General features: G+C 58.6%; 55 protein-coding genes and 1 pseudogene (2 of these 56 only partly in view). 45 read left to right on the top strand and 11 right to left on the bottom strand.

Features of this window, described 5'->3' with window-relative positions:
• From NITLEN_RS03560 to NITLEN_RS03515, 10 genes are all read left to right on the top strand, one after another.
• On the top strand, window positions 1–1140 hold the 3' portion of the coding sequence (locus NITLEN_RS03560; RefSeq protein WP_121988553.1) for an FG-GAP repeat protein. It extends 474 nt beyond the left edge of the window; only the last 1140 of its 1614 coding nucleotides appear in the window; the start codon falls outside the window, past its left edge; the stop codon is at window positions 1138–1140.
• Between the two features lie 88 nt (window positions 1141–1228).
• Complete coding sequence (locus NITLEN_RS03555) at window positions 1229–1519, top strand: hypothetical protein (RefSeq protein WP_121988188.1); 291 nt, start codon at window positions 1229–1231, stop codon at window positions 1517–1519.
• Between the two features lie 8 nt (window positions 1520–1527).
• The gene (locus NITLEN_RS03550) at window positions 1528–1851 is read left to right on the top strand and encodes a hypothetical protein (protein ID WP_146216083.1); all 324 of its coding nucleotides are present in this window, start codon (window positions 1528–1530) and stop codon (window positions 1849–1851) included.
• Between the two features lie 26 nt (window positions 1852–1877).
• Window positions 1878–2255 (top strand): hypothetical protein, encoded by a 378-nt coding sequence (locus tag NITLEN_RS03545; RefSeq protein WP_121988186.1) that lies wholly within the window; start codon window positions 1878–1880, stop codon window positions 2253–2255.
• A gap of 37 nt (window positions 2256–2292) precedes the next feature.
• Window positions 2293–2913: a hypothetical protein gene (locus NITLEN_RS03540; protein ID WP_121988185.1), complete on the top strand. Its 621-nt coding sequence runs from the start codon at window positions 2293–2295 to the stop codon at window positions 2911–2913.
• Between the two features lie 92 nt (window positions 2914–3005).
• Complete coding sequence (locus NITLEN_RS03535) at window positions 3006–3653, top strand: hypothetical protein (protein ID WP_146216082.1); 648 nt, start codon at window positions 3006–3008, stop codon at window positions 3651–3653.
• Between the two features lie 30 nt (window positions 3654–3683).
• Window positions 3684–4745 (top strand): hypothetical protein, encoded by a 1062-nt coding sequence (locus NITLEN_RS03530; RefSeq protein ID WP_121988183.1) that lies wholly within the window; start codon window positions 3684–3686, stop codon window positions 4743–4745.
• A gap of 193 nt (window positions 4746–4938) precedes the next feature.
• Window positions 4939–6048, top strand: a complete 1110-nt coding sequence (locus tag NITLEN_RS03525; RefSeq protein WP_121988182.1) for a DUF2914 domain-containing protein — start codon at window positions 4939–4941, stop codon at window positions 6046–6048.
• A 154-nt stretch (window positions 6049–6202) separates the two neighbouring features.
• On the top strand, window positions 6203–6565 hold the full coding sequence (locus tag NITLEN_RS03520; RefSeq protein WP_121988181.1) for a DUF1499 domain-containing protein: 363 nt from the start codon (window positions 6203–6205) through the stop codon (window positions 6563–6565).
• 70 nt (window positions 6566–6635) lie between these two features.
• On the top strand, window positions 6636–6959 hold the full coding sequence (locus NITLEN_RS03515; protein ID WP_181416612.1) for a PilZ domain-containing protein: 324 nt from the start codon (window positions 6636–6638) through the stop codon (window positions 6957–6959).
• A gap of 10 nt (window positions 6960–6969) precedes the next feature.
• Here the strand turns inward: NITLEN_RS03515 and NITLEN_RS18780 are convergent, their stop codons facing one another.
• Both NITLEN_RS18780 and NITLEN_RS03505 read right to left on the bottom strand, forming a co-directional pair.
• Window positions 6970–8898: a patatin-like phospholipase family protein gene (locus tag NITLEN_RS18780; protein ID WP_219999375.1), complete on the bottom strand. Its 1929-nt coding sequence runs from the start codon at window positions 8896–8898 to the stop codon at window positions 6970–6972.
• Between the two features lie 129 nt (window positions 8899–9027).
• A complete protein-coding gene (locus NITLEN_RS03505; RefSeq protein WP_121988179.1) occupies window positions 9028–9213 on the bottom strand; it encodes a hypothetical protein in 186 nt (61 codons plus the stop codon).
• A 275-nt stretch (window positions 9214–9488) separates the two neighbouring features.
• Here NITLEN_RS03505 and speD point away from each other — a divergent pair.
• The 3 genes and pseudogenes from speD to ylqF all read left to right on the top strand — a co-directional run.
• Window positions 9489–9833: pseudogene (gene speD, locus NITLEN_RS03500) on the top strand (S-adenosylmethionine decarboxylase); the annotation flags it as partial.
• A 22-nt stretch (window positions 9834–9855) separates the two neighbouring features.
• Entirely contained in the window at window positions 9856–10257 is a 402-nt protein-coding gene (locus NITLEN_RS03495; protein WP_146216081.1) for an SCP2 sterol-binding domain-containing protein, read from the top strand.
• 124 nt (window positions 10258–10381) lie between these two features.
• On the top strand, window positions 10382–11251 hold the full coding sequence (gene ylqF, locus NITLEN_RS03490; RefSeq protein WP_121988176.1) for a ribosome biogenesis GTPase YlqF: 870 nt from the start codon (window positions 10382–10384) through the stop codon (window positions 11249–11251).
• Window positions 11252–11267: 16 nt separating this feature from the next.
• Here the strand turns inward: ylqF and NITLEN_RS03485 are convergent, their stop codons facing one another.
• From NITLEN_RS03485 to NITLEN_RS03465, 5 genes are all read right to left on the bottom strand, one after another.
• Window positions 11268–14456: an efflux RND transporter permease subunit gene (locus tag NITLEN_RS03485; protein WP_121988175.1), complete on the bottom strand. Its 3189-nt coding sequence runs from the start codon at window positions 14454–14456 to the stop codon at window positions 11268–11270.
• Window positions 14457–14465: 9 nt separating this feature from the next.
• Window positions 14466–15695, bottom strand: a complete 1230-nt coding sequence (locus NITLEN_RS03480) for an efflux RND transporter periplasmic adaptor subunit (protein ID WP_121988174.1) — start codon at window positions 15693–15695, stop codon at window positions 14466–14468.
• Window positions 15692–16342 (bottom strand): TetR/AcrR family transcriptional regulator, encoded by a 651-nt coding sequence (locus tag NITLEN_RS03475; RefSeq protein ID WP_121988173.1) that lies wholly within the window; start codon window positions 16340–16342, stop codon window positions 15692–15694. Before NITLEN_RS03475 ends, NITLEN_RS03480 begins: the two co-directional genes overlap by 4 nt.
• An 85-nt stretch (window positions 16343–16427) precedes the next feature.
• A complete protein-coding gene (locus NITLEN_RS03470) occupies window positions 16428–16859 on the bottom strand; it encodes a PilZ domain-containing protein (RefSeq protein WP_121988172.1) in 432 nt (143 codons plus the stop codon).
• Window positions 16860–16873: 14 nt separating this feature from the next.
• Window positions 16874–17272 (bottom strand): PilZ domain-containing protein, encoded by a 399-nt coding sequence (locus NITLEN_RS03465; RefSeq protein WP_121988171.1) that lies wholly within the window; start codon window positions 17270–17272, stop codon window positions 16874–16876.
• A 39-nt stretch (window positions 17273–17311) separates the two neighbouring features.
• Here NITLEN_RS03465 and NITLEN_RS18005 point away from each other — a divergent pair, with 39 nt between their 5' ends.
• Complete coding sequence (locus NITLEN_RS18005) at window positions 17312–17572, top strand: hypothetical protein (protein WP_181416611.1); 261 nt, start codon at window positions 17312–17314, stop codon at window positions 17570–17572.
• Between the two features lie 506 nt (window positions 17573–18078).
• Here the strand turns inward: NITLEN_RS18005 and NITLEN_RS18775 are convergent.
• From NITLEN_RS18775 to NITLEN_RS03445, 3 genes are all read right to left on the bottom strand, one after another.
• Window positions 18079–18462 (bottom strand): PilZ domain-containing protein, encoded by a 384-nt coding sequence (locus tag NITLEN_RS18775; RefSeq protein ID WP_425464135.1) that lies wholly within the window; start codon window positions 18460–18462, stop codon window positions 18079–18081.
• 323 nt (window positions 18463–18785) lie between these two features.
• Window positions 18786–19301, bottom strand: coding sequence for a hypothetical protein (locus NITLEN_RS03450; protein ID WP_121988168.1), 516 nt, complete (start codon window positions 19299–19301; stop codon window positions 18786–18788).
• 16 nt (window positions 19302–19317) lie between these two features.
• Window positions 19318–19842, bottom strand: a complete 525-nt coding sequence (locus tag NITLEN_RS03445) for a hypothetical protein (RefSeq protein ID WP_121988167.1) — start codon at window positions 19840–19842, stop codon at window positions 19318–19320.
• 180 nt (window positions 19843–20022) lie between these two features.
• On the opposite strand from NITLEN_RS03445, the gene NITLEN_RS03440 reads away from it, so the two are divergent.
• From NITLEN_RS03440 to NITLEN_RS03330, 24 genes are all read left to right on the top strand, one after another.
• Window positions 20023–20520 carry a thiamine pyrophosphate-binding protein gene (locus NITLEN_RS03440; protein WP_121988166.1) on the top strand — a complete coding sequence of 166 codons (498 nt, stop codon included), beginning with the start codon at window positions 20023–20025 and terminating at the stop codon, window positions 20518–20520.
• On the top strand, window positions 20517–21095 hold the full coding sequence (locus tag NITLEN_RS03435; protein ID WP_121988165.1) for a thiamine pyrophosphate-dependent enzyme: 579 nt from the start codon (window positions 20517–20519) through the stop codon (window positions 21093–21095). The genes NITLEN_RS03440 and NITLEN_RS03435 overlap by 4 nt, the downstream gene beginning before the upstream one ends.
• A gap of 78 nt (window positions 21096–21173) precedes the next feature.
• Complete coding sequence (locus NITLEN_RS03430; protein ID WP_121988164.1) at window positions 21174–22256, top strand: pyridoxal-phosphate-dependent aminotransferase family protein; 1083 nt, start codon at window positions 21174–21176, stop codon at window positions 22254–22256.
• Window positions 22253–22972, top strand: coding sequence for a phosphocholine cytidylyltransferase family protein (locus NITLEN_RS03425; RefSeq protein ID WP_121988163.1), 720 nt, complete (start codon window positions 22253–22255; stop codon window positions 22970–22972). Before NITLEN_RS03430 ends, NITLEN_RS03425 begins: the two co-directional genes overlap by 4 nt.
• Window positions 22973–23039: 67 nt before the next feature.
• Window positions 23040–24464 (top strand): CDP-alcohol phosphatidyltransferase family protein, encoded by a 1425-nt coding sequence (locus NITLEN_RS03420; protein WP_121988162.1) that lies wholly within the window; start codon window positions 23040–23042, stop codon window positions 24462–24464.
• 144 nt (window positions 24465–24608) lie between these two features.
• A complete protein-coding gene (locus NITLEN_RS03415; RefSeq protein WP_181416609.1) occupies window positions 24609–25610 on the top strand; it encodes a lysylphosphatidylglycerol synthase transmembrane domain-containing protein in 1002 nt (333 codons plus the stop codon).
• A gap of 214 nt (window positions 25611–25824) precedes the next feature.
• The gene (locus NITLEN_RS03410) at window positions 25825–26901 is read left to right on the top strand and encodes a glycosyltransferase family 2 protein (protein ID WP_121988160.1); all 1077 of its coding nucleotides are present in this window, start codon (window positions 25825–25827) and stop codon (window positions 26899–26901) included.
• Window positions 26898–28739, top strand: coding sequence for an NAD(P)/FAD-dependent oxidoreductase (locus tag NITLEN_RS03405; protein ID WP_121988159.1), 1842 nt, complete (start codon window positions 26898–26900; stop codon window positions 28737–28739). Before NITLEN_RS03410 ends, NITLEN_RS03405 begins: the two co-directional genes overlap by 4 nt.
• Before the next feature lie 28 nt (window positions 28740–28767).
• Window positions 28768–29076: a hypothetical protein gene (locus NITLEN_RS03400; RefSeq protein ID WP_121988158.1), complete on the top strand. Its 309-nt coding sequence runs from the start codon at window positions 28768–28770 to the stop codon at window positions 29074–29076.
• Window positions 29077–29106: 30 nt separating this feature from the next.
• Window positions 29107–30924 carry an ArnT family glycosyltransferase gene (locus NITLEN_RS03395; protein ID WP_146216079.1) on the top strand — a complete coding sequence of 606 codons (1818 nt, stop codon included), beginning with the start codon at window positions 29107–29109 and terminating at the stop codon, window positions 30922–30924.
• On the top strand, window positions 30911–32569 hold the full coding sequence (locus NITLEN_RS03390; RefSeq protein ID WP_121988156.1) for a glycosyltransferase family 39 protein: 1659 nt from the start codon (window positions 30911–30913) through the stop codon (window positions 32567–32569). The genes NITLEN_RS03395 and NITLEN_RS03390 overlap by 14 nt, the downstream gene beginning before the upstream one ends.
• The gene (locus NITLEN_RS03385; protein WP_121988155.1) at window positions 32566–33720 is read left to right on the top strand and encodes a glycosyltransferase family 2 protein; all 1155 of its coding nucleotides are present in this window, start codon (window positions 32566–32568) and stop codon (window positions 33718–33720) included. Before NITLEN_RS03390 ends, NITLEN_RS03385 begins: the two co-directional genes overlap by 4 nt.
• A gap of 123 nt (window positions 33721–33843) precedes the next feature.
• Window positions 33844–35418, top strand: coding sequence for a glycosyltransferase (locus NITLEN_RS03380; RefSeq protein WP_219999374.1), 1575 nt, complete (start codon window positions 33844–33846; stop codon window positions 35416–35418).
• A gap of 12 nt (window positions 35419–35430) precedes the next feature.
• Window positions 35431–37041 carry a glycosyltransferase family 2 protein gene (locus NITLEN_RS03375; RefSeq protein WP_121988153.1) on the top strand — a complete coding sequence of 537 codons (1611 nt, stop codon included), beginning with the start codon at window positions 35431–35433 and terminating at the stop codon, window positions 37039–37041.
• A gap of 399 nt (window positions 37042–37440) precedes the next feature.
• Complete coding sequence (locus NITLEN_RS03370; protein WP_121988152.1) at window positions 37441–38907, top strand: lipopolysaccharide biosynthesis protein; 1467 nt, start codon at window positions 37441–37443, stop codon at window positions 38905–38907.
• 265 nt (window positions 38908–39172) lie between these two features.
• Window positions 39173–40129 carry a glycosyltransferase family 2 protein gene (locus tag NITLEN_RS03365; RefSeq protein ID WP_121988151.1) on the top strand — a complete coding sequence of 319 codons (957 nt, stop codon included), beginning with the start codon at window positions 39173–39175 and terminating at the stop codon, window positions 40127–40129.
• Window positions 40130–40151: 22 nt separating this feature from the next.
• Window positions 40152–41294 (top strand): glycosyltransferase family 4 protein, encoded by a 1143-nt coding sequence (locus tag NITLEN_RS03360; protein ID WP_121988150.1) that lies wholly within the window; start codon window positions 40152–40154, stop codon window positions 41292–41294.
• A gap of 8 nt (window positions 41295–41302) precedes the next feature.
• The gene (locus tag NITLEN_RS03355; protein WP_181416608.1) at window positions 41303–42226 is read left to right on the top strand and encodes a glycosyltransferase family A protein; all 924 of its coding nucleotides are present in this window, start codon (window positions 41303–41305) and stop codon (window positions 42224–42226) included.
• A gap of 296 nt (window positions 42227–42522) precedes the next feature.
• A complete protein-coding gene (locus tag NITLEN_RS17820) occupies window positions 42523–42720 on the top strand; it encodes a hypothetical protein (protein WP_181416607.1) in 198 nt (65 codons plus the stop codon).
• Between the two features lie 81 nt (window positions 42721–42801).
• Entirely contained in the window at window positions 42802–44019 is a 1218-nt protein-coding gene (locus NITLEN_RS03350; RefSeq protein ID WP_121988148.1) for a glycosyltransferase, read from the top strand.
• Window positions 44020–44035: 16 nt separating this feature from the next.
• On the top strand, window positions 44036–45382 hold the full coding sequence (locus tag NITLEN_RS03345; protein WP_121988147.1) for a cytochrome P450: 1347 nt from the start codon (window positions 44036–44038) through the stop codon (window positions 45380–45382).
• Window positions 45383–45491: 109 nt separating this feature from the next.
• Window positions 45492–46481 carry a hypothetical protein gene (locus tag NITLEN_RS03340; RefSeq protein WP_121988146.1) on the top strand — a complete coding sequence of 330 codons (990 nt, stop codon included), beginning with the start codon at window positions 45492–45494 and terminating at the stop codon, window positions 46479–46481.
• A 66-nt stretch (window positions 46482–46547) separates the two neighbouring features.
• Window positions 46548–47492, top strand: a complete 945-nt coding sequence (locus tag NITLEN_RS03335; RefSeq protein WP_121988551.1) for a glycosyltransferase family 2 protein — start codon at window positions 46548–46550, stop codon at window positions 47490–47492.
• 4 nt (window positions 47493–47496) lie between these two features.
• Window positions 47497–49107: a glycosyltransferase family 39 protein gene (locus NITLEN_RS03330; protein WP_121988145.1), complete on the top strand. Its 1611-nt coding sequence runs from the start codon at window positions 47497–47499 to the stop codon at window positions 49105–49107.
• Between the two features lie 90 nt (window positions 49108–49197).
• Here NITLEN_RS03330 and NITLEN_RS03325 read toward each other — a convergent pair whose 3' ends face one another.
• A complete protein-coding gene (locus tag NITLEN_RS03325) occupies window positions 49198–49560 on the bottom strand; it encodes a PilZ domain-containing protein (RefSeq protein WP_121988144.1) in 363 nt (120 codons plus the stop codon).
• 323 nt (window positions 49561–49883) lie between these two features.
• Here NITLEN_RS03325 and NITLEN_RS03320 point away from each other — a divergent pair, with 323 nt between their 5' ends.
• The 7 genes from NITLEN_RS03320 to NITLEN_RS03290 all read left to right on the top strand — a co-directional run.
• Window positions 49884–51116 carry a glycosyltransferase family 4 protein gene (locus NITLEN_RS03320; RefSeq protein WP_121988143.1) on the top strand — a complete coding sequence of 411 codons (1233 nt, stop codon included), beginning with the start codon at window positions 49884–49886 and terminating at the stop codon, window positions 51114–51116.
• A 6-nt stretch (window positions 51117–51122) separates the two neighbouring features.
• On the top strand, window positions 51123–52124 hold the full coding sequence (locus NITLEN_RS03315; RefSeq protein ID WP_121988142.1) for a glycosyltransferase family 2 protein: 1002 nt from the start codon (window positions 51123–51125) through the stop codon (window positions 52122–52124).
• Window positions 52125–52171: 47 nt separating this feature from the next.
• Window positions 52172–53167, top strand: a complete 996-nt coding sequence (locus tag NITLEN_RS03310; protein WP_121988141.1) for an NAD-dependent epimerase/dehydratase family protein — start codon at window positions 52172–52174, stop codon at window positions 53165–53167.
• 29 nt (window positions 53168–53196) lie between these two features.
• Window positions 53197–54249, top strand: coding sequence for a Gfo/Idh/MocA family protein (locus NITLEN_RS03305; protein WP_121988140.1), 1053 nt, complete (start codon window positions 53197–53199; stop codon window positions 54247–54249).
• A gap of 83 nt (window positions 54250–54332) precedes the next feature.
• Window positions 54333–55313: an NAD-dependent epimerase/dehydratase family protein gene (locus NITLEN_RS03300; protein ID WP_121988139.1), complete on the top strand. Its 981-nt coding sequence runs from the start codon at window positions 54333–54335 to the stop codon at window positions 55311–55313.
• A gap of 20 nt (window positions 55314–55333) precedes the next feature.
• Complete coding sequence (locus tag NITLEN_RS03295) at window positions 55334–56923, top strand: alkaline phosphatase family protein (protein WP_121988138.1); 1590 nt, start codon at window positions 55334–55336, stop codon at window positions 56921–56923.
• 6 nt (window positions 56924–56929) lie between these two features.
• Window positions 56930–57095: the start of a glycosyltransferase family 2 protein gene (locus tag NITLEN_RS03290; RefSeq protein WP_121988137.1), read on the top strand. Its footprint extends 755 nt past the window's final position; 166 of the gene's 921 nt are visible here — the first part of the coding sequence; it begins with the start codon at window positions 56930–56932; its stop codon lies off the right edge, out of view.

The following is a 57095-nucleotide window of genomic DNA, read 5'->3' as shown; positions in this document are numbered from 1 at the left end:
TCTTCAATCGCGCTTAGCGGGGATACTTTGGTGGTTGGTGCTGTAGCTGAGGATAGTGCTTCAACAGGAGTGAATGGTGGCCAGGCAGATAATTCAGCTTCGGGGAGTGGTGCGGTGTATGTGTTCACGCGAGTGAATGGTGCATGGACTCAACAGGCTTATTTAAAAGCCTTCAATACCGAAGCGGATGATGCATTTGGTTGGGATGTAGCAATTAGTGGGGATACGATTGCAGTTGGGGCAGTGACTGAGGATAGTGCAGCGGTTGGAGTAAATGGGAATGAAGCCGACAATATGGCAATCGATAGTGGAGCGGTGTACGTATTTACGAGAACGGGAGGTGCTTGGACTCAGCAGGCGTATATCAAGGCCTCTAATGCGAATACGGGTGGTCGGTTTGGTCATGCCGTGGCCATGAGTGGAGATATGTTAGTGGTGGGTGCGCAGGGAGAAGCTAGCGCGGCTGTGGGAGTAAATGGAAATCAATCAGACAATTCTGCTCCAAATAGCGGTGCTGCATATGTCTTTACAAGGAATTCTGGGATTTGGAGTCAACAGGCTTATCTAAAGGCATCGAATACTGACGCGGGTGATGGGTTTGGTGGAGCGGTTGGGATAAACGGGGATACTCTTGTCGTAGGTGCTTCGGCTGAGGCTAGTTCTGCGGATGGTGTAAATTCGAATCAAGCGGACAACACGGCTCATAATAGTGGGGCGGCTTATGTGTTCACACGAGTTGGAAATGTATGGGCTCAGCAGGCGTACTTGAAGGCATCTAACTCCAGCGGAGCTGATGCATTCGGTTCAACTGTGGCACTTGATGGCAATTGGGTCGTTGTAGGGGCATTTGGGGAGGCCAGTACCACGACTGGAGTAAATGGAAATCAGTCCGATGATACCGCGGTTAACACCGGAGCTGTATATACCTTCACACGTAATGGTGTGGCGTGGAGTCAACAGGCATATGTCAAAGCTTCTGTTACCGGAATCGACATGTTCGGTTCATCTCTGGCTTTGAGTGGCAACACTCTTGTAGCTGGCGCACCGCTCGAAGCTAGTGCGGCATTCGGAATAAATGGCAATCAAGCCGATAATTCTTCCCCTCAGAGCGGCGCGGCCTATGTCTTTCAGTTTCGATAAAGGCAGAAGCTCTATATTTCCTAAGCCAGTTTGAGAGATTGCCTCCTGCTTGTATTTATTTGGACCGCTTCGCTATACTTCCACCACTATGAGCATTCGAAAAGGCGGCGGAGATTGGGAGCCGATGTTGCTGGGGATCGAACCCCGGAACTGCAAGGTCTGTAACGAAGGGCTCTACCGGAACAAGACCTTCTTCACCGGCGGCTGGTCCCGTTGCGCCCTCTGCGATGAATTTGTCCACTACAGCTGTCTCGCCAGCGGCAAAGTGTCGTTTTTGAAAGCCCGCCCGCGCGTGTGTAAGACTTGCCGCGCGGCTCAAGAGGGCACCCCCTCTCCTTCGCCCGCGAAGGACGAGACTCCGGCTGCCGTCGGGTCGTGACCTCCAACTTGCCTTCGAATCAAGCGCCGTCCCGTCCCGAGTGGCATACTTTCTTTTCTGAAGCGATCCGGTTGGTACTGGCCCCGCTGGTCTTGGTTTTCGCGGGGTTCTTTACCGCCAATTTCGTCATCAGCGGAGCCTATACCTGGCCGCGGACGAGCCGGACGCTGGCGCTGACGTTGACTGTGCTGATTCTCTCCTACGAGTTTGTCTACAAGGAACAGCTCGCGCGCCAGGTGTCACCGGAGCGGGCGAAGTCCGTGTTGCTCTATTCCTGTGTGATCCCCTATCTGGTCGGTATTCTCGTGATGTTCGTCTTGTGGAAGTTCTAGCAGGCGTGTTCTGCAGAGGATAGACAATGGCTCAGGTCATTCGAAGCGGCGCGTTTCTTCAGCAATGCTGGTCGGTCCATCCGTTATGTCTGACGGTAAAACGGATTGCCGATGATCGCACAGTGGTACTGCTGTGTAGCTCCTGCCGGTCCGCGCATCATTTGCAGTGTGACACTGTCATCGCTCAGGCGTCGGCCTCGCAAAGTCAGAGTGAGGCTCCGACTCCGCCTGTGACCGGTGATCCCGAGGGGCTGACGCAGTTGGCGAGTTGTATTGCCGGCCATCGTCCAGCGTTGTCGCTGCGTGAGATGGATGTTTTTGAAGACCGCGTGCTGATCCGTTGCGCTGACTGCCGGTGCCACTATGCTCTGGCGGTCTCGCAGTTTGAAATGCGTCAGAAGTAACCCATCACTATTCACCGCTCTGCCGCGATCTCTACGCATGACTCTCCCGCTCTCGTTGACCGATGAAGAGGCCGCTCTTGTGGCCGATGCGCAATTCTTTCGCAAGAAAGAGCGGATCTCGGCCAAAGTACGGGCCCAGCTTGATGCGACCTATGCAGGACTGACGGAAGAGTTAGGCCGGATCAGTCTAATCACGCCGCCGGGGTTCAATGCTCGCGCGCATCAGTTTGTCAAAGGCGAACAGCTCGAATTCTTTCCCTACCAGTATCTCGATTATCCTAAACATTTCGATGGGGGCAACAAGTTTGCCTTCCGGACGCTGTTCTGGTGGGGCCATCATCTGGCTTGCGCGTTGATACTCGAAGGGGACGGCATCAAGCAGTATAAAAAGCACATTGTCGATCGGTTTCATCAGGTGGCGGGGCAGGAATTGGAACTGTCACTGGCCCCGACATTGTGGGAGTGGAAGCGGGGGGAGGGCTATACCCTGCCGATCACGCACGATCGCAAGGCACAGATCGCGTCGGTGTTGGCCGAACGTCGGTTCATCAAGATCGTGCGGTTCGTGCCGATGACCGATCCCCGGCTGCAAGCCGGATTGCTTTCGGAGTTGAGCCGGGAGACCTTTCGGGCGATGCTGCCCATTGTGACCGCGTGAGGGGCCGGTGCTCCGGGAATTGTCTCCGGGTGCCAACTTGGGTAGACTGGGCTAGTGTCGGCGCAACATATGTATAGCGTGAGGAGGCATCCGTGAAATCAATGATGCTGCGACAGGTGGTGGGAGTGAGTCTGGTTGGAGTCCTGGCCGTGATGGCCGGATGTGTGGGGAAGGGAGAGACGCGCTATCTCGACGTCCGGACGCCGACGGCTGCCGCGCCGTCTCCCGAACAAGAGCCAGTTAAGATTGTGATTGAACCGTTTGAAGATCGTCGCGACGATAAGACGCGGGTGGGACAGCGGACGCATCTCTGGGGCGGCGCGACGGTATTTAATGTCGCGGGAGAACGTCCGGGAGAAGTCATTGCCCAGGCCCTGGCGGATCGTCTGAAGAATCGCGGCTGGCGCGGGCGCCCCTGGAAAGTGCAAGTCGGCCGGAGTGCGGATGTGCCGGATGCCGACATTGTTATCAGCGGCCAGGTGTCGGAATTCTTCGTCACGGCCAAGAGCCGGGTGTTTTCGACCGTGATCAATGCCAGCAACAAGTTCAGTGTTCGAGCGCGGAATGTAGGGGACAACAGCACGACGATTCGAAGCGTCGAGGGCGCGCAACGGACCACGGTCTTCTGGTTCGCTGAGGGCGATGCGCAGGAATTATTGGCGGCGACTTTGAAAGACGGCATTGACCGGTTTGTCGCGGATACGATGGTTACGGACCGGGCGTTACGGCCGGCGCATTAAACGCGGCGGTGGCGCGGGAGACTTCGAAGAGTGCGTGAGCGGCGCTGGGAAACGACGACTCCGTTGACGTTCAGCCAGGTCCTGGCGGTCGGAGAACGGCTGGCGGCGTTAGGCCTCAAGCCGGCGGTGCCCGCGCAAGATGTGATCTGTTACGTCGAGGAGTGGACCGTGTCCGCGCCCGACGAATTCGATCAGCTCGACCCATGGGCCACGGAAGACGTCACGCTCGTGCATGTGCGCGAGGGCTGGCGGGGCGATTTCTTCTTGCTGGCCGGCGCCTACCATACCGTCTTTCAACGCTACCAGGATGTCGGCGCCTATTGTTCGGTGAGCCACCCCTGGCGGATTCGCGAGCCGTTGCGACGGCATGAGTCACGCAGCATGTTCTGGCTGGGGTTCCGTCACGCCCATTCTTTCCTGCGCATCCGCCTGCAGACGACAGAAGTGATCACGCCGGGGGAAACGCGCGCGGACGGCGACCGCACGGAATGGCTGGACGAACGGCGGGCGGCCTTTCTCGACGCCATCACCATTCTGGATCTTCCCATCGAAACATTGATCGAGAAGGATCAGGTCATCCTGCGTCCGGCCGATCCTGCGACCCCCTTTTTCTGTTCCTGGCCCGACGCCTTCGGCCCCTGCCAATTCGAGTACAACACGACCGACTCCTTTGAGTTCCTGGTGCCGGCCAGCAAGCTGGCAGCCACGTTTGCGCAGGAACCGGCCGGCGTGCGGACGTACCTGACGGGATTTTCAGAAGAGGCGCTGGCAGATTTTGCCGCGATTGAACCGGGGGCTCGCTTTGCCTATCGCTGTTCGGTCCACTGTCCTTTGGACGAGCTGCCGGAAGTCTTGGAGGCGATCCAGCCGGATGGGCGCTTGTATGCCACTCTCTGTGAGTTTCAGACGCAGGCGGTCTTGCCCGAAGGGGACGATGCCTCGGCGATCATCGGCATCGTCGGATTGAACGGACAATTCCAGATCGAGGCTCGGCTGAACCGGGCTCCGCTCAAGGAAGAAGCCATGGGGCCATGGTTGGAGCGTCTGATCGGGTACCCGATGATGTATGCTCCGCTTCCCGCCTTCGTCTAACAGGTTGCTGAAACCGGCTGCCAGCGGCGTTCTCACTTCGCAGTTCCCCTGCGGCGTACCGGCGGAGAGTACGCCTCGGGGTCCTGCTCGTTGCGGCCTTGCTGGACAGCCGGTTTGAGCAACCTCGATCAAGCTGCTCCTCAAGAACCAATTTTCTATTGAAGAAACCCGTCTGATTTCGCACAGTGTGGGCATGAGCCCGCTCGCGAAAGTCCAATCTCTCCTGACCAAGCCCTTCATGCCGGCGGTGTTTTTTCTCTCCGGCGTTTCGTACGACACCCTCACCCTCACGCGCATCGACCGGCTGCAGGACAATTTGTTGCTGTTGATCTATTTGTTGCTGCTGGGCGTGCTCATTGTGCTGACCGGACGGTTGGGGATTGAGCCGCCGCCGGATCGAGAGCACTTGGCCGTGCTCTCGCCATTTGCCCGCTGGGTGCTTCATGCCAGACCCTATTACCCAATGGCGGTGCAGTTTCTTTTGGGCGGATTGTTCAGCGCCTACGCGATCTTCTATTCCCGCAGCGCGACCCTGACGAGCAGCGCGATCTTCTTTGCCCTGTTGATTCTAGTGCTGGTCGGGAACGAGTTTCTGCGCGATCGCCTGTCGAGTTTGCGCCTGTTGATCAGTCTCTATGCCCTGGTGTGTTTAGCTTTTTTCACGTTCTTTCTCCCGGTCATGACCGGGCTGATGAACCTGGTCGTGTTTCTCGCTGGCGCTGGATTGACCGTACTGGTCACCTTTCGGGTCGTCCATTTGATCTATCGCAACAATCCGGATCGCTCCAGGCGCGAAGCCGTCGGCGTGACGGCTCCGGCGTTCGGGCTGATCGCTCTGCTGGTCGGCTTCTATTTTCTGAACTGGATTCCGCCGGTGCCGCTCTCAATGAAGTTCGGCGGCATCTATCGCGAGGTGCAGCGGCAGGGCGATCACTTTCTTTTGACCTATGATCGGAAATGGTACGAAGTCTGGAAACGGTCAGAAAATCCGTTCCCTGCCGATGAGCCGATCTACTGCTTCACCGCCGTGTTCGCGCCGGTGGCGCTGAACACGACGGTCTATCACCATTGGTACTTTCGTTCGGACAGCAGCCACTCCTTCACTCATGCCGACAGGATTCCCATCAAGATTTCAGGCGGACGCGACGGCGGCTATCGGGCCTACTCGTTCAAACAGCGCCTCGATCCTGGCGACTGGCGCGTGGATGTAGAAACAGAAGACGGCCGTATCGTCGGCCGGGTGTCCGTCCGTGTCGAACAACAGAGCGAACAGCCGACCGCACGGAAGACCCTGTCGTATTGATGAAATGCCTGAGCGGGCTCAAGTTACTGGGAGAACGGGACGGGGAAGGCCGGCAGGCCGAGAAGGGCGTCCAGAATGTAGTTTCTCCGAATGCTGCGCTTATTGTCAAGATCCGGTTGCGAGAGATTTCTCAAGAGCGTAGAGTCAGCATGTCATGAGTACTCGAGCTCTTCCTCCCTGCCCCTCAAGTCCTAACTGTGTTTCTACCCAAGCTACGGACGAAGGCCATGCCATTGCACCGTTCCGCTATCGCAAGTCGCGGGCGGAGGCGAAGGAGGCATTGAAGACCATCGTTCAGGCGATGTCCCGCACGAAGCTCGTTGAGGAAGATGAGTCCTACCTGCACTACGAATTCACCAGCCTGTTGCTCCGCTTTGTCGATGATGTAGAGTTCCTCTTCGACGACACGACCAAGACCATCCACTTCCGCTCCGCCTCACGCGTCGGCTATGGCGATCTCGGCGTCAACCGGAAGCGAATGGAAGAGATCCGGTCGCTCGTCGGCGACAAGCTCTAGCGCGTTTCGGAAATGTTCTTGGGCGTTGCCCGGCCGCTTGCTATGCTCCAAGGGCAGGAGGGCTACAGGTATGGGATTCAAACGAAAAGGCTCGCGTGTCGATGTCAGCCGTGCCGGGCGCTTGCAGCGAGGGTCGCTCTCGGTGCCGTGCAAGATTTTGGATGTCAGCGAAACCGGTGTGAAGATTGAGAGCCGCCTGTTTGTGAAGCACGGGGATGCGCTCCAGCTCGTGATCGATCTTGAGCAGGGGAACACGCTGTCGTGTGGGTTGCAGGTTATCCATGTGCGGTCCCCGAAGTTCGGCGCGGCGATCTCGTCGATCAGCCCGGAGGATCGTGAGCGCCTGGCCCATATCCTTGACGATCATATGCAGAATAGTTTTTCCCGCCGCTAGAGACTAAGCCCTACAACGTGCGGCAGGCCGCCGCGGGGGTGAGTTCCGTGTCGGACAATTCCAGCGTCGACAAATAGGCCCAGCCCATCAGATAGCCCAGGTGCCGGTAGGCTTCGAATTCTTCCAGCTCATACCATTGAAACACCGTACTGGTCTGAGGAAACTCTTTTCCCTCGGGCGCCTCGACGATCTTCGCCACCTTCTTCATGGCCAGGTGTGCCCGCTCGCGGGCCTGGTTGTCGCCGATCATCGCGAGCAGCCGGTTTCCGTCCAGGTGGGTTGGATTCGTCGGCGGGCTTGCGAGTGGCGCGTCGGCCAACGGGCGGCCGCTTTCCGGATCGGCGCTGACGAAGATTTTTCCTGGCGCAGCCAATGACGGGTTCTTTTTGAACAGGGTGGGGTTGTAGGCGTACGGCTTCAGGTAGTGAATGACGGTCGGGGTGCCGTCAGGGCGTTTGATCCAGAAGCGCCGATACCAGACGATCTCGTGCTCCTCCGGAATCTCGCCGCACCATTCGACGCCTTCGCCAAAGTAGCTCTTCATCCGTTTCTGTAAATTGTGCAGGTAGTCGTATTGCCAGGTGGTGTCCAGCGTGGCATCGCCGACGATGATGTGGCTGACCTGGCGGCGCAAGAGGGTCTGCACGCCGAGGTTGTCATAGAACGATCCGTCGGTGATCTCGATCCACCGGCTTTTCGTATCCGGCCAGATCCGTTGAACGGTCATCATCAGGAAATAGTCCCAGACGGTGGTGACGGGGGTATTGAACCGGCGGGCGTAGTTCCAGGTCTGAAATTCGTTGTTGATGTTGAAGGGGGCGGTGCCGAACCGAAGCAGCACGCGCGCGACATCGTTCCGGTACCATTCTTCGACCAGGCTGTCCAGATCCAACCCTGCACCGGAGGCGGTCATGGCTTGGGAGAGGCGTATGCAGGCATCGGCGCGGATGCGTTCGGCGCGCGGCTTATGGCAGGTGCCTTCGGTCAGGTCCTCGACGACGACTTTCCGTGGGTTGAACCAGGCCGGCTTCCCGTCTTCGGTCTGGGCTTCGACCACGGGCAGACCGAAGCCGGCAGTCTGGATGTAGCCCAGGCCGTCGGAGCCGGTGTAGTCGCGCGTGAACTCGAAGTTGTAGTTGTCCCGGTAGGGACGGTTCGATTCGCCTTCATAGGCGCGCGGCCTGCCGCGATTGACCAGATTGCCGTTGATGATGAGGTAGGGTGCGTCGGCGTCTTTGCGATTCAGCCGAACGAGCGGCGTTTCGTGTTTCCCGCGTAGGTACGTGAGTTGGATCCGGTCTTCATAGGGCGTAAACAGGTGCAGTTCGTTGCCGATCTCCGGCGGGGTCTTTATGTGGAGAATCATATCCCACATGTAGTAGGGGATCAGCCGCCACAGATAGCCCCACATGAGCTTCGGCCCTTCCCAAAATCCGCCCTCTTTTATAAAGCCGGAATGGTGCCGCAGATGGGCGATGAAGTCCTGATGGGGATCGAGAAGCTTCCCTTGATCCATTGTCTGGACGAGGTTCCCGTAGACGTCATCCTGCTCCTGGCCCAAATGCGCGAGCATCCAGCCGGCGATGTAGGATCCGCCAGAGACCGTGCTCAGGTAGTCGATCTGCGGCAGCCGCTGCATGTCATGGAGGGATTGCAGCACCCCCAGATGGAAGGTGGCGGAGCGAATGCCGCCGCCGGAGAAGGCCAGACCGGTGAGATGCGGGGGGATTGTCTTCACCGTCGGCACATGGTCGGCCACGCGGTTGGACTCGCCCTTGGCCACGGTGTTCCGCCGTTGTTCGATGTAGGCGTACTCCTCCTGATAATCCTGAACGAGTGTTCCGGGTTGATAGAGGAATGCCCGTTGGCGGATGTCATACGTCTTGGTCGGAACCGTCTGGCAGGCGGAAAACGTGAGGCCGAGGAGAAGGCTTGCCAAGAGCCACCGAGCGCGGCGCCGTTGGTGCGAGTGGGTGATCACAGGCGGCACTGTAGCGGAATCCAGGAAGTGAAGAAAGAGGGCGAGTGATTCCGCTTAAGCTTTGGGAGGCAGCAACCGAGAGGGAGCTTAATGCGCCGGCGTTTGGATCTTCGGGCCCAACCGGGTCGTGTGCTGGAAGACGCACTTCGGGCAGGTGTAGTGAACGAACTGCGCGCCGCCGACCAACCGTTTCTTCATCGGCACCTTGCACCAGGTGCAGAGCCGGTCTGGGAGCGTGGCTGCGGAGGTGGTCGGCGTCGATGGAGTGCTCATAGTGGGGCGCATTGTCACCGAGGGGCGGGAACCTTGTCAACCGGCTTGGAAACCGCCGAGTGGCCCGAGCTAAAAAAAAGTTTTCGCGCCGCGTCTCACTGAAAAAACTTCATGGTATAGTGCGAAAAAATACGCCGCACGCGGGCCCCATTTACTCTTTAACAGAAAGGTCTCTACCCATGAGCATCTCGGCTGGATCCGAGTCGTCAATCTTACCAACGAGCACCCCTGTCGCCGCTTCGCTACCCGTGCAAGACATGGTAGGACCCGGCAAGGCATGGGGCCTCTGCACCGCCGTCGATCTCCAAGATTGCAATCCCGACCTCATCCGTGATGCTGACCACATCAAGCGCTACGTCGTTGAGCTCTGTGAGCTCATCGGGATGAAGCGTTTTGGCGAGTGCCAGGTCGTGAATTTCGGCGAAGGTCGTGTGGCCGGCTACTCCATGGTGCAGCTGATCTCGACATCGTTGATCGGCGGCCATTTTGCCAACGACACCAACAACGCCTATCTCGATATTTTCAGTTGTAAGGGGTATGACCCCGCCGTCGTCGAATCCTTCTCGAAGGAGTTCTTCGGCGCGCGCCGGAGCATGGCGACGGTCACGCTTCGGTACTAGCGAGATCATTGTTGAATGACCTGTGCGTGGGGGCCACCGATCGGTGGCTCCCATTGCCGTCACCTCCATCATCCTGTCGATCCATTTCATGAAGCCCACCACCATCGGCGAATTTTTCCAGTTGCTTCCGGCTTCGCTGGATCGGGATGCCGCCGAAGATGTGACGGTCGTCTATCAATTTGATCTGAGCGGCGCCCAGGGCGGGCAGTATTCCGTGCAGGTAAAGGATGGAGCCTGTACGGTGCAGCCGGGGGCGCATGCCGATCCGCAGGTGACCATCTCCATGGCGGGGGAGGATTGCCTGAAGCTGCTTAATGGCAAGCTCAATGTTCCGGCCAGCGTCATGACCGGCCGCCTCCGTGTGAGTGGAGACATGGGCCTGGCGATGCAGCTCAAATCGCTGTTTCCTACCCTCGGGTCCTGATTCCTCTTCAGCTGTTCGCCATCGTTTTGCCGCGACCACTGGATGGACCGAGCCGGTGCTTGACGGCTCTTGCCCCTCTCTGCGACGCTGGGCCCTCTATCCTCTAAGTCAGAAAGACGATCGCATGTCCATACAGTGGTTCCCCGGTCACATGAATGCGGCGCGCAAAGAAGCGGCCAAGACGATGGAAGCGATCGATGTGATTGTCGAGGTGCTGGATGCGCGCGTTCCCCAGGCCAGTTGCAATCCATTGATCGAAGAGCTGCGGTTGCCCCGGCAGCGCCCGTGCCTCAAGGTCCTGAACAAGGCCGATCTCGCGGATCCGGCGGTGACGAAGGCGTGGCTCGAACGGTACAACCAACAAGAAGGGGTCACGGCCGTGGCCCTGTCGTGCAAGGGGGCGGGCGACGCCGCCAAGATCCCCCGGCTGTGTCAGCAGATCGCGCCCCATCGCAACAGTATTGTGAAGCCGCTGCGCATGCTGATCATGGGCGTCCCCAATGTCGGCAAGTCGACCTTAATGAACGCGCTCCTCAAGCGGCGCATCGCCCGCGTCGGGGATGAACCGGCGGTGACCAAAGTCCAACAGCGCCACAAGCTGAATGACCAGATGGCCATCATCGACTCGCCCGGCTTGTTGTGGGGGACGATCAAGGATCCTGAGGTGGGGTTGCTGTTGGCGACCATCAATGCCGTCGGACACACCGTCGTGGACGATGAAACCGTCGCCGAATTTCTTGCCGGGAAATTGCTCGCGCGCTATCCCGCCAGGTTGACTGCCCGTTATGGCTTTGCGGTAGAAGGACTGACGAGCGCGAGGGTGATTGAAGCCATCGCCAGAAAACGCGGCTGTCTGTTGGCCGGAAGTGGCGGGGCTTTGGATCGGGACAAGGCGGCCAGGATTCTCTTAGCCGACTACCGCGACGGCACGCTCGGCCGCGCCAGTTTGGAAATTCCGGAAATAAAGGATGTGGCTCAGGCTGAACCAGCCTGAGGGGGCCGTGTGGATGCTACTCCAGCGCTGGAAGCGGGCTGGCCGGTGCGAGCGGAGCCGTGGGCTGCTGCTCCTTCTCGAATTTTCTCGGGTGCCACTCTTCAAACATCATATACATGGTCGGCACGAGGAAGAGGGTCAGCAACGTTGAGACGCTGAGCCCTCCGACAACGGATCGTGCGAGCGGCGCGTTGGTTTCTCCGCCGGTGCCCCAGCCGATGGCCATCGGGAGTAGGCCGAAGACGGTCGCGAGCGAGGTCATCAGGATTGGGCGCAATCGCGTGCGCGAGGCCGTGATGACCGCATCCGCCAGCGAATGGCCTTTGCGGCGCAGGACGTTCGTATAATCGACGAGGAGCACGCCGTTCGAGACGACGATTCCGAGCATCATGATGATGCCCATCATCGAGGTCGTCGAGAGCGTGGTGTTGGTCAGGAAGAGGATCAGGATCACGCCGGGGAACCCCATCGGCACCGAGAACATGATGATGAACGGGTCGATCAACGATTTGAACTGCGCGGCCATCACCATATAGACCAGCGCCAACGAGAGGACGGTGGCGAACTGTAGGCCTTGGAAGGTCTCCCGCTGCTGCTGAATCTGTCCCGCCAGCTTGATGGTGAAGCCGGTCGGTAGTTGGAAGGTGGCAAAGGCCGCTTCCAGGTCTTCGGCAATGGCGCCTAGCGGGCGCGTGGTGGGGTTGGCGGTTATGTGGACGACGCGCTGGAAATATTTCCGGTCGATCTTCACCGGTCCGGCATTCAGTTTCAGCGCGGCTACGTTCTTGAGCAGCACCGGCTCTCCCGCCTTCGTCGTGAGTAAAATATTTTCCAGGTCAGTCAGGTCTTTGCGGTGCTCTTCGGCCAGCCAGGCGCTGATGTAGTACTCATTCCCGTTCTGTGGGTCGGTGTAGATGATCGGATCGGTCTGGCCGTTTCCGTTAAGAGAGAACAACACGGCGTTGGCCACGTCGGTCTCGCTGATGCCGAGCAGCGCGGCTTTTTCCCGGTCCACCACCACGTTGATCTCCGGGTAGTTCTCTTCCCGGCTGACTTCGATGTCGGCGATCCCCGGTATCTTGTGCATGGCCTCTTCGACCTGGCGGATCACGCCGCGCGCTTTTTCAAAATCGTATCCGTAAATTTCGACGTCGATCGACTTCTGCGAGCCGAAGCTGGTCACTCGCTTCACGAGTCCACCCGGATCGAAGAACATGGCGACGCCGGGGAAGAGTGTGATGATCTTCGGCCGCACGTCGTTCATGACTTGCACCTGGTTCCGCTTCCGTTTGTCCGGCGGGGTGAGGTAGACGGAGATGACGGAGGTGTGCGGGCCGGTATTGGGATTGAAAAGGGATGAGCGGCCTTGAGCGAGGACGCCGGTGCTGGAGACCATCGTGTCCAGTTCGTCGGGCGGAATATTTTCTCTGAGCACCCGTTCGACTTCGGCGACTTGCTGTTCCGTCTTTTCCACTCGCTGACCGACCGGTGCGCGCAGGACGATGCGGAACTGGCTTTCGTCTGAGACCGGCAGGAATTCTGTGCCGATCATCGGGAGCAGCATGAGGGACCCGATGAAGAGTAAGACGACGGCGGCGATGAAGAGGCGCCGGTGCGCGAGCACCCAACGCAGCGAGTCTTCGTAACGCCGGTCCAAGGATTCGTACCGCTCCCGGCTCCAGTCCATGAGCCGCACGAACCAGCCCGGCATCGACCGGTGCGCTTCCTGCTCGGGCTTCAGAAACTTATAGCAGAGCGCCGGGGTGACGGTGCGTGAGATGAAGAACGACGTGAAGAGGGCGATGGCGATGGTGACGGTCAGCGGAATCAGCAAGAGCCGGGCGATGCCGACGACGAAGAACATGGGCAAGAAGACGACGACCGTCGTGACCGTCGAGGCAAAGATCGGCATGGCGACTTCGCGGGCGGCTTCCAGGATCGCATCCCAGCGGCGCGGCGTCGTATTGAGATGCCGTTGAATGTTTTCCAATTCCACGATCGAGTCGTCGACGAGCCGGCCGATGCCTAGGGCGAGGCCTCCCAGCGTAAAGACGTTCAGCGTCTGACCGGTGAAGTAGAGCACGATGAAGGTCACCAGGATCGACAGGGGAATCGACACGGAAATGATCAGGGTGCTCGTCAGATTGCGCAGGAAAATCAGAATGACGGCGGCCGCGAGCAGAGATCCGTGCAGGGCCTGCTCGATCAGGTTCTGAATGGATTGGCGAATATAGACCGACTGATCGAAGGAGATGCCGAGTTTCACGCCGGGCGGAATGCCGATCATCTTGGGAAGTGCGGCGCGCAGGGCGTCCACGACCCCCACGGTGTTGGCGATGGGTTGCTTGTTCACGCGCAGGTACACGGCTCTGGTGCCGTCGGTGCGGACGATATTGGTCTGGATGTCGGAGGAGTCGGTCACGGTTCCGACATCGCGGACGCGGACCGGGTTGCCCTGCTGATTCACTTTGACGATGACGTCTTGAATCGGATCGACGGTCTTGAATTGATTGTTGGTGAAGACGTTGTAGTCGAGATTGCCGGCCTTCAAGTCGCCTGACGGCAAGATCAGATTGGCCGCTTTGACGGATTTCACGACGTCGAGGATCGACAGCCCGCGCGCGTTGAGCAGGGCGGGATCCAGGTTGATGTTGATCTGGCGGATCTTGCCGCCTTCCACCGTGGCGGCGGCGACGTTGGCGATCTGCTCGATCTGCGGCGCGATCGTGTTGTAGGCCAGGTCGTAGAGCGCCCGTTCGTCCAGATCGTCACTGGCGACGGTGACGTACGACACTGGGATATTGGAGACGTCGAACTTCACGATAAAAGGTTGCAGGATGCCAGGCGGCAAACTGTTCAGAATTTGGGTGATGCGTTGCATCACCTCCATCTGGCCGACGTTGATGTCGGCGCCCCAGTTGAACCAAATCTGGACCGCCCCGATGCCTTGCTTCGAAAAGGATTCGACGTGCTCCACGTTGGAGGCTGAGCTGACGGCTTTTTCGATGGGGTAGACGACGCTTTGCTCGATGTCGAGCGGCGGGGCGCCTTTATAGATGACCCCGACGAAGGCAACCGGAACCTGGATGTTGGGGAAGAGATCGACGGGGAGCCGTTCCAGCGAGGTGACGCCCAGTACCACCATCGCGAGCGACAACATCAAGATGCCGATGCGATTCCTGAGTGCCAGGAGCGTCAGCCACATAGTGCGGATCTATCCTTTGGCCGGGGCGGGTGAAGCCGGCGTTGGCGCAGGGGGTTCGGTCGACACATTGGGTGCAAGGGCTTGCGCTTGAACGGGGGTGCCGTCGTGCACGAGGTCTTTGCCCGAGACGATGACCTGTTCGCTGCCGTTCAAGCCCTTGGTGATTTCCACGCGATTCTTCTCGCGGGCGCCGATCTCGACATTGACGCGTTGGGCGGTGCCGTCCCGCACGATGTAGACATACTGCACGTCTTCCAATCGGCTGACGGCGTCGATCGGGATTTGTACCGCCTGTGGGTGGGTGCCCACCAGGGCCTCAACGCGCGCGAACATGCCGCCTTTCAGCGCCCGGTCCTTGTTGGAGAGATCGATCTCGACGGTCATGGTGCGCGTGGCGCGATTGAGTGCCTGCACAATGCGGGTGACGGTTCCGTCAAACACGCGATCGGGATAGGCTTCGGCGCGCACCTCTGCTTTCTGCCCGATGTGGATGAGCGGAATATCTTTTTCGACGACTTCGATCAAAATCCGCACGGTCTCGATCTCATGCAGGCTCAGGATGCCACGCGAGTTCGTCGAGGTGCTGGCGATGGCGCTGGTGACGTTGGCGCCCGGGTCGAGGTTGCGTTCGGCGACATAGCCGGCAAAGGGTGCGCGGACATAGGAGTACGCGAGGTTCGTGTCCGCCTGGGCGAGCGCCACGTCCATCTGCTTGACCTGGGCCTGCAAGGATTCCAGGGCGGCGGAGGCGCCGTCGAAGTTGACTTGGGCGGTATCCAAGTCTTGTTGCGACACAAACTGATCCTTAATGAGGGCCTGCATCCGGTCGAGCGTCAGCGTCGCATTGCGAACGGCCGCGTGTTGTTGTGCGACCTTGGCTTTGGCCGCCGCGAGGTTGGCCTTGGCCTGATTGACGGCATGCAGATAGTCCGTGTGGTCGATCTCGATCAGCAATTGATTGGCTTTGACATGGTCCCCCTTGTCCACGTGAATTTTGGCGATGTAGCCATCGACGCGGGAAAAGAGGTTCACCACCTGGTTGGGAATAATGTCGGCGGTGTAGGCCAGACGGATGGGGAGATCCTGTTTCAACGGGGTGGTAGTCCCCACCGTGATGACGCGAGTCTTCTTGCTGTCGGTTTTGGCACCGCTGCTCAAACGGAAGACCACCAGAGCGGCGACGGCGAAGACAATGATCACACCGAGAATGACGAAGGGGCGTTGCTGTACCGACTTCATGCCCGGGTCCTTCCCTTCTTGGTGCGGCGGGGCGCAGGCGCCGCCACGAGCCCGTGGAGAAAGAGGTCGACATACGTGGAGACCGTATCATCATAGGACCGATCCATGGGGATGCCGAAGATTTCGTGCAGCAGGCGATGATGCACGACCATCCCGATAAACGCGCGGGCGGCCAAGAGGGGATCGACTCGGCGAAAGGCGCCGTCCTTTACCCGCGTGTGAATGTAGGCCGCTAGATGGTCGTAGAAGACTTTGTGGTGCTTGCCGAAAAACATGTCGGACAGTTCGTGCCCTTCCAGCGCGCTGAACAGCAGGAGCCGCAGGAAGGTGGCGTCGGCCTTGGGGCGAATCCGGTAGCCGGCGATTAAGGTGAATACGCGCCGGTCTTCCTGTTGCTTGGCGGCCGCTTCGATCGTGCTGAGGAGTTCGCTGACCGTGACTTTTCCCGCGAGGATGGCGGTATAGAGCGCGCGTTTGGTCGGAAAGTGTTTGAAGACCAGGGCTTCGCTGACGCCGGCGGCTCTGGCGATTTCTTTCGTGGTCGTGCCGTTGAAGCCTTTTTGGGCAAACAGTGTCGTGGCGGCCTGGATCAGGCTCGCCTGGCGTTCCTGGCTGGATTGTCTGGATCGCTGGATGGTCCGCGTCATAATCCCGACGAGTGAGTGGATACTCACCAAAAGCTAGCATGGGCAGAACAGGGAAGACAAGCAATGGCTCGAATTGATGGAGTCGTTATCTGAGTATTTGCAGCCGTGTGTGCGAATGGTGTGGTTCTTCGACCGTGGCAAAGAGCGGGAGGAGATCGCTCATGGCGGCATCGGGGAGATGTTTCCAGAGAAACCGGCGAAGGCGTGAACGTTCAAGCGGGCTCACACGTGCAAAGCTCAGCCCGTATCGGGATCCGTCGCCCCACACGACCTGCGCATCCGTAATCAGCACGGGCTGCGGCAGCGCGAGGATTAGGGCCAGCCTCTCTCCCACCGTGAGACTATTTTTGCTTTCGAGACAGCATCCGGAGTCGGAGAGATCGAGCAAAATGGCCTTGCCGATCCGGCTCGTCGTGTGCCGCTGCGCAAACTGAAGGCGTCTGGTCACGGTGATGCGATAGGTTTGTCGTTGATCTGCTCGTGATTGGCGAGGCTGTTGTGCAGTGACGGAAGACATCGTGGGTGCTCCTGTTAGGCTTTCCCGCTGGGGCGAGTCGTGTGAAAAAATGACCGGAGAAACCGCTGTAGGCGATGTTCTGAGGCGGCCGGACTCTGTTGCTTGCGCCGCAGACCGAACCGGTGTTCAGTAACCCACGCGACTTGGGCCTGAATGACAAAGAGCGGGTCTTGCTTGTCGGGCAGCGCGAGAAAGAGGGTGAGTTCCATGTCGACCGTGACCGGTTGCGTGCCGCGAACTCCCAGTCCTTCCCGCGACATATCGACGACCGTCCCATTGCCCATGATGGCGTCGGTTTCATGCGACCCCGAATACATCAGGCTAAACGAGAGGGGAATGCGGTCGATCTCCCGTCGTTCCCCCGCGAGGCTATTGAAAAATCCCGGTGTTTTCAGAGCTGGTTGTGGTTTCATCGCCTGATCCTTTCACGCCGTGATGGGCGGTTCGGTCTAGTGACAGTCCAGGAAGGCATCCATCCAATCCATCGTTCCTATTTTCTGAGCGGGCAGCTGCATGCCGCAGCGCTGGCCATTCATCCAAAGGACTCGAACTTGGGGGATGCAGAGCGGGCGTTCAGCCTCGGGCAGTTCGAGAAAGAGGGCGAGTTCCATCCCCTGTTTGAGTCCCCTGGCGCCCGTGAGGCCGAACCCATGGCGGCAAAGGTCAACGATGGTCGCGTATCCCATCACAATCTTTTGGCCGTCCGCGCCTGAATACCGCACCTTGAAGGTCCCGCCGATCCGCGGATCCCGCCGTCGCTCCGCTCCAGCAAGGGCCGTTTTCGAAGGTGTTGAAGATAGGGTTGCCGAGTCTGATTTCCACCAACTCATTGTACAAAGTCTCTCTTTCTGTTCCCGTGCCCAGTGCCTATCGTTGCCTGTTCCACTGGCTGGTTCCCTTCCGGCCTCTCGCGGGCCGTTGGCGTTATCCTGTTGATGTAACCCTACCCCGAGGTAGGCGGTTTGACAGCCCCCTAGGCGGGGGGTGATGGGGTCATGCTGAAGGGGGGGCTATATTGGCCAGCCGTGTCGGGGTTGGCGCTACTTCGCATCAGATCTGCGGGTATGGACGGAATATGAAGATTATGGAGGGGAACCTGACCGGCTGGGCATGATCCGGAGGAGTCATTTTGACAGGGCCTTGCCCGTTCCTGATGTGCAAAGGCCCCGGCGGTGAAATCACCGCCGGGGCCTTGCGAAGCCGCAGTATCGTTGGGCTTTTAGACTAGTCTGAATCGGGGCCGTTGGTTGTGAACAGTCGTATGCGAGATGTTTTTCCAGATATATGTTTGTAGCCGTTTCCGTTGGTCTTGTGAAACCTGCATGAACCGAACGGAGAACTGGCACCCTGATACCCAGACGACATGTGCGGAGGTGAGGGACAGTGGTCTTCCCCCGTCGGGAAGGTCGATTGTAAGACTGAGGAGGGTGCCCCGAGTGACTGGGTGATCGCTGATGATTTTGCATCCCGATAGGGAGATATCTTTGGTCAGTCCCTGTCCGGCGTGCGGTTGACTGGGGATGTCGCCTTTGTATCGGACGGGACAGCTGATCGCGAGCCGTTCGGTATAGCGTTTGTCCAGGCTGGAATAGGCCGGCCGCATCTGTTTCGGTGATTCAGAGAATGGATTTTTCATAGAGGCCTCTAAGCAAGTTCGATGTGGCGATGCGTCTACCCTTGTCGGCTGTTTCGTTGTCTGACTGTATAGCGAGCGAGGCGCATTTGACATACCCAAGGGGGAGGGGGCATTCCCCCTCTTTCAGAGGGCATGAGGGATGCCAGTCGCTTCGGCGCTATCGGCGACTATGGATGAAAATGGATTGGAAAGCCAACGATTGGTGAATCTGGGGTGGAGCTACGGTTCTCGGCAGGGCATCGGCGTCCGGGCGGTGGGAATCCTGCTGTATGGGGTGTGGAAAACTGTTGTCAGAATACCGTTCCTGAGTTTCCTTCCGAGAGTTTTTCTCGCAGGATGCGGCTTTCGAAAAAAATCACCCCCCGCTCGATTCGAGACTCGTACCGGAGCGTAATTTCCGTGTCGAACCCATGCCAGGCATAGACGCGGATCGGGCCGACCGTAATCTGCCCCGGCGTGCGATCGAGCGGACCGTATTGGGTTTGCAGATAGGCTAGGATCTGTTCGTGCGTATCTTTGCCTTGGTAGCGGACGAGCACGCGGCCGAATTTTCCATCGAAGGTGGTGTAGCGCAGCACCTCGACCGGAATCGTTCCGAGTGTCGGGTGCCCGGCTTTCAACTCATAGGAGAGCAGCCGTCCCGCCTCTTCGACTTTGGTGAACTGATCGCCTTCCGTCAGCGTGGACTCCCAGGGCAGCCCTTCAAACCCGTTGGGGTCGTTGAGAATCGGGACGGCGAGCGTCAGCCCTGATGGGAGTAGAAGTCCGAGCAGCAGGGTGGCTACGCACAATGGGAAGCGGTTCATGATGGTTCAGCTTTCCTTACTCGGCGGAATCCGTAATGTAATCGTTGAATCGCGGCGCCAGTGTGCGGCTGTCGATGAAGATAAATCCGCGTTCGGTGCTGGCTTGATAGGTCACATTGATTTCAGTTTCCGGCCCACGCCAATTATATTGCTGATTCAGTCCCCGTGCCATCTGCCCGGGGATACGCTCCAGCGGTCCGAATTCTGTCTCGAGGAACCGCATAACTTGGGCATGGGTCTGCTCCCCCTGGTAACGAATGGTCACGCGGGCGAATTGATCGTCGATCGAGAGGAGCAGGATGCTGGTCATCTCAGCCCCGGCAAAGGTTGCAGGACTGGCTGTGGAGCGATATTCGGTGATATGAGAGCCGGTCCTCGACGGAGTCATTCCAGCACGTCCGGCCAGCGCGGTGCCCCAACTGATGTTCTGAAACCCGTTCGGGTCGTTGATCATGGGGACCGCAGAGACCGGCAATGCGTACAGCGCGCTGGAAACAGAGATAAGCCCGAGGAGGAGATGGTAGAGCAGCCGGTTAGCCATGGTGTCGCGCGGTATTCTAAAAGCGATCCATCCTCGCACGCTACCACGACCTCGAGGCCGGCGCAACCGGATGGTTTGTTGAGAATACGCGCAGCCCTGTCTTATAATGCGCCGGATTTTGGATTCGGGTCGCGTGCGAGCCGGATCAGCGATCGGTATCGATAACAGATCGGGAGCGAGATGATTGAAAGCGATGCATTCGTTCAGGCACTGCAAGATATGGGGGTCGATTTCTTTACCGGAGTTCCCGATTCGATTCTGGGCGGCATTATTGCCGAACTGATGGTGCGGCGGCTCTATACGCCGGCCGTGCGGGAAGATGAAGCAGTGGGGATGGCTGCCGGTGCCTATATGGCGGGGAAAGTGCCTGCCGTACTGATGCAGAATTCAGGACTCGGGACCTCCCTCAATACGCTGATCTCATTGAATATGATTTACCGGCAGCCCTGTATCTTGATCGTGTCCTGGCGGGGCCAGGGCGGCAAGGATGCACCGGAGCATCTGGTGATGGGTGAGGTCATGCCGCAATTCCTCGATATCATGAAGATTCCGCACCGGACCTTGACCGAGAAAACCGCGGTCGAAGATTTCAAGTGGGTGGCCGAGACCTTTATGAAACAACGCATTCCCGTTGCACTGGTGATTACCAAGGGTGTCGTGAAAGGGTTGCATCCATGAGACCTGAAGAGGGGACGCTGATCAGTCGGGCGCAGGCATTGGCCGCACTGCTTGAATTATTGACCGATCAACCGGTGATCGTCTGCAACGGCTTTCCCTCGCGCGAGGTGCACAAGATTGCGGATCGTCCGACGCATTTCTATATGATCGGTTCCATGGGCAATGCCCCGGCTATCGCACTGGGTGTGGCCTTGGCCAAGCCGAATAAGCAGGTCGTCACGTTCGACGGCGACGGGAATGTGCTGATGGGGATGGGGACTCTCGCGACGGTCGGAGCCTTGAAGCCGAAGAATTTCATTCACGTGGTGTTCGATAACGAAGTGTATGGAACGACCGGCAACCAACCGACCATTTCGAATGTGGTGCCGCTGGAAAAGGTGGCCAAGGCGGCTGGATATGTGAATGTGGAGCGCGTGCTTGACCGTGAGGACCTCGTCTACGAGTTCAAAGATATGTTGAAGAAAGACGGGCCGAGCATGTTGCTGATTAAGGTCAACGAGTTCGCCGAAGATGCCGGGCGGGTGCTCCATGAGCCGCCGGACATCACCAAGCGGTTTATGCAGGCCATCAACTAGCCATCAGACTTCGGTAGTCGGCAATCAGCGCTCACGAACTGATTGCCGGGAACTGGCGACTGAGGGCTGAAGGGACAAATGATTCTTCTTAATCCAGGCCCCGTCAATGTGTCCGAGCGTGTCCGGCAGGCGTTGTTGCGTCCGGATATCTGCCATCGGGAATCGGAATTCACCGAGCTGCAGCTCCGGATTCAAGACAAGTTGCTGAAGGCTTTCGTGCCTGGGGCGGAAGCCGAGTATGCCGCCGTGCTCATCACCGGCTCCGGCACCGCTGCGGTCGAGTCCGCCCTGATGTCCGCCATCCCTCACGGCAAGCGGGTGCTGGTGCTGAATAACGGCGTCTACGGGGAGCGGCTGTCGCAGATGGTCGGGCTGCACCGGCTGGGCGTGTCTGAGCTCAAGTACGAGTGGACCGCCAGGCCGGATCCGGAGCGTCTCCGTCTCGCGTTGCGGCAGCATCCCGAAGTGCATGCCGTCGCGATGGTCCATCATGAAACCACTACCGGTCTGATCAATCCGGTGAAAGAGATTGCTGACGTCGTCGACAGTCAGAACCGCGCGTTCATTCTCGATGCCGTCAGCGGGTTGGGCGGAGAAACCATCGATATCGCCGGGTCGCACATCTATATGGTGGCGGGGACGGCCGGCAAATGTATTCAGGGATTCCCCGGTGTGTCGTTCGTGCTGGTGCGCAAGGGGTTCCTGGAGCGGATGCGCCAGTATCCGAAACGGTCGTGGTATCTTCACCTCACGCATTATGTCGATGACCAAGGCCGCGGCATGATTCCGTTCACGCCGGCGGTGCAGGCGTTCTATGGTTTTGATGAAGCGCTGAGCGAGTTGCTGGAAGAAGGCGTGGCCAACCGGATTCAACGCTATAAGAAGGCGGCGACCTTGATTCGCGCGCGCATGGCCAAGCTCGGAGTCAAGCCGATGCTGACGCCCGAGCGCCAGTCGAACACCATTACGGCCTATTCGCTTCCCGACGGCGTGACCTACGAGCAGTTGCATGACCGCCTCAAGGCGCAGGGCTATGTCATCTATGCAGGACAGGGGCAATTGGAAAGCAAGATTTTCCGCGTGGCCAATATGGGCGCGTTGACCGAAGCGCAGTTGACGGGATTTCTCGACGCTTTCGAACAGGCCTGTAAACCGGCATGAAGGCGATCATTCTGGCAGCGGGCGTCGGTAAGCGGCTTTGGCCCGTGACTCAGCATCATCCAAAGTGTCTCATCAAGCTCGGGGGCCAGACCTTGCTGCACCGGTATCTGACCGCGCTGGCGAGCGTGGGGATTCGGCAGGCCGATATCGTCGTGGGCTACAAGCAGGAGATGATTCGCGCGGCCGTCGAATCCGATGCCTGCGGCGTGCGGGTCAATTTTCTGGTCAACGAGGAGTTCCATCGAGGCAGTATCTCGTCGTTGTGGATCGCCAAGACGGCGTTTACCGATAATGCCATCGTCATGGATGCCGACGTGCTCTTTCATCGTGAAATCTTACAGCGCCTGGTGAGTTCGCCCTACGAGAATGCGCTGCTGATGGATGAATCGGTCAAGCAGACCGGTGAAGAATGCATGGTTGTGGTCGAAGGCGGGCGGGTGATCGCGCTGACGAAAACCATGCCGCTGCGGTATGAGTATGCCGGTGAAGGCGTAGGGTTTCTCAAGGTCCGGCAAGCCGACTCGCCGCATGTCGTCGCCTCGCTCCGGAAGTTTGTCGATCGGGAAGCCTGGCAGATGGAGTATGAAGACGCGCTGATCGATTTCTTCCGCGACGTGAAGGTCGGGCATGAAAAAATCGGCGGATTGCCGTGGACCGAGATCGATTTTCCGGAAGATGTGACGAAGGCGGAGCGAGAGGTCCTGCCAAGGTTCTAGGACATTGATGTGTGTGTGATGTTTCATCGGTTCTGTGCATGACGCACAGCGAGCGCCGAGTTATCCAATGAGTGAAAGTCTCATCCAACATCGCGCGGAAGTTCAGGGACTGGCGACCGCCATTCTGCTGCCGTCGGTCAGTGTCTTCGGCGAATCCCTAGAACGTGTCCCCGGCAGTGCCGGTCCTCTGACGCAGGTCGTGGGGATCGGGCTGTTTCAACGCGCCGTGCTCACGTTGCAGCGGGCCGGCATCCGGCAATTGATCGTGCTCGCCGGTCCTGAAGAAGACCAACTCAAGCAGGCGTTAGGCCGTGGGCCGCGCGTGACGATCCCTGTGCGGTGGATGCCGATTCGGGAGTTCCCGCTCGATGATCCGCGCACCTGGGAAGCGATGGCGGCGGAAGTTCATGGATTCTGCCTGGTCGCGAGCGTGCGCGGCGTGTTCTCGCGCGGCCTGATCGAAAGTCTGCGCCGCGGAGTGCAAGAGGGACAGGCGATTCTGGTGGCGCAGCCGGTCATGCAGCGGGCAGCAGGAGATTGGCGGGTTTCGGTCAAAGTGCAGGCCGAACGGCTTCTCGCCCTCGGATCGTCCCGGGCCGAAGATGCGCTGCTGGTTGCGGCGGATGTTCTGGTTCTGCCGGCCGGTCTTATGGCCGCGGCGCAGGAGACTCACACCCCTCCAGGAACCATGCCGATTCGGCGATGGATTGAGCAGGCCGCAATCGACGGACGGGTTCGGGTGCTGCGGACGGACGGGCATCCCTCGCAGTGGTATCAGGATGTGCGGACGCAGGCCGAGGTTCCGGCCGCTGAACGGAAGTTATTCTCTTCGCTCAAAGGTGAGTTCGAGGGATTCGTCGATCGCTACTTCAATCGCAAGGTCTCTCGCTGGTTCACCCGAATCTTCCTGGCCATAGGGGCTTCCCCCAACGCCATTACGATGGTGGCGACCGTCCTTGGGCTCTTGGCCGCCGTGGGATTTGGGCTTGGGACGTATGAAGCGGCTATTGTGGCGGCGCTGTTGTTCCAATTTGCGGCGGTGATCGATTGTTGTGATGGGGAAGTGGCCCGGCTCACATTCACGGAGTCGGCGTTCGGCGCCTGGCTCGATATCGCGATGGACAACGTCGTGCATATGGCCATCTTCGCCGGAATTGCCGTGGGGGCGTACCAGCAAGCAGCCGGGCAGGCCGATGCCTGGATTCCGCTCGCGTTGGGTGCGGCTGCCGTGCTCGGCAACGCCGCGTCTTTCGTCTTGGTGACTCGGGCCCAGAAGATCAAGGCGGCGAGTGGGTGGAAGACGCCGATCCATGCGGCCTGGTCTGAGTTCATGCTGAAGAATGTCGCCAGCCGTGATTTTTCCGTGATCGTCCTGATCGCGGCGGTGGTCGGCAAGTTGGATTGGTTTCTCTGGATGGCGTCAGCCGGCTCTCTGGTCTTCACTGCGCTGATGTTGTGGGTGATTCGTCCGTCAGCAAGATCTCGTGCATAGCGGGATGCTGAAAACTGCCCCCAGCTTCGTTCTCGGTTACTCATCCCCCTCAACGTACCAGTCACAGTGCGCTTCGGGGGCTACGTACCCTGCGGCCTCGCTGGATGACAGTTTTGAGCATCCCGGAGATAGGACTCGATCCGCGTGCTGAGAGTCATCCTCCTCCTCGTCGGCTTCCTCACGCTCGGTCTCATTGTCTGGCACATCGGTCCTGGGAATATTTATGACGCTGCGACCAGACTCGGGCCGGTGGCATTGTGCGTTATCCTCATTCCTTCCCTCGTCATGTATGCCGTCGAGGCCTATGGGTGGAAGATCACGCTTGGTCCGGCCGGACAGTCGGTCTCGTTCCTGCGGGTCTTGGCTGTTCGCACGGCCGGTGAAGTGGTGAATATGACGACTCCGACCGCGTATGTCGGCGGCGAACCGCTGAAAGCGTATCTGTTGCAGAAGTCCGGCGTGCCGTTGGTGGAAGGGTTGGCCTCCGTCGTCATTGCCAAGACCACCATGACCATTGCTCAGGTGCTGTTTATTCTTTTAGGAATCGCGTTGGGCTTCTGGATTTTGGGTGCGCAGGGTTCGTCGGGACAAATCGTGGCGGCAGGGTTGCTGAGCATCGGGCTGTTGGCCTTCGGGACCATGGCCTTTGTGTTCGTGCAGCGGCGCGGCCTCTTTACCTGGACCCTGGAGACGCTGCGGAAGTTCGGTATGCGGATCGGCTTTCTCGAAGCACGGGAAGACAAGCTGCGGGCGCTCGATCAGACGATTCTGAATTTCTATACTCGCCATCAGGGGGCGTTCTATGCGTCCACTGGTTTGTATTTCCTGGGGTGGTTGGCTGAGGCGCTGGAAGTGTTCGTGATCATCTACTATCTCGGTGGTCCGGCCGATGTCTGGTCGGCAATCTCGATCGGAGCCCTCTCCGTCTTCATCAAAGGCGGGACGTTCTTCATCCCCGGCAGCCTGGGTGCGCAGGACGGCGGCAATCTGCTGTTGCTCCAAGCCTTCGGCTATTCGGATGTGACGGGGATTACCTTCGCCCTGCTACGGCGATTCCGCGAGTTGGTCTGGATCGGGATCGGGTTGGGGTGTCTCGCACTGACGGGAAATCAATCTGACGTTGCTCAGAAAGGTTCTCTCCAGTAAGCTTCGTGAGGGCAGTCCATCAGGACGATACATACGCGATCGTATTCCCGTCTCCTGAGGCTGTGAAGAGGGGTATGGGCTTATTGCCGAGGTCTTCTTCCTCTACGTTTCTACCGAAATTCTTAGCGGGGGGCTTGTCTGCGGAATGGCAAGCCTCCGAGTGCGCCACTGCACGTTTATCGCTGCGTGTTGAGCTTAAGGGGCCACCAGGATCATGAATGCCAGAGCATCGGTTCGGCCTGTAACGCTTGCGGTCATCGTTCCGGTCTACAACGGGGGCGAACGATTTCGCGCGAGCTTGGACTCGATCAAGCGCACGGATCCTCAGCCGGATGAAATTATCGTCATCGGCGACGGGGATACGGACGGCTCCTCGCAGTACGCAGAGGCGGCCGGCGTGACGCTCTATCGTTTCCCCCAGCCGGGAGGGCCCGGCCGCGCCAGAAATCTTGGCGCATCGAAGGCGAAATCGGATCTGCTCTTTTTCATTGATGCCGATGTGACCGTTCCGGAGAATGTTATTCGCCGGGCCAAGGAGATCTTTGAGCGAGATTCCGAGGTGGCGGCAATGATCGGATCGTATGACGATCAACCGGGAGAGTCGAATTTTCTGTCTCAGTACCGCAACCTGCTCCATCACTATGTCCATCAGAACGGTCGGGAGGAAGCTTCCACGTTTTGGGGCGCTTGCGGGGCGATCCGGCGGGATGTCTTTCTTGCCATGGGCGGATTTGATGAAACGTATCTCAAGCCCTCCATCGAGGATATTGAATTGGGCTACCGTCTCACCCGCGCCGGCCATACGATTCGGCTTTGTAAATCGATTCAAGTCAAGCATTGGAAGCGTTGGATGATTGGATCGATGCTTCAAGCGGACTTCTTTCAACGGGCCGTGCCCTGGACGCAGCTGATCCATCGGCACCGGGGTTTTGTGAACGATTTGAATATCGGCATCTCCGGGCGTGTGAGTGTCATGTTGGTTTTCGGATTTCTCGGGGCGCTGGTGCTGGCGTTCTGGCAACCTCTGGGCGTGGCCGCTGCGGCGACTATGGGGCTGCTGCTGTTTATGCTCAATGTCCGGCTTTACCGATTTTTCCTGGAGAAGCGCGGGTTCGGCTTCGCAGCACAGGCCATCCCATGGCACTGGTTGTATTTTTTGTATAGCGGAGTCGCCTTCATTGTTGGGACGGCACGCCATCTTGTCGACCGTCATTGGGTCGGCGAAAAGCCAGCCTCGCTCCTTCCGTCTGAGTCGGTGCAACCAAAATCACAGGTGGAGAAACACGGGTGAGCAAAGAATCTTCTGTCATTATCGGGGCAGGACCGGCAGGACTCACGACCGCCTACGAGTTGGGGAAGCGCGGGATGACGTCCACCGTGCTTGAGGCGAGCGATCAGGTCGGAGGCATCTCAAAGACCGTCAATTACCGCGGGTATCGATTTGATATCGGCGGACATCGGTTCTTTTCGAAAGTCCCCCTCATCAATGAGTTGTGGCATGAAATTCTGGGAGAAGAGTTTCTGCTTCGTCCGCGGATTTCACGCATTTACTATAATCAACATTTCTTCGACTATCCCCTGAAGCCGATGAATGCGCTGGCTGGCCTCGGTCCGCTGGAATCGTTTCTGATCGGCCTCAGTTACATTAAGGCTAAGTTCTTCCACATTCAGGACGAAAAAACATTTGAGCAATGGGTCTCCAACCGATTCGGGTATCGGCTCTACAACATTTTCTTCAAGACCTACACGGAGAAGGTCTGGGGGATTCCGTGCCACGAGATCTCAGCAGACTGGGCGGCGCAACGCATTAAGAACCTCTCCTTGAAGCAAGCCGTGCGGAATGCGCTCTTTGGCGCCAAGCAGGGAATGGACGGCTCGACACTGACCTCTTTGATCGAGCAATTTCACTATCCCCGCTTTGGTCCGGGATTGATGTGGGAACGGTGCCGCGGTTTGATCGAAACGCAGGGTTCGCAAACGATCCAAGGTGTGCACGTGGAGCGTGTCCGGCATCGTCACGGTCAGGTCGATTGCGTTCAGGGCCGAGGCGCAGCCGGCGAGTCGCTGGAGTACGCCGGCCAGCATTTCGTGTCGACGATGCCGCTGCGTGAACTGGTGCAGGCCCTGGATCCTTTGCCGCCTGACGATGTGCTCAAGGCCGCACAGTCGCTCCGCTATCGGGATTATCTGACGGTCGTGCTGGTCATTGATCGCGAGGCGGTCTTCCCTGATAACTGGCTCTATGTCCATTCACCGGAGGTGAAGCTCGGACGGATTCAGAATTACAAAAATTGGAGTCCCTATATGGTGCCGGATCCCTCGCGGACCTCGCTGGGATTGGAATACTTCTTGTGGGACACGGATGATATGTGGACGTGGTCGGATGAGCGCCTTATTGAGCTGGGCATTCGAGAGTGCGCTCAAATCGGCCTGATCGATCCGCGGGAAGTCAAAGACGGAACGGTCGTGCGGATGGAGAAGGCCTATCCGGTCTATGACCAAACGTATCAAGACAGTGTCGCCACGATCCGTGGCTATCTGGAAACTTTCTCGAATCTACAGACCATCGGGCGAAACGGATTGCATCGCTATAACAATCAAGACCACTCTATGTTGACCGGTGTGTATGCGGCGGGAAACATTCTCGGAGACAAGCGCGATGTCTGGTCGGTCAACACAGAGAAGGAATATCACGAAGAGGGCCAGACCTCTCAGCCGAACGCCGGGGATCGGCTGGTGCCGGCGCGCGTCTCCGTCTCAGTCGATGAGACGATCGCAGCGGCTGAAGATGCAATGATCGAAGTTGCGTTTGCGAAAATCGATCCGGTCGCGTTGGGGATAGCCGTCGGCGCGGTGAGTGGCATTGGAATATTCATGGCGTCGGCTGGTCTGTTACTCAAAGGCGGACCTGCGCCCGGCCCAACCTTGTCGTTGCTCGGGAACTATCTGTTCGGATTTGAAGTCACCTGGTTGGGCGCGTTCATCGGCATGGGTGAAGCCGGGCTGGTGGGGTTCGCGGTGGGGGCACTTGCGGCCGGACTCAGAAATTGGACGCTCGTGGGCTACGCACAGTTCGTTCGGCGGCGCGCCGAGCGGGACGATCGGCGCCATCTCCTCGATAAAATGTAATTCACATGGAAGAAAGGCGGTGCCCGCGATGAAACCGCAGGCCATGCAGACAGACGAAGTCAGTCACACTCTTGCCAGGATCAAGGCGGACGCATTGGCGCTTGTCTGCGGAGTGATCGGAGGGGGCGGCCTGTTCATGATGACGGTGTGGTTGGTCATCAAGGGCGGGCCGAGTGCGGGGCAGCATCTTCAGCTCTTAGCGAACTTCTTCATCGGATACTCGGTGACGTGGATGGGGGCGTTTGTAGGACTCATCTACGGCGCCGTCACGGGAGGGCTCATCGGGTGGGTCGTAGGAAGAATTTACAACGGTGTTGTGAATGCCCGCCAGAAGTAGCGGCGAAGTGAGTGCTGCTTGAACCGATGCGTGCCGACTATGTGGGCGATGTGGCGGGGTGAGACTAGTAAAGAACGGACGGTGTATGTAATCCTTGGATTGCTGATCGTCGCGCTCTGGCTGCCTCGCATGCAGGGCCCAATCGACTTCCGCTGGGATGGCGGCGTGTACTACGTGCTTGGAACGTCGCTCGCCGAAGGGAAGGGATATCGACTGCTGAATGAGCCCGGCGAGATCCAGGCAAATCAATACCCTCCGCTATTTCCGCTGATCATTGCTGCGCATCAACTCGTCCTGGGAACGAGCGACCCCTTGGTCGTTGGCCGCCTGCTTCGATTTTCCTCATTCCTGGCGTTCACGGCCTATATCTTCGCGATCTATACACTCATGCGGAGGCATCTTTCGATCCCCTTGGCATTTTGGGGGACCGTTGTGACCTTGCTGAGTGTGTATACGTATTTTTTGTCCGATCTCTGCTTCCCGGATATGCTCTATGGCTTTCTCACGGTCGGATTTCTGCTCGTCTATGATCGTGACGTGCGAACATCTTCGTCCGCATGGGCCGGCGCCGTTGCGATTGCCGCGGTTGCCTTGCGTACGGCGGGGATTGCCCTGCTTGTGGCGTGGATCGGCGAAGGGCTGGTACGAAGACAATGGAAGACCGCGTTCATCCGGAGCCTAATGGCGGCGCTTCCGGTCCTCGGATGGTTCTCGTATGTGCAGTCTGTCGAAACGAGTGCGGGGTATCAGCATCCCGCATATGCCTACCAGCGGGCCGACTATATGTTCTACAACGTCAGCTATGCGAAGAACGTGTCGTTGATCGACCCTTTTGATCCAACCCTGGGCTACTCCACTGTCGGTGATCGAGTAGGACGTTTCTTAAGCAACGTCTCCGTGGTTCCGCGCTATATCGGCGAGTCTGTGAGCGCGTCAAAGCGGGCATGGGAAGTGGAGCGGGAACAGATCTCGGCGCAGATCGGGACCGATGCGGGGCCCCCATGGATCGTCAATGTTCCGCTCTATGCGTTGGGATGCCTTGTCGTATTCGGTACAGCCGTGATGGCCGCGAACGGGCAACGGCTGATCCCCTTGTGCATCCTGTTCTCCGTCGGGCTGGTTTGTCTCACTCCATGGCCTGAGCAATTCAATCGATATCTGTGCCCAACCGTTCCTTTGTTAGCCCTGTCTCTTTGTACGACGGTTGGCTGGATCGTGAAACGATCCCAGCAATATTCTCGGGTGCGTTGGGGCGGCGTGCTTCGAATTGTAGCCGGTTTGGTAGTGGTCGGGATCTGTTTGCAACAGGTCGCGGCGACCGTGGCCGTGTATGCGAAGCGGCATCTTGAAGTTCGGTATCACAGCCGCTCTGGCGAAACGATCGGCTATCGCTTGTTTTTCTATATGGATTCATCTCGCGCGCTTGATGCGGGCGTGGATTGGTTGCTGGCGCATGTCAAGTCAGGTGACGTCATTGCCTCGTCGATGCCTCACTGGGTCTATCTCCGAACAGGAAATAAGGTGGTCATGCCGCCGTTCGAATCCGACCCGCTCAAGGCCCAACAACTCTTGGAATCCGTTCCGGTGACCTATCTCATTCTGGACGAAGGGCTCGCGATTGATAGCCAGCGGTTCACGAAGGGTGTCGTCGAACGATTTCCGGAACGCTGGAAACGTGTATACAGTGATGACGTCACAACGGAAACGGGAGTACGACATGAGGGGGCCTTCGCCATTTACGAACGAATCCATCCGGAGCCGGCTGCGGTTCAGTCTGAACGGGATACGATGACGCACCGGACTCCTCAACATATCCTCACGGCAGCGAGGCCTCATGAAGCCCGGTGACGTGACGGCGGTGGAGAGTGCCGGGATGCTCGATCGAGCCGTGCGCTGGCTTGACGGTCGTGCGGAGGCATTGAGCGAGGTGTGCGAGAGACACTGGGTATTGCTGTTGGGCGTGCTCGCGATCGTCTACTTTGTGGCGACCAGCGTGTTGGCCATGCGCAAGCCCCTGTGGAATGATGAATTATTTACTTATTTTATCGCACAGGCTACGACACCGGCGAGTATCTGGGATGCCCTGTACACAGGGGCAGACCAAAACCCCTACCCCTTTTATCTTTTGACTCGGCTCTCACTGGCGGTGTTTGGAGTGAGTGAGTGGGCCCTTCGGTTTCCAGAAATGGTTGGGGTGTGGATGGCGGCTGTCTGCCTGTTCTTTCTCGTGAAGAGCCGCAGTTCAGCGCTCTATGGATTCACGGCGATGATGGGTCTCCTTGTCACCAACGCACAGTTCTATAGTTATGAAGCTAGGCCCTACGGGCTGGTGCTTGGGTTTGCGGCGATGGCGTGGGCCTGTTGGGCCGCCGCAGCTGAAGGGAAGGGACGCCCCTGGTCTCTCATCGGCCTGTGGGGAAGCCTGGGTGCAGCGGTGGGGTCTCACTACTACGCGGTATTTGTGTTTGTTCCCCTTGGGATCGCCGAGTGCGTGAGGCTGTATCGCAATCGACGGCTTGATTGGCCCTTGTGGGCGGCGATTGTTGGCGGGCTGCTCCCGCTGGCATTCTTATGGCCTCTGATCCAACAAGCCCGCGGCTATTCCCGAGGTTTCTGGGCGACTCCGAGTTGGAAAGGGATTCCGGACACCTATTCGATGTTGCTGATGCCTGCGCCACTGCTCTTCATGCTGCTACTGATCACCGCCGGTGTGGTCGCCTATCTGCAGCAGGGAGGAAGGGCTCGGACTCCGGCTCCGGCCTTACCGGTGATTCCCGATCATGAATGGGCGGCCGCCCTGGCATTCGCCGCCTTACCGGTGATCGGTGTGGCGGTCACGCTGTGTACGACCGGCGCGTTCACGCCGCGCTATGTGTTGCCAACTGTGCTAGGGATCAGTGCCTTGGTCGCGTTGACATTGTTCCGGCTCTGCAATGGCCGAGCGCTGCTAGGTGTCGTGGGAATCGCTATTGCTGTAGTGGGGTTCGTGATGTTAACGGTGCGGGCCTTCCCGTACACGGCGGCTTCAGCTGTGGGCCCTGTGGCCGAGTTCTTGACTGTCACGACAACAGAGGAACTTCCTATCGTGGTTTCCGACCCTCACAACTTCATGATGCTGGCACACTATGCACCGGGAGACTTGTCTTCACGACTTGTGTATCTAGCCGATCCGGAAGCATCCTTGAGGCACATGGGGCACGACACGATGGATCGAGGCATGGTAGACCTCAATCCCTGGTTTCGCATGAATGTGAAAGAATCGCGAGCGTTCCAGCAATCGTGCGGACGATTTTTTCTGTATGTGCACGGTGGATTTCTGGGCGGGCCGTTGGCCAACGGACTCTCCGTGCCAGATTTCAACTGGCTTCTTTCTGACCTGATACTGGGAGAATGGCACTTGGAATTGTTACGCAGGCAGGAGAATCATCTGCTCTTTCTTGTTACCCGAGCTCGCGATGACGCACCGAAAGTCGGAGGGATGGTGCAGCCATGAGTGACGGATGTTTGGCCTCAACGCGGCCAATGGTCTCCGTCGTGCTCCCCTGCCTCAATGAGGAGGCCGCTATCGGCGCCTGTCTCCAGAAAATCCTGGACACGTTCGACAGGGCGCGGCTCGATGGCGAAATTGTGGTGTGTGACAATGGATCGACGGACCGCTCTGTGGCGATTGCCGAGAAGATGGGCGCCCGAGTCGTGCATCAGCCGGAACGCGGATATGGGAATGCGTACTTGAAGGGGTTTGCGAGCGCCAAGGGCAGGTATCTGGTCATGGGCGATGCCGACGACACCTATGACTTTACGATGATTCCGGCCTTTCTCGACAAGCTGCGAGAGGGGGACGATTTTGTGACCGGGAGCCGGTACCTGGAAGGGGGGCACGCCCGGATTCCCTTTCTTCATCGATTCTTCGGCAACCCCGTGCTGACAAAAATTTTGAACGTGCTGTTCAGGACCGCCTATACGGATGTGTATTGTGGGTATCGCGCATTTAGTCGGCGGGCGTACGACCTGATCCAGCCGGTCAGCCCCGGCATGGAGTTTAATCTCGAACTGGCCATCAATGCGGGCTTGGCCGGTTTGAAGATCGCCGAGTTGCCGATCCAACTGGCCGAGCGAAAAGGCGAGTCGAAGCTGCGCACGTTTCGCGATGGGTGGCGAAGCCTGCGCATGATGTTGATCTACTGTCCCAATAAGGTGTTCTTCTTGCCGGGTGCCGTGTCACTGGCGCTTGGATGTGCCGCGCATTTGGTCTCGCTGGCCGGTCTCATCCAGTTCAATGAGAAGCCCCTTGGAACCGCGACGGGGATCTTCGGCACGATCTTCAGCGTGGTGGGGTTTCAGATTATGAGCGTAGGGTTGCATGCCAAGACCTATTCCTGGAGCCGGCGCTTTGACAAGAACAATAAAGGGCTGGGAACGTTCTACGACTGGTTTCGGCTTGAGACCGGTCTGCTGCTCGGCGGGGGCGTTCTGTTCATCGGGGTGGCGCTCCTGGGCTTCCTGGTCTGGGAGTGGGTGGAGTCTGGATTTGCGCCGCTCTCACATCCTGAGTGGGCCTCGCTGGGCGCGACACTGGTGATTGTCGGCGGAGGGACCATTTTTTCTTCGCTGTTCATCTCCGCTATGTCGATGAAGAAAATATGACGACCGTGAGAAGGAATGCCGCACTATTGAGTGGGAAGTGGTCTGTAAGCACATCGCTGGATGACGTGTTTCGGGAGATGATTGCCGCCTGGAATGTTCGTTTGCAGGGGTGAGAGCGGTGGTATGAGTATCTCTGACCGATCAATGCTCAAAACCCTAGCGCTTCGAGAGAAGACGCGAGACGAGTATCTGCTGCAGCGGGACCCTATTGCGGACGATCGGCTTCGTTGGCGCGCCCAGTCTTTCCGGCATCTGGTGCATCTCTTGCCCGGGCAAACCATTCTTGAAGTCGGGTGCGGACAGGGGCTCTTCACACGGCAGCTCGTACAGGTGACTCACGGGAGGAACCCCATTACCGCCGTGACCTTCGATGGCCCGGCCCGCCAGCCGAGCCAAATCCAAGATGCCGTCGAGTTTGTCGCCGCCGGTTCGGATTCGGACATTCTGAGCGGGCGGCAATTTGATTTCGTTGTCGCGATTGACCTGCTCGACAAGCACAACTGCGCGATGTTGCTCCAACAGGTGCTGGAACGTTTGAAGCCTGGCGGGCAGGTCGTGTTCTATGAAAGTAATCCCTGGAACGTGGTCCTCAAGCTTCGCCGGCTGCTGGCGCGGATCTTCGGGAAGGCCGACCCCCGGTCCCTTCTGAGCCGGGAACAATTGTATGAGTTGATGTCGGAAGTGGGCTTTGTCCGAGTCTTTGCCGTCTACAACGATTTCGTCTTCGCGCCGCTCTCCCGGCGGTTGATAGGGTTGTTTCGCAATCTCTCGATCGTCCTAGAGAATGCGCCGGGGATTCGGACGTTGGCGGGATCTATTCTGGTCCATGCTCAAAAGCCGCCGCGCGTGGTGGCGCGACCGGCGGTGTCGCTGGCCGAACATGAGGGACTCAAGCATGCGATCTCGGTTGTCGTGCCGTGCTACAACGAACAGATGAATGTCGGGCCCTTGGTGGAGGGCTTGCGCCGGCTCTATGACGATTATCTGCACGAGATTATTTTGGTCGACGACAACAGCACCGACGAGACTGCGGCGGTCATCAGGAATATGGCGGCAACCGACAGCCGGATTCGGCTGGTCTCGCGCACCGGGCCTAACGGAGTCGGCCGCGCCTTATCCGACGGCTATCGGGCGGTGACAGGACGCTATGTCCTCACTATGGATTGCGATTTTCAACATCTGTTGCCGGAGATCGCGGATCTGTTCGACGAGGCCGTGAAAGGGTATGACGTGGTGGTCGGAAGCCGCTTCTCCCGGCATAGTGTCTTGCTGAACTATCCGTTCGGAAAAATCGTTGCGAATCGCGGCTTCCATCTGATCGCGCAGATTCTCTTGCTCCGCCGCTTCCGGGACCTTACCAATAATCTGAAGCTGCTTCGCCGGGAAGTCGTGGAGCAGCTGTGCCTTGTGGAGCCGTGGTTCGCGGTGAATGCGGAGACGGGGTTGCAACCGCTGTTGATGGGCTATCAGGTGAAGGAAGTTCCGATTTCCTGGATCAATCGCACGCCGGATATGGGCATGTCCTCGTTCAAGCTGGCCCAGGTGGGATGGGGATATTGGCGGGTCCTGGGCCGTCTGTGGCTGCGCAGCGTGTGTGGCGCGGGGGCCTATCGCGGGCTTGCGGTTCGGACGGGAGCGCGAAAGACCTGGCGGAGCACCGATGCCGAACAGCTCCGTGCGTTAGGTAAACGCGAGTGAGGTGGAGAGTCCATGGTGTGGCCTAACGTCAGCGGAGGGGCGAAACGAGTGGAGCCGTCTACCGAACGCAACATTCCGACCAGAGTGGTCAATGATCCCGTTCTCCAGCCGAGAGACCGGTTGATCTACTGGCTGTTGACGGTGGCGGGAATGGCGGCCATCGCGGTGTTTCTCTTTTTCTGGTTCCGACTCCAGGCGTGGGGAGAATATCCCTTCATCATGGCGGTCTGCTCCGGACTCCTCGCGGTACTGCTGCTCAACAATCTCGGGCGATGGCTGATCCTGCTCAGCATGAAGCGGCCAAGAACGGTGGTGCCGAGACCGGGCTGGAAGGTTGCGGTCGTCACCACGTATGTGCCTGGGATTGAGCCGTTGGAGTTGCTGGAGCAGACCCTGACGGCCTTGGTGAACCTCGATTACCCTCACGACACGTGGGTCCTCGATGAGGGAGATGACGAGGGGGTCAAGCAAGTCTGTGCCGCACGAGGCGTCCATCATTTCAGCCGCAAGTCGTTTCCTCGCTATCAGGCCGACGCCGGCCTGTTTCGAAAGGCTTCCAAGCACGGAAACTATAATGCCTGGCTCCAGGAGATCGGCTTCGACCGCTACGAGATCCTGACGGCCTTTGATCCCGATCATGTGCCGGATCGGTCGTACCTCACCAACGTGCTTGGGTTTTTAGACGATGCACGAGTCGGCTATGTACAGGCCCCGCAGGTCTATGGCAATCAAGGGGAGAGTTTCATTGCCAGGGGCGCAGCCGAAGAAACCTATGAGTTCTACTCGCTGGTACAAATGGCTTGTCATGGGAAAGGGGTCCCGCTCATCATCGGCTGTCATAACACGCATCGTCTCAGCGCCTTGCGCGAGTGCGGCGGGTTCGCGGCGCACGATGCCGATGATCTGCTGCTGACGTTGTTGTATCAGAGTCGCGGGTGGGAAGGTGTGTATGCGCCTCAGGCTCTGGCGCAAGGGTTGGCTCCCGACAATTGGCCGGCGTATCTCAATCAGCAACGGCGGTGGACCCGTTCGGTCCTCGACGTGAAGTTGCGGATCGGGCCAGCGGTGGCCCGGAACCTCTCGCCGACTTCCGCGTTGTTGAACGCCTTGCACGGACTAAACTATGTGCATCGGAGCATTATGCTGCCGATTGCCATGATGCTGGTGGCGTTTATGCTGGTCTCCGGGAAAAGTCCCGCGATGGCAACCACCGAAGCGCTGATCAGCGGCGGGTTAGTGGTGCTTATGTTGCGGGTCTGGGAACGATATCGACAGCGGTTCTATTTGAAGAAGGAATCGGAGCAGGGGATTCATTGGCGCGCCGGCCTCCTGCGCTTCGCGAAATGGCCATATCAATTAGCGGCCGTTGCCGATGTATTGGTCAACCGCCAGTTTCCCTTTATTACGACTCCCAAAATGAAGTCGTCTCCTCGTGCATCTTTTGTACTGTGGCCGCACGTCATCACTCTAGGAGTGCTGAGTGCCGCATGGGGACTTGGGCTGGTCTTGCATGGCACTCTTCCGTTCGTAACCCAGTTGTGCGCGATGGGGATTGTGATCCTTACGGTGGGCCTGATGGGGACAGAGTGGAGTGGGGTCGTGAGACGCCGCGCCGATCGGTAACGGTTCTTTCCAGGGGCCGCCCCATCTGGTTGGCCCGGTGCTGCAGGTATCGCCTTCGCGCCCATCATAACTTCTCGTATCGCGTTCCACGGCGCCGAAAATAGCCGGACCCTCTGGGGCAACATGAACGCGGTTGTGCTTGATCGTATTGATGCAGTCAAAATTCCTCATGCCCGTCGCACTGTTTTTGTAGGGGGAGATGAGGGAAGAGGTATTGGCTACCCGGCACCTGGTTTCTATACTGACCCAGGGCCTCATGCGGTTCTTCGATTCCGGTGTGACCGGTGGCGTGGCCAGGTCGGCTGATTGGACCGAGAGAGGGCTGCCGGTATCAGCACATTGAGCGGAACCAGTTGAGGCGCAAGAGCGTTCTGCGTACGTGATGATTGAAAGGGTGGAATGAGTTTACTGACAACGACAGTGGGGCGTCGTCTGATGGACGGGACTGCCAGGATATTTCTGGCGGAGATGCTGTTCCCGCTCACGGCTCTGATCACGACGGGTTACTTGACGCGGCAGCTTGGGCCCCAGGGTTATGGGTTACTGGCCCTGACACTGACCACGATCATTTGGATCGAAAGCGCGATCAGTTCGTTCTTTACAAAAGCGACGATTAAGTTTGTCGGGGAAACGGATAATTGGAAACCGGTCGGTGCCATGGTGATTCGGCTCAGCCTGAAGATGGGTGTCGCGGCGATGGTCTTGGTATGGATGGTAGCCGGACCGCTCAGCGCACTGCTTAAAGAGCCGGATCTAGCGTTCTATCTCCGGCTGTGTGCCCTCGATATTCCTCTCCTATGTGTCGGACAATCCTATCGCAATGTGCTGATCGGCATGGGCAATTATCGGGCTGGAGCGGTCGCCAGAGCCGGCCGCTGGCTGTTCAGGATGGGGCTCGTGGTGGGGCTTGTGCAGGCGGGGTTCTCCATTACGGGCGCATTGTTGGGGGTGATCGGTTCGTCGCTGGCAGAGCTGCTGCTTAGCCGCTGGTACCTCGGAGAAGGAATGTTCGTCAAGCCGGCTCCGGTGTCTTTCCCGATGCAGCGGTACGGCGCGCTGTTGTTCCTGTCCTCGATCTGCCTCATTGTTTTCAACGGAATGGATCTGTTTTTGCTCAAGATCCTCGGAGGAACGGCCACGCAGGCCGGTATCTATAGCGCCGCTCAAAGCCTCTCCCTCTTGCCCGGACTGTTTTCCTGGACATTTTCATCGCTGCTGCTCGCTACGTTGAGCCGTCAGCTGGCGGACCGCCAGCTGGATCAGGCGAGAGAGCTTGCGCGTGATGGGATGCGGGTCACGATGTTTCTCATTCCGGTCGCGGCGATCATTGCGGGTGCGGCGCCGGAGATCGTCCAAATCGTGTTCGGCGCCGCGTTTCTTCCCGCCGGGCCGCTGTTGGCGTTGCTGATTGTCGGAGCGGTCTCAAATGTGATGTTGATGGTGTCGATCACCATTATGACCGCCGCGGGATTGCCCGCACGAACGGTCATGTTTACAGCTCCGTTGGTGCTATTGGGGTTGGTGGGACATCTTGTTCTGATCCCCCGGCTGGGGCAGCAGGGCGCTGCGCTGGTGACTGTCGCGGTCTCCTCTCTCGGGGCGCTTGCGGCGGGAGCGGGTGTCTATGCCTTGTGGACGGTGTGGCCACCGGTCGGAACGGTGATCCGCAGTCTGGCGGTCGGACTCGTTGTCGGGACCGTCTCGTTGTGGTGGCCGACTCCCGGTGTTCTCGTATTTGCCAAGCTGGTGCTGCTCGGGATTATCAGCGTGGTCGGCTATTGGTGGATCGGGGAATTCCGTCATAGGGAAATTGCCGCTGTGAGGTCGTTCCTCGGTCGGAAGGCACAGCCCGCCCAGGTTGGATAGGGCGAACGGGAGAGAGGCAATTCTCTTGATGACGAGCGCGCGCGCTGATGGCTGGCAAAAAGATTCTTATTGCCTCGCTGGTTGACCCGGCTTCGCACCCAGGTGGGGCGGGAGCCTCTCCCCGTGGCCTCGTGGCAGCGCCCCGGCATCCGCCGCCATGTCATGGCCGCGCATGGCGTCGGTCGGTTTGTCCGACGCACCGTTGGGTTGAGAGTCTGGAGCGGCCGTTACGCAGAGGGCCGAAGTATTCGAAGGAGACGAGTGCATGGTAGGACAGACAGCGGCCGCGGCGACGGCGAAAATTTCCGTCATCGTTACGTCCGACTATGCAGCGGGAGAAGAAAAGTCGTGGGAGGACCTTCGGCGCGCATTGCGGGCATGGGCGGAGCAGGAAGGAGCGCCGGCTGAGGAATTCATTCTCGTCGAGTCGTCGCGATTCGGGGGGCGGATTCCGGGCGACGTAGTGGGGATGGTCGCCAACCTGAAGGTGCTGCATGTCGATGCCGAGTCTTCGTATGAATTGAAGAACCGGGCCGTGGAGGCAGCCGCCGGCGACTGGGTGGCCATCGTCGATGCCGACTGCATTCCCCATCGGTCGTGGCTGCGGGTGCTCCGCGCAGCCATTGCCGGGCACCCCGAGGCTGCGGCTGTCAGCGCTAGGACCTTGTACCCGGGCCGGTCACGCCTGGAGCGGATACTGGGCTTGTTGTCGCGGTCGTATCTCGATCCTGGTCGTAGCGGTCCTAGCCGGTTCATCTCCGGCAACGCGGCGGCATTCAGGCGCGATGTCTATCGGCGCCATCCCCTGCCGGTCGGGATGGGAGCGTTTGCGTCTCGGATACAGTCGGAGGCCTTTCTCCGTGAAGGGGCGACCCTGTGGTTCGACCAGGCCCTCGTGGTCGTGCACGATTTTGAAGGGTGGGCGATGGAACAGGACATACGGAGGAATCACGGATACAGCACCGTCATCACACGGCTGCACGATGACCGGCTGCCGTATGCGGGCCTGATTCGCATGGGCGTCATTGTGATCCCCCTGATCGCGGCCGGGAAGACCCTCGACAGTGTCCGCGATTGTTTTCGGTGCTTTCGCCACTACAACGTGAGGATATACGAGTTGCCGCTGGCGTTGGCGATGGCGGTTGTCACGCACGTGCTCGAAATGCCTGGCATGTGGCGGGCGTTTCGACGAAAACCGATCCAGGCCACTCAGTATCGTTGAGTGCAATAAGGCAGGTCTCTCCATGAGAATCGCGATCGATTTTACCTCGTTCATCCCTCAGATGACCGGGGTCGATACGTATCTGAAACAGCTGGTGTGGAACCTCGCGAAGGTCGATCGAATCAATCAGTACAGGATCTACCATAACTACGAGGACCGGCGATTGTTTGCGGAGGGGCTTCCGCCCAACGTATCGCACTGCCCTCTGAGTGCGCGGCCACGATCGACTCGCCTGATCGCGCAACAAATGTTGCTGCCCGTGGCGGTGTCCAGTTGGGGCGCAGACGTGGTGCATTCTCCGTCGTTCATCATCCCCTATCTTCGGGGAGCGGCCCGACATGTGGTGACGGTCCATGACATGACGTCGTTTTCGCATCCGCATTGTCATATCGCCTTGCGTCGAAGCTGGTTGTATCAGCGTGCGGTGTTGGCCAGTATCATGAGAGCGGACGTGGTGGTGGTTCCCTCGCAGGCCACACGGCGCGCAGTCTTGGAATTTCTTCCTGATCTTCAGCCGGATCGCATTCATGTGACGGTGCTGGGGATCGGAGAAGAGTTTCGACGTTGTGATCCGGCTTCTGTCCGGGAAGTCGTCACACGATTGACGCTTCCAGAACCGTATATCCTCTATGTCGGTACGGTGGAACCGCGCAAGAATCTTCCGGCATTGGTCGAGGCGTATCGGAGGCTTGTTCAGGCGGGAGTGATAACGGAACATCTGGTGCTGGCCGGCAAGTTGGGCTGGGGGTATGAGTCCCTGTTGAAGCAAATCCAAGTGCCGGCGTTGCGCGGGAGAGTGCACCTCGCCGGCTATGTGAACCAGCAGGATCTTCCCGCTTTGTATGCGGGTGCCAGACTCTTTGTTTATCCGTCCTTCCACGAAGGGTTCGGGTTTCCTCCGCTGGAAGCCATGGCGTGCGGGGTGCCGGTGGTCAGCACCAAGTCTTCCTCGTTGGCTGAGAATCTCGCGTGCGCGGCTGAACTCGTTGCCCCGGACGATCTCGCGGGGCTGGCCGATGCGATGCAACGCCTGCTGACAGACGATGCGCTGCGAGCCAAACGGCAAGAGCATGGCTTAGAACAGGCCCGCCAATACCGGTGGGAGCACACCGCGAGGGAGACGATGAAAAGCTATCACATGGCTATGGACATGGCGCGAGGATGAGGCCACGAATGCGTGCGGCGACTGAAGGGGATCATGCCGCCGAGGCTCCCCTGTCCGTTGTCATTGCGACCACCAAGGCGTGGCCCGAGATCAAGCCGTGCCTCGATTCGCTTCACGAGCAGGCTCAGGCGGTCGGTGCGGAAGTGTTGGTGGCCGATGGGCATGGACAAGGGTTGCCGCCTGATGTGGCTGAGCGCTATCCGGAAGTGAGGTGGATCGCGCGGCCAGGCGGATCGGTATTTTTCCTGCGCGAACTGGCGATGACCCAGGCCATCGGCGCCGTGGTGGCGGTGACCGAGGACCATTGCACGGTAGCCCCCGAGTGGTGTGAACGCATGCTGATGGCGCATCGACATCACCCCGAAGCCGCGGCGATCGGCGGAGTTGTCGAAAACGGGGCGACCGACCGGCTCATCGACTGGGCCAATTTTCTGATTGTGTTCGGACCGTTTACCGCGCCGATTGAGACGGGCAGACAACCGGCCATTTCTTTGCAAGCCAACGTCTCGTACAAGCGGCGGGTTGTTCCACGGACGATGTCTCAACTCGGCATGATGGAATTCTTATTCAATCGCCAATTGCACGAACAGGGAGAGACCCTGATTGCGGACGATCGGCTGATCGTCTCGCATAACCAGAGCTGGGGATTCTGGGGAACGTTTGCGGCGCATTTTCACAATGGCCGGTCGATTGCTGGATTTCGCCTCCAGCACATGTCCTGGGTCGAGCGTCTGGTGCGGCTCGGAGGCTGCGCCATTTTGCCGGTGTATCTCTTGTGGGTCACTCAAGGCCCGGTGCTGAGAAAAAGGCGACTGCTGAAACCCGCGCTGGCAAGTTTGCCCCTGACGGCGCTGGTAGTGACCTGCCATGCCGTCGGCGAGTTCATCGGCTATATCTTCGGTCCAGGCAACAGCCCGCAACAGCTGGCGTAGAGAAGTCATGCCGTTTGTGCGAGCCCCTCTGAGAATTGGCGGCATCAATGGACGTAGCCAATTGAAAAGCAGTCAGGATCAGCCCAATTGAGCGGAACGCGGGGTTTGACCGTTTTCTTGGTGTCGCCAGGAATCAATGGTAAAAATTTGAGTGAAACAACGGGAAGAGCTCAGCAGGGTGGTTCAATAAGCTCCTGCGATGTCGGTCAGAGTGATCTCCAGGATGCCTGTCAGCAACTGAAAACGGGCCTGGCGCATCGGAAACCTCTGGGCCGCAGTCGGTCCTATAGTGGTCAATGCCAATGTATTTGAAACCGGCGGCGAAGCCCTGTCATCAGAATGTGTCGACCCCGGTCCCATGGACTCCATTACGTGTGGACGGCAGCCGGGCCGGGCATCTGTTGTTCAGAGTGTTGCCTCTGCTGTTTGCTGGGCTGGTCGCGGATGGCACCGGCGAGATGGTGGGCAGGTTTGTGGGGGCGGGAATGCCATGAACGGGTTGTCCGACATGGAGGTGTGTGTGATCGTACCGATCGGTTGGGTTGTAACCTGCCTGTACTAGAAGGACCGCCTGCATGCGTTTCTGCATGGTGACCACATTCTATCCGCCCTATCATTTTGGCGGGGATGCGACGTTTGTGCAGGGACTCGCTCGTGCCTTGGTCACTGAAGGGCATCATGTCGAAGTCGTGCACTGCGAAGATGCCTATCGCGTGCGAGGTAGAGAGCGACCGGCTGCGCAGACCGAGCAGGACGGGGTGGTGGTGCAGCGTCTGCGCAACCCCTTCGGCATGCTGTCGCCGCTGATTACCCAACAAACCGGTCAGCCGGGAGTCAAGGCGACACAACTACGAGCGGTGCTCGACCGCGAGTTCGATGTGGTCAATTTCCACAACATCTCGTTGATCGGGGGCCCGGGTGTTCTTCACCTGAGTCGCGCGCCGGTGACGCTGTATACCCTGCACGAACACTGGCTGCTCTGTCCGACACATATTTTTTGGAAGAATCAAGTGCAGGCTTGCGATCGCCGGGAGTGTTTTACGTGCTGCCTCCGGTCAGGCGTGCCACCTCAATTGTGGCGGTATACGAATTTGATTCAGCGTAGCTTGGCGAAGGTGGACACCCTCTTAGCCCCAAGCGAGTACACCTCGCGGCAGCATCGCGCCGCGGGGGTGACGGCGCCGATCGAGGTCTTACCGACGTTCTCGAGTCTTGAACCGGGCTCTTCAGAACGGCCTGCGGACGAAGGAAAGCCGCGCTTTGTGTTTGTCGGCCGCATCACGGCCTCCAAGGGCATCGGCGTCCTTCTGGAAGAGTTTGCGCGATTGCCGAACTTTGATCTTGATGTCATCGGCGACGGAGACTTGCGGCACAGGCTCCAAGCGCAGTATGCGAGGCATCGCCATATTCGTTTCTTGGGATCGGTGCCTCAGCGGGAGTTGATTGATGCTTATCAAAAGGCCACGGCCCTGATCCTTCCGTCGCTGGCGCCGGAAGTGTTCCCGTTGACCGTGCTGGAAGCGCTGGCCTGCGGGACGCCGGCAGTGGTGCATGACGCCGGCGGGAGCCGGGAAGCGGTTGAGAAGACCGGCGGGGGATTTGTGTATCGATCCGGAGAGGAACTCCGGCAGATTCTCTCGGCGCTCACGCAGGACGCGCGCTTACGAGAGACGCTGGCGCAGCGGGCGCGTAGCGGGTACGAGCGATTCTATACGCGAGCGCAATACCTGGCTCGCTATCTTCGCGTGATCGATACCATTGGAAAATCGAAGGGGCTGGCGGTTGGGGCCTGAAGGGAGCGCAATCCGTATGGATGAGAGGACTAAGGCGAAGTGTGTGGCGCGGGGACCGGCGGGATATCCACTGGTGGGAAATCTGCCGGAGTTTTTGTGCGACAAGCTTGGCTTTCTCTCGCGCTGCGTCGCCACGTATGGGGATGTGATCAAGTTGAAGATCGGGGAGCCGACCTTCCTGTTGAATCATCCGGACGACATCAAGCATGTGTTGGTGCTCAATCCGGACAACTATGGCAAATCGCCGCGCATGACCAGCGCGAGAGGACGGAAGTTGTCCGGGGCAGGCCTGCTCACCAGTGTAGGGCCCGAACATTTGAGGCAGCGGAGGATGATGCAGCCGGTGTTTTACCGGAAGACCGTGGAGTCCTTCTCCCGCATCATCACCGAGGGGGTCGAGGAGATGTTGGCCCGGTGGGCCGACGGGATGGAACTGGACCTTGAAGGCGAGATGATGGGGCTTGTCCAGCGGAATATCGTGAAGACCTTGTTGGGCGTGGACGCCGACCATGATCTGCCGGCGTTGCTCGATGCGGTTACGATCCGGCGGCAGTACATGGAACATGTGTTCTTTTCTCCCCTCCCTGAATGGGTGCCCAGCCGGATTGGCTGGCGCTACCGCCGGGCCATGCACCGTATTGATGCCATCGTGATGGGAGCGATTCAGGCGCGGCGTGCGCGTCCCGCGGACACGAAGGACCTGCTCTCGCTGCTGCTGTGCGCGAAATATGACGACGGGACAGCCATGACAGACCACCAGGTCCGCGATGAAGTCGTGACGCTCTTGGTGACAGGCTATGAAACGATCGGGGAGGCGTTGACCTGGACCTCGTATCTCTTGTCCCAACACCCGGCGATCGCAGCCAAATGTTTTGCGGAGGTGGATGCCGCGATCGGTGGTCGTCCTCCCGGCGTGGAGGATCTCCCTAAGCTGCCGTATCTGGGGATGGTCCTTGCCGAATCGATGCGGTTGTACCCGCCCACGTGGATTTTTATCCGGATCGCACAGGAGGAGGACACCTTGCCGAGCGGCGCGGTCATTCCCGCGGGGTCGAAAATCTACTTGTGCCAGTATGTCATGCAACGCCATCCCCGCTATTTCCCGGATCCTGAGCGATTCGACCCGGAACGATTTACGGACACCGCAAAAAAAGAACGTCCCCAGTTTGCCTATTTCCCATTCGGCGGCGGTTCCCGCGTCTGTATCGGGGAGCATTTTGCCAAGATGGAGGCCACGCTGATTCTCGCGTCCCTCGCGCAGCGATTCAGATTGTCGCTCGTGCCGGGGCAGACCATCGTGCCTGAGCCGACGATGACCTTGCACCCGAGGAACGGGATCAGGATGCGCGTCGAACAACGGTAATGGCTCCGCTCAGCGCCGGAGGCATTTTGGGAACGGAGTGCTCCTCCATAGTGGTGTTTCGAGGATTGCCGTAGCGCCTGTATTCAAAGGCTTCCAAGGAGTCATGTCCATGGGTGAATGTATTCCGGTGATCTTGTGTATCGACGTCGAGCCTGATCTCCGTCGTCCGGATCCCACGAAGGCCGAGCCCTGGTGGGGCTTCGAACGACTCTATCCGTACCTGCGCGATCTCCGCCTACGGATGGCGGATGCGTCAGGAGAGGTGGCTCGGCTGAACTGGTTCTGGCGCGTGGATCCCCAGGTTGAGAAGATGTATGGGGCTGCGGAGTGGGCGTTGAGACGATACGAAGCGGAGGTCGCGGAGATGGTCGCGGCAGGCGACGAGCATGGAGTGCATCCTCATGCCTGGCGATGGGATGAGGCGCTTCACCGATGGGTGCCTGATTACGGGAACCCATCGTGGGTGGAGCATTGCATAGTGACGTCCTTTACGACGTTCCGGTCTGTATTCGGGAAGGAGTGCGAATCAGTACGGCTGGGAGATCGCTATTTCGACGATCAAGTGAGGGCCACCCTGGATCGGCTAGGGTGCCGGTTCGATATGACGATTGAGCCGGGGGAGAAGCCGATGAGGGCGCTGGCCGCCAGTGAAGGGTATACAGGATTGGTCCCGGATTATCAGTCGGTGGAGATGGGACCTTACCGGCCGCGTGTGGGGTGTTTTCGAGAGAGGGCTGCGGATCGGTCGGAGGGGACGTGGATTATTCCCCTCGCGTCGGGTGTGATGTCTGAGCAGGGACTGAGATGGCGACGGTACTTGAGGAGGCGGTGGAGTTCAATGGGGGCAATTCCGGCGGGATATGGAACGCTGCGCCTGTGGGAGCCGCCTGAGCTTGTGCAGCCGGCGATCGAAGAGACATTGCAGCGGCTGGCGCGGCCGTACCTCGCGTTCGCGATTCGTTCAGATGTGTTGCTGAACCCGTGGTGGGGCGCAAACTGTCGCAGGAATCTGAAGTGGTTGCTGCAGCAAGCCCGATCGAGACGGCTCGTGTTCTGTACTCCGCGCGAGTCGCTGCAAGCGCTCGGATTGCCGGCATAAGGTGATCGCGACGGTCATTGACGGGGGGGACCCTCCTCGAGCACGAGGCCCGAGTCGGAGATGAACATGAAATCTAGTGCCCCTCTAGTAACGGTGATCATTCCGACTCGGAATAGGCCACAGTTGGTCATCCAGGCAGTCCGTAGCGCCCTGCGTCAAACGCTAGAGACCATTGAGGTTGTCGTTATTGTCGATGGTCCCGATGACGCGACCGTCGCGGCGCTCGGCGAAGTAGAGGACTCCAGATTACTAGTCAAGGTCCTATCTCGTCATCTAGGACCTGCAGGAGCTCGCAACGCGGGAGTCGACGCCGCCCAAGGACGATGGATTGCCTTTCTCGATCACGATGACGAATGGTTTCCGAGCAAGCTCGACCTCCAGTTGTGCCTCGCCCAGCAGTCGGCATTGCAGCACCCCATCATCTCGTGCAGCTTCATCAAACGGAGTGCAACGGCCGATGTCCTGTTGCCCCACAGATTGCCGGCGCCCGGCGAGCTCATGAGCGACTATCTTTTTCGCCGCACGGGTTTCTTCGGCGGCGGAGAGCTGATACAAACCTCGACGATCTTTACGTCCAGAACGCTGTTGCAGCAATGTCCGTTTCGTCAAGAGACCGGGAGGCATGATGACCTTGACTGGCTCCTGCGGGCCAGCCTGCGTCACGATACCACCGTCCAGTTTGTTGCGACTGGTGAGCCACTTGCTATTTGGCACAGGCCAGAGCATCTGGAAACAATTAGCAGCCGGAAGGACTGGTGGTTTTCGTTTTCGTGGATACAGCAGAACCGTCATCTCGTGACCTCACGAGCCTACGCCTCATTCCTGTTGACCTGGGTCAGCGCCAACGCGATTGAGCAAGGGGATCGATCGGCGTTCTGGCCGATACTGAAGGAGGCGTTTCGCCATGGGACTCCTGGAATCCTCGATGGAATTGTATTCGCAGGGATTTGGTTGATTCCTCAAGCGTGGCGACGGCGGACAGTCAGCTGCTTGACCGCTGCGCGGAACTGAATTGATGCCGCATTTGCTGAAAGGGCGAGGGCCACATGAGCCTGAAGGGGGGGGCGTGACGTTTCATCACCTACTGCAGTTGGTCGTTCCCGCTGACGCCAAGGCGGCGTCTCGTCTCAAGGCCGTGATCAAGGGGCTTTGGTTTTTGGCCTGCGCCAACGCCCTCGTCTTGTTTTTCGTTCAGGGGGGGTATGACATTGAAGTCGGTCCTGTTCATCTGCACGCCTCTTCCCTGAGGAACTGGTTGGCCCTCTGCTTGGCGCTCTCGTTAAGCAAGGCCTGGCTGGAAGAGAGGCTAGGCGCCAGATCGGTGTATGAAGGATTGCAGTCTCCCTGGCTGCTCTTCATCGGGACGTTGACGGTGTATTACGCCAATGGACATACCTTCGAAACAGGCGATACGTTGCCTGCGCGTGTTCTTCCGGTCAGTCTCCTCATCGATCACGACTTTTATCTCGATAGGTGGGCCTCAACTATCGAGGCCTATGATGACCCGTATTTTGCACGGTCCCTCAATGGTCATCTGGTATCAACCTATCCTCCGTGGGGAGCCGTCCTTTCACTTCCGGCGTATGTTATTCCCGTTCTCAAAGTGGGAGCGAGGCTTTCTGCTGAAATGCTCTTCGACTTGGAAAAGCGGGCCAGTATGCTCACGGTCGCGTTGTCGGTGTTTGCCCTATTTGCCGGGTTGCGACGCGTCGCAAGGCCGCGCGTGGCGTGGTGTATTGCCGTCGTCTATGCTTTTGGCACAAGCAGCTTGAGCCTCATCAGTCAAGCCGCGTGGCAACATGGCCCAAGCCAGCTCTTTCTCTCGCTCACTCTGTACTGCCTGGTAAGGAGCAGGGAAACTCCCATCTACGTTGCATGGGCCGGGCTGGCGCTTGGGTGGGCAGTGATCTGTCGCCCAGTGAACCTTCTCATGGCGCTTCCAATTGCACTGTATGTTCTTCACAAACATCGCGGTCAATGCATTGGGTTCTTGCTTGCCGGTGTTCCTCCCCTGCTGTTGTTTCTGTGGTACAACGACGCGTACTTTGGTTCGCCTGTCCAGACAGGATTCGGAGCGACTGTTGTCACTCCGGCTTCCCTCGTGGGGCGCCATCTTTCATGGTTCAGTACACCCTTCTTCGAAGGGCTTGTGGGCGTGCTGTTTTCTCCTGCGCGTGGACTGTTTATCTACTCTCCGATCTTTCTCTGTTCGCTGGCCGGCATGGTCGTGGCGTGGAGAGAGCCTGGACAGGTATTTCTAAGATATCTCAGCGTGGCGCCGCTGTTGTTGGTTATTCCGGTAGCGACGCTCGGAAGCTGGTGGGGAGGACATGGGTATGGTCCGAGGCTTTTGGCGGATAGCGCCCCGGTCCTCTGCTACTTGATGGTACCCATCTTCGACCGAATTGGACAGCGGGCCTGGATGAAGTATATGGTCGTAGGGCTGGCTGGATTTTCAATCGGGATGCATGCCATAGGGTTTGCCTATTCCGGTGATTGGGGCTCAAAGGTACTCGACTTCGATACGCATCCCGAACGTGTCTGGTGCTGGCGGGAAAGCCCTCCGGTCTTGTTCGGCACACAACTTCTGGAGCAGGTGTGGCAGACGGTTGCCATGCGGTTCTGACGTGTTGCAAGTGCGGCTGAGAGCTGTAACCGAGCCACTTGCTCGGCCATGACAACGCAGGAAGGCGACGAAGTCGAAGACCGCTAGTATCTAGCGTTGCTGCTTGATGGTCTGCAGGCGCTCGACCATCCGGTCCCACACAAATCCGTGTAGCCGCAGATTGGCCGCACGCTCGACCTTGTTGAACTGCACTCCGATCCGTCGCTCATCGACCCACCGCACTTCCGCTTCTTCAATCGGGAGTGACTCCTTCTGATCCGGCAGAATCAATCTGAGCAATAGATTGGGCGTATGGGGCGGAATCGTCTCGCATTCGATCGTGCAGCCGAGTACGGAAAGATTGGTGAGCGTGCCTTCGCCGATCGCCGTGCTGCCTGCAAACATCACCGGATAGGAGATAGGCAGCGGGAGCCGGTAATGCTCGCGTTTGTAGGGCTTGGGCTGTTCCATCATAGGTTGCAGTATAGCGTGGCGTGAGGCGGGAAAAGTATTCCTCCTTGGAGGGGCTGCGGATGTCGGCGTGAGAAAATCCGTGCGGGTAGTGGCTGGTGCGGGCGGCCGGGCTTTGCTGGTTCTGAAAATCAAACCGGCGTCTTGCGGCAAGAATGGCTCCCATCTTTTTAGGGGCAGGGTCTGTATCCCCTCATAATGTGGGTTGTGGTCCTGTGCGGCTCTCCGTAGGATGAAAGCACGGAGCGCGACCTGTGTGCGGTGTCGTCAGGGAGGTAGGTTGTGGACACGATGATGCGCGATGAGCCGTCAGGGCGTCGGGTGGCATGAAGATTCTCCTGATCAATGATTATGGATCGCCGATCGGCGGGGCAGAGGTACTGACGTTTGCGCTGCGAGACGAGTTGCGGCGACTGGGACACGACGTGCGGCTGTTTGCCAGCTCTGCCGGCGCATCGTCGGCTTCACCGGAAGCCGATTACCTCTGCTACGGTACGCTTTCCAGGTTCAGGACGCTGTTGCAGACGCTGAATCCGTGGGCCTTTGTCCGTTTGCGTCGGGTGATACGAGAATTTCAGCCGGACGTCGTGCATGTCCGAATGTTTCTCACGCAACTCTCTCCGCTGATCCTTCCGCTCATCCGCCGGATTCCCGCCCTCTATCATGTGGTGTGGTATCGGCCTATCTGCCTGACAGGCACGAAGCTCTTGCCGACGGGGGCGCCTTGTCAGAGCCCGGCCGGACATGTCTGTTACCGGAATGCCTGTGTGCCGTTGCGAGACTGGATCCCGCTGCAATTTCAAATGTGGCTCTGGAGGAAGTGGCGACATGCCTTTAGACGAATCGTTGCAAATAGTCGCGCGGTGCAAGAAAGCTTGGTCGCCGACGGGATCGAGCCGGTTGAGGTGATTCACAATGGGGTGATGGTTGAATCTCTCACGCGAGTGTTATCCGCTACGCCCGTTGCCGTGTTTGCTGGCCGGTTGGTTTCCGAGAAGGGCGTCGATGTGTTGCTCCATGCGTTTGCTCGCGTCGTACGGGATCTTCCTGAAGCACAGCTCCTCCTCGCCGGCGAGGGGCCTGAACGCGCCAAGCTTGCAGCGTTGGCTGAACAATTGAACATATCCAAGCAGGTGACGTTTCTCGGTCATCTTTCCAAGGGGGACATGGAGCGCGCGTTTTCCCAAGCCTGGGTGCAGGTGGTGCCCTCTCGATGGGCCGAGCCGTTCGGGTTGGTGGCGGTCGAAGCCATGATGCGGGCAACCGCCGTCATCGCGAGCAGAATGGGCGGGCTAGAAGAAATTTTGCATGACGGGGAAACAGGGTATCTGGTTCCGCCGAACGATCCCCATCAGCTAGCGAAGAGACTGGAAACGTTGTTGCGCGATCGATCGAAGGCGGACGCGATGGGACGGTCGGGGCGGCAGGTTGCTGAAGCGCGGTTTAGCTTGGCTCGTCAATGTGAGCAGTTCGTGTCCCTGTATCAGCAGATGGTGTCCGATAGGCCGGTCGTCCTTTCTGCCAAGGCAGGAACGCCGATGCAGGCAGCAAGGAGATAAGTGGATATGAGCGCATCGCGGATAGAGAAGCCTGTCGTCTCCGTGATTGTGGAGGGCTATAACGAATCACGCGATCTCGGGAAAGCGGTGAATACGATTGAGGCGCTGCAACGGCAGGATTTTCCCACGGATCAGGTTGAGATTATTCTGATGGGCAGCGCCGACCAGGTTAAAGAGTGGCGGGCGATCTATGGGCAGCATACGCCGTTTTGGGGCGTTCAAGCGGTTGAAGCCGAAGGGCTCTCATACCTGCATCTGAAGAATCGAGGGGCTGAGTTTGCGTCCGCCGAGATTCTGGCCTTTACCGACTCCGACGTCTACCCGCATCGCACATGGTTATCGTCGCTGGTGGAGGGCATCCGCGGGGGCGGCGATGTATCGATCGGACTCAGCCTGTTCAAGCGTGCTACTGATTGGGAATGGAATCGGGCGACCAGGCTGGCGGCCGCTTCGATCACCTGGGGGTGGGTGGTCGGCAATGCCGTCGATCCTCAGCGCAATCTGCCGATGCCGGTCGGCTTTATGGACCACAATTTCGGCCTCCGTGCCGAGACCTTCCGCCGGCACCGGTACAATACGAAATTTGGCCGGCTGTGCGGCGCACCCCTGCTCACGCAGTCGTTCCTGGATGGCGGGGAGAGGCTGGTGCTCCAGCCGCATCAACGGGTCACGCACTATTTTTCGTGGTTCTATTGGTTGAAGGGCCTGCATTTTCGGTATGGCTATGAAGTGTTCATGTTACGGCGCTTGAACAAGCACTATCCGAATCAATGGATTGCGCACATGACCATCTTTGAACCCGTGATGACGATGATCTGGCATATCCTGTTGGACATTCCGCGCTGGTTTAGAGTCAGCCGGTTGCTGGAGGTTCATCCTGTTCGGCGAGTGGTGCTACTGCCATTGGTCGTAGGTATGTCCTGTCTGGCGCGCACGATGGAGATGGCGGGGATGTATTGCACGATGGTGTCTCCCGAAGCCATGAGGCGTTGGGCAGAGTCGGTCTGACAAGGCATAGACGGTGAGCGGGCCGCGTAAAGTGAAGAGAGACCGAGATGACCATTCTTGTTACTGGGGCGACAGGATTCATCGGCCGTCATTTGGTCAAGCGGCTGATTACGGCGGGAGAGCACGTGAAGGCTTTTGTGCGGCCGTCGGCGAATGCTGTATGGCTCGATGCTCTCGGTGTCGAGATCGTGCGGGGCGACATCGGCGACGCCGATGCCGTGGCGCGAGCAGCGGACACGTGCAAGGTCATGTTTCATTTGGCAGCGACAACTGAGTCTTCCGGTCTCTTGTCGCGGCACGATGTGCAGGTGGCCAATATTCAAGGGGCCGAGAACGTCACGCGTGCGGCCCTGCAGGCGGGCATTGAACGACTGGTCTTCTGCAGCAGCGTCGCCGTGTATGGCCGCATCGCCAAAAATCGGTTGATCGATGAGAGCACAGAGACCGATCCGGATTCCCCCTACGGCGAGTCGAAGGTGTTAGGTGAACAGATTGTTTTGTCTGCTCGGCGGAGTCACGGCTTGCCGGTCGTCGTGGCCCGTATCTCGACTGTATGGGGCCCGGGAACGACCAGCTGGTTGGGCCTGTTTCGAAGTATTGCAGCAGGGCAGTTCCGCCTGATCGGCGAAGGGAGGAACTATCATCATATTGCCGACGTTTCCGATGTCGTTGAAGGACTGCTTCTTTGCGGCTCCGTGAAGGGAGTGGAGGGACGGACGTACCTGCTTGCCGGAAACGAGCCGGTGCAACTGAGAAGACTGGTTGAGATGATCGGGGAGGAAGTGGGAACGACCCGTTTCCCGGCAAACCTTCCGGCCGCTCCGTTGCATGTGTACAGGGCGCTCGACAGGATGGCCGTTGCCGTGATCGGACGCCAACTGCCTCGGGCCGACCGTCTGGCTCTGTTCCTCGGCGACCGCAGGTTTGACAGCGGGCGAGCGCGGCAAGAACTGGGATATGTTCCTGAGATCGCCACGAAAGATACGATTCATCGCATGGTTGAGTGGTTTCTGGCGGAGGGACATCTTTCTCGGCTTGGCTGAGGGTCATGCCGTAGGCAGGAAGGTACATTATGGGCAAGGGGAACAGTCCGGTGAAATTGGGAATTATCGGTTGCGGTTGGGTGACAGAGACCCTGCATCTGCCTGCTCTCCGTAGAGTAAAACACGCGAACGTCGTGGCTGTGGCCGACGGAGACCCTGAGCGGTTGAAGCGGGTGGGCGATCTCTTTCAGGTTCAACGGCAGCATGCTGACCCGCGGGCAATACTTGACGACCCTGCGATAGAGGCGGTCGGAGTCTGGCTACCGGCCGACCGTCAGGTTGAAGTCGCACAGGCTGTCCTCGCAGCAGGGAAGCATCTGTTCATCGACAAACCCTTGGTCTTCAACCTGAAGGTCTGGGACGAGCTGATGGCGCAAGCTGCGCGGGCCAATAGGCTCATCATGGTGGTGGGATTGCCACGTCGCTGGCATCGTCTCATAGGCCGCGCACGGGAAGTGCTTCGGCAGGGGAGCTTAGGAAAGATTGAGCTGATCCGCACAGTTTTGACCGGCAGGAATCCGGAGCGCCGGAGCTTTCACGAAGAAGGCGATCGGCATGCGGTGAAGGGCATTCTCTATCAGTTTGGCGTGCACCACTTCGATGTGTTGCATGCGTTACTCCGAAGCGAGGTCGATGACATCCTTGCTTCGAGCAATGCCGATGAATCGACGGTGATTGTGACCGCACGATTCGCTAACGGCGTGCTTGCGTCTTCCACATTCTCGGAAGGCGAGAGTCGGAACGATGAGATCGAGATTTATGGGCAGACCGGCCGTCTGAAAGTCTCCTGTTACCGCTTCGATGGCTTCGAGTATTTTCCGCCGGAAGTCCATCCCGGGGATATGAAAACTCGTCTGCAACTCGCTGCCCAGACGCTGAAGGAATTGCCTCAAGGGCTGGTGCGGATGCGCCAAGGCGGTGACTTCATCGATTCTTATCGGGTGGGGTGGCAGCATTGCGTGGATGCCATCCGTCACGATACTCGACCGGACTGCACGCTGGAGGAGGGCCGTCGAGCTTTGCAGGTGGTGCTTGCCGCGAAGGAGTCATTGGCGCTCGGGCGGCCGGTGAACGTCGAGTAGATGTTTCACGATCGACCTCGTGTTGAGATGCAGAGTGGGGCGTGTACAGGGATGTGTTTCGCTTGGAAGAAGGAGAGTATGGGATGAACGTTCTCGTCACAGGCGCCACGGGTTTTATCGGCCACCATCTCATCGAGCGGCTGATTGCCGAAAGCGTTCACGTTCGCATCCTTGCTTGGCCGAAAGAGGATACCTCAATGTTCGACCGCCTGGGCGTCGAGGTATTTCGTGGGGATGTGCTCGATTACGGAAGCGTGCAACAAGCCGCCTCGAATTGCCAGAGGATTTTTCACCTTGCAGCAAGAACTGAAGCTTCCGGACCGTCCAGAAAAGACTTAGAAGAGGTCAATGTTCAAGGAACCGTGAACGTGGCACGAGCCGCATTGGTTGCCGGAGCCAGTCGACTTGTCTTCTGTACCAGTGGGGCGGTCTTTGGCCGCGCGATTAAGAACCGTTCAATCAGTGAAGCTACGACACCGATTCCGGACTCACCCTATGGCCAATCTAAATTTATAGCCGAACAGGCTCTCCTCTCCAACCACCGACGCGATGGCCTGTCGGTGGTGCTGGCACGGACCTCCGCCGTCCTTGGTCCGGGAGCCATGAGCTGGTTGAACTTGTTCCGAACCATTGCTGCCGGACAGTTTCGTTTAATCGGAGAGGGCGATAACCATCACCACGTTGCAGATATTGCGGATATCGTGGACGGCTTGGTTCGCTGCGGATCTGCCGCCGGCATTGAGGGACGAACGTACATTCTTGCGGGTGCGGAATCGATACGTCTGCGGGATCTCGTCCAAACAATTGGGGAAGCGGTTGGAGCGCCTGCATTGCCAACGAATCTCCCGGCAGGGCCATTCCGATTGTATGAGGCGGCGAGCCGGCATCTGTATTCATGGCTTGGCTGCCGACTTCCTCGGGCGGACCGCATTGATCTCTATCTCGGAGACAGAGCGTTCGACCTGTCTCAAAGTCGTCGCGAACTCGGCTACCGGCCGACGGTGAGTACGAAAGAAGCAGTTTTTCGCACGGCTGCATGGTTCAAGGAACATGGCTATATTTAGATTTCTCGAAAGCTAAGCATATGGCAAAGGGCAACACAACTCCGCCGCTCATCATCTTTGGGCTGGATGGGGGCGATGCCGGATTCATCCGGCGTTGGGCCGAAGAGGGATATCTTCCGACCATTGCCTCGATCATGCAACGCGGCTGCCAGGGAGCGGTCGGCGGCCCTGAGCTGCTGTCGACGCAAGGTGCGTGGGTGTCCTTCTTTAGCGGAGTCTCGAGAAGTTCGCACGGACAGTATTACAACCGCCAGCTTGTGCCTGGCACGTATGAGATTCGAAACATTGCCGCACAGGATGTTCAGGCCTTGCCGTTCTGGTCTCATTTGCGCGGGGCTTCGAAGAAAGTTGCGATCATTGATGCACTCGAAGCAGAAATTCTGCCAGGCCTGGCAGGTGTTCAACTTGCGAATTGGGCCGTCCAGCAGCAGCATAACCATGCAAGCGTCCCTCCCACGGCTGAGCCCGCAAGTCTGTTGAGCGATATCCGCCGGCATGTCGGTCCGCCGATACACATCGATGTGTTCAAGCCCGGCAGCTCTGTCCACGAGGATGTGGCGGCATACCATCTCATCCTCAAACGCATAGAGGAGAAAGGGGCGCTGTGCCGCTGCCTTCTGGCGCAAGATCGCTATGATTTGGTGGTGACGATGTTTGTGGAGGCTCACACGGCGGCCCATCGGTTCTGGGACTATCGCCCTGGAGGGAGCCGACACACCGAAGGGCTGAGTGAGAAGAGCGGCTTGGACACGGCCATACGAGATGTCTATCGGGCCATCGATCGCGAAATGGGTCTGTTGTTGAAACAATTACCGGACGAGTCAAACGTCTTCATCATATCGCTGTTCGGAATCAAAGATCTCTATCCTACGACGGGTCTCATTGAGGAGTTTTGCAGGAAATTAGGGTATCAGATTCCCTCATATGGGGATCATCGCAGTCTCAGCGTGCTCACATGGCTTCGTCGAGCCATCCCGCCTGACGTGCGCGCGAGAATGAGCCAGTGGCTTCCGCGAGGTGTGCAAACCCGGTTAGAGACCGACCGATTCCAGACGGAAACGAATTGGGCGCAAACCAGAGCATTCTCCATTCCGGCTCTCAATACCAGCTTCGTGCGAGTGAATCTTCGCGGGCGCGAACCTCACGGCATTGTCGAACCGGGTCTTGAGTACGAACGTCTTCTGACCCAGATCGACGCTGATCTCAGGCAGCTGGTGGATGTGCGCAGCGGGAAACCGGCCGTCGAGAGCGTGATCAGAACAGCCGAGGCCTTTCGGTGCGGCCCTCCCTCAGTCCTTCCCGATCTGACCGTTGAGTGGACGAGCGCCCCGTATTTGATGGACAGGGTGAGTCACCCCAAGGCCGAACTCGTTCAGGTCAGGCCGCACTACAACCGGAGCAGTTACCATACCTTCAGCGGCTTCGTGGCCGCCGCCGGTCCTGCTATCGAGGCCGGCAGGGATCTCGGTGAAGTCTCACCGCTGGATTTTGCTCCGGCGTTCCAATCTCTCATGGGCAATCCATGGCCTCAGAGTGTGACGAACCGGATTCTGACTCAGTGTGTCCGTCGTCCATCGTTGAATATCGGATCGACGACGATAGCCGGGTGAGGCATTATGAAGAAAGAGCGTCCGTTCATTTCAATTGTGATTCCGACCTACAACCGGCCTGACCAACTCGCGGTTTGTCTACGAGCTTGTAGCCGTCTTGACTACCCGCATGATCGCTTTGAAGTGATCGTGGTGGACGACGGGGGACTCACGCCGTTGGATGAAGTGGTGA

Source organism: Nitrospira lenta (genome assembly GCF_900403705.1).
GTDB lineage: Bacteria > Nitrospirota > Nitrospiria > Nitrospirales > Nitrospiraceae > Nitrospira_D > Nitrospira_D lenta.
Note: the sequence above shows the minus strand (reverse complement) of the source record. Positions and strands in the feature narration are given on the sequence as shown.

Coding starts and splice junctions, on each gene's coding strand:
- NITLEN_RS03445 (WP_121988167.1), bottom strand. CDS start 19,842: ATGGCTAACCGGCTGCTCTACCATCTCCTCCTCGGGCTTATCTCTGTT.
- NITLEN_RS03350 (WP_121988148.1), top strand. CDS start 42,802: ATGCGTTTCTGCATGGTGACCACATTCTATCCGCCCTATCATTTTGGC.
- NITLEN_RS03370 (WP_121988152.1), top strand. CDS start 37,441: ATGAGTTTACTGACAACGACAGTGGGGCGTCGTCTGATGGACGGGACT.
- NITLEN_RS03360 (WP_121988150.1), top strand. CDS start 40,152: ATGAGAATCGCGATCGATTTTACCTCGTTCATCCCTCAGATGACCGGG.
- NITLEN_RS03520 (WP_121988181.1), top strand. CDS start 6,203: ATGAGTACTCGAGCTCTTCCTCCCTGCCCCTCAAGTCCTAACTGTGTT.
- NITLEN_RS03555 (WP_121988188.1), top strand. CDS start 1,229: ATGAGCATTCGAAAAGGCGGCGGAGATTGGGAGCCGATGTTGCTGGGG.
- ylqF (WP_121988176.1), top strand. CDS start 10,382: ATGTCCATACAGTGGTTCCCCGGTCACATGAATGCGGCGCGCAAAGAA.
- NITLEN_RS03305 (WP_121988140.1), top strand. CDS start 53,197: ATGGGCAAGGGGAACAGTCCGGTGAAATTGGGAATTATCGGTTGCGGT.
- NITLEN_RS03505 (WP_121988179.1), bottom strand. CDS start 9,213: ATGAGCACTCCATCGACGCCGACCACCTCCGCAGCCACGCTCCCAGAC.
- NITLEN_RS03340 (WP_121988146.1), top strand. CDS start 45,492: ATGGGTGAATGTATTCCGGTGATCTTGTGTATCGACGTCGAGCCTGAT.
- NITLEN_RS03315 (WP_121988142.1), top strand. CDS start 51,123: ATGAGCGCATCGCGGATAGAGAAGCCTGTCGTCTCCGTGATTGTGGAG.
- NITLEN_RS03465 (WP_121988171.1), bottom strand. CDS start 17,272: ATGAAACCACAACCAGCTCTGAAAACACCGGGATTTTTCAATAGCCTC.
- NITLEN_RS03425 (WP_121988163.1), top strand. CDS start 22,253: ATGAAGGCGATCATTCTGGCAGCGGGCGTCGGTAAGCGGCTTTGGCCC.
- NITLEN_RS03325 (WP_121988144.1), bottom strand. CDS start 49,560: ATGATGGAACAGCCCAAGCCCTACAAACGCGAGCATTACCGGCTCCCG.
- NITLEN_RS03375 (WP_121988153.1), top strand. CDS start 35,431: ATGGTGTGGCCTAACGTCAGCGGAGGGGCGAAACGAGTGGAGCCGTCT.
- NITLEN_RS03515 (WP_181416612.1), top strand. CDS start 6,636: ATGGGATTCAAACGAAAAGGCTCGCGTGTCGATGTCAGCCGTGCCGGG.
- NITLEN_RS03385 (WP_121988155.1), top strand. CDS start 32,566: ATGAGTGACGGATGTTTGGCCTCAACGCGGCCAATGGTCTCCGTCGTG.
- NITLEN_RS03410 (WP_121988160.1), top strand. CDS start 25,825: ATGAATGCCAGAGCATCGGTTCGGCCTGTAACGCTTGCGGTCATCGTT.
- NITLEN_RS03430 (WP_121988164.1), top strand. CDS start 21,174: ATGATTCTTCTTAATCCAGGCCCCGTCAATGTGTCCGAGCGTGTCCGG.
- NITLEN_RS03480 (WP_121988174.1), bottom strand. CDS start 15,695: ATGAAGTCGGTACAGCAACGCCCCTTCGTCATTCTCGGTGTGATCATT.
- NITLEN_RS03470 (WP_121988172.1), bottom strand. CDS start 16,859: ATGTCTTCCGTCACTGCACAACAGCCTCGCCAATCACGAGCAGATCAA.
- NITLEN_RS03380 (WP_219999374.1), top strand. CDS start 33,844: ATGAGTATCTCTGACCGATCAATGCTCAAAACCCTAGCGCTTCGAGAG.
- NITLEN_RS03540 (WP_121988185.1), top strand. CDS start 2,293: ATGACTCTCCCGCTCTCGTTGACCGATGAAGAGGCCGCTCTTGTGGCC.
- NITLEN_RS03440 (WP_121988166.1), top strand. CDS start 20,023: ATGATTGAAAGCGATGCATTCGTTCAGGCACTGCAAGATATGGGGGTC.
- NITLEN_RS03485 (WP_121988175.1), bottom strand. CDS start 14,456: ATGTGGCTGACGCTCCTGGCACTCAGGAATCGCATCGGCATCTTGATG.
- NITLEN_RS03355 (WP_181416608.1), top strand. CDS start 41,303: ATGCGTGCGGCGACTGAAGGGGATCATGCCGCCGAGGCTCCCCTGTCC.
- NITLEN_RS03300 (WP_121988139.1), top strand. CDS start 54,333: ATGAACGTTCTCGTCACAGGCGCCACGGGTTTTATCGGCCACCATCTC.
- NITLEN_RS03435 (WP_121988165.1), top strand. CDS start 20,517: ATGAGACCTGAAGAGGGGACGCTGATCAGTCGGGCGCAGGCATTGGCC.
- NITLEN_RS03400 (WP_121988158.1), top strand. CDS start 28,768: ATGAAACCGCAGGCCATGCAGACAGACGAAGTCAGTCACACTCTTGCC.
- NITLEN_RS03545 (WP_121988186.1), top strand. CDS start 1,878: ATGGCTCAGGTCATTCGAAGCGGCGCGTTTCTTCAGCAATGCTGGTCG.
- NITLEN_RS03365 (WP_121988151.1), top strand. CDS start 39,173: ATGGTAGGACAGACAGCGGCCGCGGCGACGGCGAAAATTTCCGTCATC.
- NITLEN_RS03420 (WP_121988162.1), top strand. CDS start 23,040: ATGAGTGAAAGTCTCATCCAACATCGCGCGGAAGTTCAGGGACTGGCG.
- NITLEN_RS03295 (WP_121988138.1), top strand. CDS start 55,334: ATGGCAAAGGGCAACACAACTCCGCCGCTCATCATCTTTGGGCTGGAT.
- NITLEN_RS03320 (WP_121988143.1), top strand. CDS start 49,884: ATGAAGATTCTCCTGATCAATGATTATGGATCGCCGATCGGCGGGGCA.
- NITLEN_RS03335 (WP_121988551.1), top strand. CDS start 46,548: ATGAAATCTAGTGCCCCTCTAGTAACGGTGATCATTCCGACTCGGAAT.
- NITLEN_RS18775 (WP_425464135.1), bottom strand. CDS start 18,462: ATGCGGCCGGCCTATTCCAGCCTGGACAAACGCTATACCGAACGGCTC.
- NITLEN_RS17820 (WP_181416607.1), top strand. CDS start 42,523: ATGCCAATGTATTTGAAACCGGCGGCGAAGCCCTGTCATCAGAATGTG.
- NITLEN_RS03310 (WP_121988141.1), top strand. CDS start 52,172: ATGACCATTCTTGTTACTGGGGCGACAGGATTCATCGGCCGTCATTTG.
- NITLEN_RS03345 (WP_121988147.1), top strand. CDS start 44,036: ATGGATGAGAGGACTAAGGCGAAGTGTGTGGCGCGGGGACCGGCGGGA.
- NITLEN_RS03475 (WP_121988173.1), bottom strand. CDS start 16,342: ATGACGCGGACCATCCAGCGATCCAGACAATCCAGCCAGGAACGCCAG.
- NITLEN_RS03525 (WP_121988182.1), top strand. CDS start 4,939: ATGAGCCCGCTCGCGAAAGTCCAATCTCTCCTGACCAAGCCCTTCATG.
- NITLEN_RS03330 (WP_121988145.1), top strand. CDS start 47,497: ATGCCGCATTTGCTGAAAGGGCGAGGGCCACATGAGCCTGAAGGGGGG.
- NITLEN_RS03390 (WP_121988156.1), top strand. CDS start 30,911: ATGAAGCCCGGTGACGTGACGGCGGTGGAGAGTGCCGGGATGCTCGAT.
- NITLEN_RS03450 (WP_121988168.1), bottom strand. CDS start 19,301: ATGAACCGCTTCCCATTGTGCGTAGCCACCCTGCTGCTCGGACTTCTA.